This window comes from Mangrovimonas sp. DI 80 (assembly GCF_001975575.1).
Classification (GTDB): domain Bacteria; phylum Bacteroidota; class Bacteroidia; order Flavobacteriales; family Flavobacteriaceae; genus Mangrovimonas_A; species Mangrovimonas_A xylaniphaga.
Genome location: NZ_MSDT01000008.1, coordinates 1 through 57,671, shown reverse-complemented (window position 1 = coordinate 57,671; position 57,671 = coordinate 1). Strand labels below are relative to the sequence as shown.

Annotated in this window: 47 protein-coding genes and 1 tRNA gene (1 of these 48 running past the window's edge); 19 read left to right on the top strand and 29 right to left on the bottom strand. The window is 37.7% G+C overall.

The window, feature by feature from the left end:
* The 3 genes from BKM32_RS14795 to BKM32_RS14785 form a co-directional block, all read right to left on the bottom strand.
* A protein-coding gene (locus tag BKM32_RS14795) for an ester cyclase (RefSeq protein WP_123812136.1) crosses the window boundary here: on the bottom strand, positions 1-197 show its start. It extends 355 nt beyond the left edge of the window; 197 of the gene's 552 nt are visible here — the first part of the coding sequence; it begins with the start codon at positions 195-197; its stop codon lies off the left edge, out of view.
* A gap of 134 nt (positions 198-331) precedes the next feature.
* Entirely contained in the window at positions 332-1,165 is an 834-nt protein-coding gene (locus tag BKM32_RS14790) for an AraC family transcriptional regulator (RefSeq protein WP_076664747.1), read from the bottom strand.
* 94 nt (positions 1,166-1,259) lie between these two features.
* On the bottom strand, positions 1,260-2,102 hold the full coding sequence (locus BKM32_RS14785) for an SDR family oxidoreductase (protein WP_076664744.1): 843 nt from the start codon (positions 2,100-2,102) through the stop codon (positions 1,260-1,262).
* A gap of 160 nt (positions 2,103-2,262) precedes the next feature.
* On the opposite strand from BKM32_RS14785, the gene BKM32_RS14780 reads away from it, so the two are divergent.
* From BKM32_RS14780 to BKM32_RS14770, 3 genes are all read left to right on the top strand, one after another.
* The gene (locus BKM32_RS14780; RefSeq protein ID WP_053977232.1) at positions 2,263-2,643 is read left to right on the top strand and encodes a helix-turn-helix domain-containing protein; all 381 of its coding nucleotides are present in this window, start codon (positions 2,263-2,265) and stop codon (positions 2,641-2,643) included.
* Between the two features lie 139 nt (positions 2,644-2,782).
* On the top strand, positions 2,783-3,799 hold the full coding sequence (locus tag BKM32_RS14775) for an LLM class flavin-dependent oxidoreductase (RefSeq protein WP_076664741.1): 1,017 nt from the start codon (positions 2,783-2,785) through the stop codon (positions 3,797-3,799).
* A 17-nt stretch (positions 3,800-3,816) separates the two neighbouring features.
* Entirely contained in the window at positions 3,817-4,362 is a 546-nt protein-coding gene (locus BKM32_RS14770; RefSeq protein ID WP_076664738.1) for a 2'-5' RNA ligase family protein, read from the top strand.
* Positions 4,363-4,372: 10 nt separating this feature from the next.
* On the opposite strand, the gene BKM32_RS14765 is transcribed toward BKM32_RS14770, so the two are convergent.
* A complete protein-coding gene (locus BKM32_RS14765) occupies positions 4,373-5,506 on the bottom strand; it encodes a hypothetical protein (protein ID WP_076664735.1) in 1,134 nt (377 codons plus the stop codon).
* A 418-nt stretch (positions 5,507-5,924) separates the two neighbouring features.
* Between BKM32_RS14765 and BKM32_RS14760 the strand changes: the two genes are divergently transcribed.
* The 4 genes from BKM32_RS14760 to BKM32_RS14745 are packed head-to-tail and all read left to right on the top strand — an operon-like array spanning position 5,925 to position 11,074.
* Positions 5,925-6,605: a TetR/AcrR family transcriptional regulator gene (locus tag BKM32_RS14760; RefSeq protein WP_076664732.1), complete on the top strand. Its 681-nt coding sequence runs from the start codon at positions 5,925-5,927 to the stop codon at positions 6,603-6,605.
* Positions 6,595-8,259 (top strand): peptidase domain-containing ABC transporter, encoded by a 1,665-nt coding sequence (locus BKM32_RS14755; RefSeq protein WP_076664729.1) that lies wholly within the window; start codon positions 6,595-6,597, stop codon positions 8,257-8,259. Before BKM32_RS14760 ends, BKM32_RS14755 begins: the two co-directional genes overlap by 11 nt.
* A gap of 5 nt (positions 8,260-8,264) precedes the next feature.
* A complete protein-coding gene (locus BKM32_RS14750) occupies positions 8,265-9,626 on the top strand; it encodes an HlyD family secretion protein (protein ID WP_053977226.1) in 1,362 nt (453 codons plus the stop codon).
* A gap of 38 nt (positions 9,627-9,664) precedes the next feature.
* A complete protein-coding gene (locus BKM32_RS14745) occupies positions 9,665-11,074 on the top strand; it encodes a TolC family protein (RefSeq protein WP_083702216.1) in 1,410 nt (469 codons plus the stop codon).
* 60 nt (positions 11,075-11,134) lie between these two features.
* On the opposite strand, the gene BKM32_RS14740 is transcribed toward BKM32_RS14745, so the two are convergent.
* From BKM32_RS14740 to BKM32_RS14725, 4 genes are all read right to left on the bottom strand, one after another.
* Complete coding sequence (locus BKM32_RS14740; RefSeq protein ID WP_076664726.1) at positions 11,135-12,934, bottom strand: long-chain fatty acid--CoA ligase; 1,800 nt, start codon at positions 12,932-12,934, stop codon at positions 11,135-11,137.
* A 330-nt stretch (positions 12,935-13,264) separates the two neighbouring features.
* The gene (locus BKM32_RS14735) at positions 13,265-14,236 is read right to left on the bottom strand and encodes a glycosyltransferase family 2 protein (RefSeq protein ID WP_076664723.1); all 972 of its coding nucleotides are present in this window, start codon (positions 14,234-14,236) and stop codon (positions 13,265-13,267) included.
* Positions 14,223-15,740: a glycosyltransferase family 39 protein gene (locus BKM32_RS14730; protein WP_171971882.1), complete on the bottom strand. Its 1,518-nt coding sequence runs from the start codon at positions 15,738-15,740 to the stop codon at positions 14,223-14,225. Before BKM32_RS14730 ends, BKM32_RS14735 begins: the two co-directional genes overlap by 14 nt.
* A gap of 268 nt (positions 15,741-16,008) precedes the next feature.
* Positions 16,009-16,093: transfer RNA gene (locus tag BKM32_RS14725), tRNA-Ser, on the bottom strand.
* Positions 16,094-16,276: 183 nt separating this feature from the next.
* On the opposite strand from BKM32_RS14725, the gene BKM32_RS14720 reads away from it, so the two are divergent.
* The 3 genes from BKM32_RS14720 to BKM32_RS14710 all read left to right on the top strand — a co-directional run bounded on the left by BKM32_RS14720 (position 16,277) and on the right by BKM32_RS14710 (position 19,346).
* The gene (locus BKM32_RS14720; RefSeq protein ID WP_076664717.1) at positions 16,277-16,906 is read left to right on the top strand and encodes an NAD(P)H-dependent oxidoreductase; all 630 of its coding nucleotides are present in this window, start codon (positions 16,277-16,279) and stop codon (positions 16,904-16,906) included.
* Between the two features lie 154 nt (positions 16,907-17,060).
* Positions 17,061-18,257: a DegT/DnrJ/EryC1/StrS aminotransferase family protein gene (locus BKM32_RS14715; RefSeq protein ID WP_076664716.1), complete on the top strand. Its 1,197-nt coding sequence runs from the start codon at positions 17,061-17,063 to the stop codon at positions 18,255-18,257.
* A gap of 129 nt (positions 18,258-18,386) precedes the next feature.
* Positions 18,387-19,346 carry a hypothetical protein gene (locus tag BKM32_RS14710; protein ID WP_076664714.1) on the top strand — a complete coding sequence of 320 codons (960 nt, stop codon included), beginning with the start codon at positions 18,387-18,389 and terminating at the stop codon, positions 19,344-19,346.
* On the opposite strand, the gene ribB is transcribed toward BKM32_RS14710, so the two are convergent.
* From ribB to BKM32_RS14670, 8 genes are all read right to left on the bottom strand, one after another.
* Complete coding sequence (ribB, locus tag BKM32_RS14705) at positions 19,343-20,500, bottom strand: 3,4-dihydroxy-2-butanone-4-phosphate synthase (RefSeq protein ID WP_053977200.1); 1,158 nt, start codon at positions 20,498-20,500, stop codon at positions 19,343-19,345. The genes BKM32_RS14710 and ribB overlap by 4 nt on opposite strands.
* 34 nt (positions 20,501-20,534) lie before the next feature.
* Positions 20,535-22,505 carry an LptF/LptG family permease gene (locus BKM32_RS14700; protein ID WP_083702207.1) on the bottom strand — a complete coding sequence of 657 codons (1,971 nt, stop codon included), beginning with the start codon at positions 22,503-22,505 and terminating at the stop codon, positions 20,535-20,537.
* A gap of 12 nt (positions 22,506-22,517) precedes the next feature.
* Positions 22,518-23,162 (bottom strand): outer membrane lipoprotein carrier protein LolA, encoded by a 645-nt coding sequence (locus tag BKM32_RS14695; RefSeq protein ID WP_076664711.1) that lies wholly within the window; start codon positions 23,160-23,162, stop codon positions 22,518-22,520.
* Between the two features lie 21 nt (positions 23,163-23,183).
* Positions 23,184-25,670 carry a DNA translocase FtsK gene (locus tag BKM32_RS14690; RefSeq protein ID WP_076664708.1) on the bottom strand — a complete coding sequence of 829 codons (2,487 nt, stop codon included), beginning with the start codon at positions 25,668-25,670 and terminating at the stop codon, positions 23,184-23,186.
* 63 nt (positions 25,671-25,733) lie between these two features.
* Entirely contained in the window at positions 25,734-26,102 is a 369-nt protein-coding gene (locus BKM32_RS14685) for a diacylglycerol kinase (RefSeq protein ID WP_076664705.1), read from the bottom strand.
* 13 nt (positions 26,103-26,115) lie between these two features.
* On the bottom strand, positions 26,116-26,613 hold the full coding sequence (gene tpx, locus BKM32_RS14680; protein ID WP_053977195.1) for a thiol peroxidase: 498 nt from the start codon (positions 26,611-26,613) through the stop codon (positions 26,116-26,118).
* A gap of 202 nt (positions 26,614-26,815) precedes the next feature.
* Positions 26,816-29,242, bottom strand: a complete 2,427-nt coding sequence (pheT, locus tag BKM32_RS14675) for a phenylalanine--tRNA ligase subunit beta (protein ID WP_076664702.1) — start codon at positions 29,240-29,242, stop codon at positions 26,816-26,818.
* A gap of 140 nt (positions 29,243-29,382) precedes the next feature.
* A complete protein-coding gene (locus BKM32_RS14670) occupies positions 29,383-31,824 on the bottom strand; it encodes a prolyl oligopeptidase family serine peptidase (RefSeq protein ID WP_076664699.1) in 2,442 nt (813 codons plus the stop codon).
* Between the two features lie 227 nt (positions 31,825-32,051).
* On the opposite strand from BKM32_RS14670, the gene BKM32_RS14665 reads away from it, so the two are divergent.
* A complete protein-coding gene (locus tag BKM32_RS14665) occupies positions 32,052-32,300 on the top strand; it encodes a hypothetical protein (protein WP_076664696.1) in 249 nt (82 codons plus the stop codon).
* A 52-nt stretch (positions 32,301-32,352) separates the two neighbouring features.
* On the opposite strand, the gene recG is transcribed toward BKM32_RS14665, so the two are convergent.
* Positions 32,353-34,455 carry an ATP-dependent DNA helicase RecG gene (gene recG / locus BKM32_RS14660; RefSeq protein WP_076664693.1) on the bottom strand — a complete coding sequence of 701 codons (2,103 nt, stop codon included), beginning with the start codon at positions 34,453-34,455 and terminating at the stop codon, positions 32,353-32,355.
* 88 nt (positions 34,456-34,543) lie between these two features.
* Here recG and BKM32_RS14655 point away from each other — a divergent pair, with 88 nt between their 5' ends.
* On the top strand, positions 34,544-35,449 hold the full coding sequence (locus BKM32_RS14655; RefSeq protein WP_076664690.1) for a patatin family protein: 906 nt from the start codon (positions 34,544-34,546) through the stop codon (positions 35,447-35,449).
* Between the two features lie 7 nt (positions 35,450-35,456).
* Here the strand turns inward: BKM32_RS14655 and BKM32_RS14650 are convergent, their stop codons facing one another.
* Positions 35,457-35,978, bottom strand: a complete 522-nt coding sequence (locus BKM32_RS14650; RefSeq protein WP_053977190.1) for a hypothetical protein — start codon at positions 35,976-35,978, stop codon at positions 35,457-35,459.
* 18 nt (positions 35,979-35,996) lie between these two features.
* The gene (locus BKM32_RS14645) at positions 35,997-37,562 is read right to left on the bottom strand and encodes an FMN-binding glutamate synthase family protein (protein WP_076664687.1); all 1,566 of its coding nucleotides are present in this window, start codon (positions 37,560-37,562) and stop codon (positions 35,997-35,999) included.
* Positions 37,563-37,620: 58 nt separating this feature from the next.
* Between BKM32_RS14645 and BKM32_RS14640 the strand changes: the two genes are divergently transcribed.
* Both BKM32_RS14640 and BKM32_RS14635 read left to right on the top strand, forming a co-directional pair.
* Positions 37,621-39,198 (top strand): DUF748 domain-containing protein, encoded by a 1,578-nt coding sequence (locus BKM32_RS14640; RefSeq protein ID WP_076664685.1) that lies wholly within the window; start codon positions 37,621-37,623, stop codon positions 39,196-39,198.
* A gap of 92 nt (positions 39,199-39,290) precedes the next feature.
* The gene (locus BKM32_RS14635) at positions 39,291-41,609 is read left to right on the top strand and encodes an ATP-dependent helicase (protein WP_053977187.1); all 2,319 of its coding nucleotides are present in this window, start codon (positions 39,291-39,293) and stop codon (positions 41,607-41,609) included.
* On the opposite strand, the gene BKM32_RS14630 is transcribed toward BKM32_RS14635, so the two are convergent.
* The 4 genes from BKM32_RS14630 to BKM32_RS14615 form a co-directional block, all read right to left on the bottom strand.
* Positions 41,610-42,533, bottom strand: coding sequence for a hypothetical protein (locus tag BKM32_RS14630; protein WP_171971881.1), 924 nt, complete (start codon positions 42,531-42,533; stop codon positions 41,610-41,612).
* Positions 42,534-42,574: 41 nt separating this feature from the next.
* Complete coding sequence (locus BKM32_RS14625) at positions 42,575-43,534, bottom strand: pepsin/retropepsin-like aspartic protease family protein (RefSeq protein WP_076664683.1); 960 nt, start codon at positions 43,532-43,534, stop codon at positions 42,575-42,577.
* A 90-nt stretch (positions 43,535-43,624) separates the two neighbouring features.
* On the bottom strand, positions 43,625-45,460 hold the full coding sequence (locus BKM32_RS14620) for an adenylate/guanylate cyclase domain-containing protein (RefSeq protein ID WP_253187468.1): 1,836 nt from the start codon (positions 45,458-45,460) through the stop codon (positions 43,625-43,627).
* A 62-nt stretch (positions 45,461-45,522) separates the two neighbouring features.
* Complete coding sequence (locus BKM32_RS14615; RefSeq protein ID WP_053977183.1) at positions 45,523-45,963, bottom strand: hypothetical protein; 441 nt, start codon at positions 45,961-45,963, stop codon at positions 45,523-45,525.
* 204 nt (positions 45,964-46,167) lie between these two features.
* On the opposite strand from BKM32_RS14615, the gene BKM32_RS14610 reads away from it, so the two are divergent.
* Positions 46,168-46,788 (top strand): L-threonylcarbamoyladenylate synthase, encoded by a 621-nt coding sequence (locus BKM32_RS14610; RefSeq protein WP_076664681.1) that lies wholly within the window; start codon positions 46,168-46,170, stop codon positions 46,786-46,788.
* Between the two features lie 101 nt (positions 46,789-46,889).
* Here BKM32_RS14610 and BKM32_RS16520 read toward each other — a convergent pair whose 3' ends face one another.
* The 6 genes from BKM32_RS16520 to BKM32_RS14585 all read right to left on the bottom strand — a co-directional run bounded on the left by BKM32_RS16520 (position 46,890) and on the right by BKM32_RS14585 (position 51,789).
* Positions 46,890-47,063 (bottom strand): hypothetical protein, encoded by a 174-nt coding sequence (locus BKM32_RS16520; RefSeq protein WP_171971880.1) that lies wholly within the window; start codon positions 47,061-47,063, stop codon positions 46,890-46,892.
* 306 nt (positions 47,064-47,369) lie between these two features.
* A complete protein-coding gene (locus tag BKM32_RS14605) occupies positions 47,370-48,227 on the bottom strand; it encodes a flagellar motor protein MotB (RefSeq protein WP_076664680.1) in 858 nt (285 codons plus the stop codon).
* A 508-nt stretch (positions 48,228-48,735) separates the two neighbouring features.
* Complete coding sequence (locus BKM32_RS14600; RefSeq protein WP_076664679.1) at positions 48,736-49,452, bottom strand: T9SS type A sorting domain-containing protein; 717 nt, start codon at positions 49,450-49,452, stop codon at positions 48,736-48,738.
* An 83-nt stretch (positions 49,453-49,535) separates the two neighbouring features.
* Positions 49,536-50,246 carry a T9SS type A sorting domain-containing protein gene (locus BKM32_RS14595; RefSeq protein ID WP_076664676.1) on the bottom strand — a complete coding sequence of 237 codons (711 nt, stop codon included), beginning with the start codon at positions 50,244-50,246 and terminating at the stop codon, positions 49,536-49,538.
* Between the two features lie 81 nt (positions 50,247-50,327).
* Complete coding sequence (locus BKM32_RS14590) at positions 50,328-51,353, bottom strand: glycosyltransferase family 2 protein (protein WP_076664673.1); 1,026 nt, start codon at positions 51,351-51,353, stop codon at positions 50,328-50,330.
* Positions 51,328-51,789, bottom strand: coding sequence for a type I restriction enzyme HsdR N-terminal domain-containing protein (locus BKM32_RS14585; protein ID WP_053977177.1), 462 nt, complete (start codon positions 51,787-51,789; stop codon positions 51,328-51,330). Before BKM32_RS14585 ends, BKM32_RS14590 begins: the two co-directional genes overlap by 26 nt.
* A gap of 102 nt (positions 51,790-51,891) precedes the next feature.
* Between BKM32_RS14585 and holA the strand changes: the two genes are divergently transcribed.
* The 4 genes from holA (at position 51,892) to BKM32_RS14565 (ending at position 57,359) form a co-directional block, all read left to right on the top strand.
* Positions 51,892-52,896 (top strand): DNA polymerase III subunit delta, encoded by a 1,005-nt coding sequence (gene holA, locus BKM32_RS14580; RefSeq protein ID WP_076664671.1) that lies wholly within the window; start codon positions 51,892-51,894, stop codon positions 52,894-52,896.
* Between the two features lie 397 nt (positions 52,897-53,293).
* Entirely contained in the window at positions 53,294-54,538 is a 1,245-nt protein-coding gene (locus BKM32_RS14575) for a LamG-like jellyroll fold domain-containing protein (protein WP_083702206.1), read from the top strand.
* Between the two features lie 191 nt (positions 54,539-54,729).
* Positions 54,730-55,935, top strand: coding sequence for a LamG-like jellyroll fold domain-containing protein (locus tag BKM32_RS14570; RefSeq protein WP_083702205.1), 1,206 nt, complete (start codon positions 54,730-54,732; stop codon positions 55,933-55,935).
* 173 nt (positions 55,936-56,108) lie between these two features.
* On the top strand, positions 56,109-57,359 hold the full coding sequence (locus BKM32_RS14565; protein ID WP_076664665.1) for a LamG-like jellyroll fold domain-containing protein: 1,251 nt from the start codon (positions 56,109-56,111) through the stop codon (positions 57,357-57,359).
* Positions 57,360-57,671 lie beyond the last annotated feature (312 nt).

Sequence of the window (57,671 nt, the reverse complement as noted above, 5' to 3'; positions counted from 1 at the left end):
CTAAATTTGTCCCATTTTTGATTGGTAAAATACTCAAAGTCTAATGTGTCAAAAGTAGCTAGCCGTTGTTGTATTTGGGCTTCTTGTGCTTTATAGTCTTGCAACTCGGCTTCTAATTTGTCTATTTTAGTTTGAAGTTCGTTGGTGTTGTTCTGGGAACAACTGCTAAACAATGTTACGGCTGCTAGCGTAACCATTGTTAGAATTTTTGAATTTTTGAATGTTGTTTTCATGTGTAATCATTTTATTTGTAGCTGATTAAATTGCTGATACAAAGATGAAAACAATAAGGGGTTAAGTTGTTACACTAATCGGAAATAGGATTGTAGAATTAGGAAACCAATAGTTTTTTCATGTCGTCTCTAAATTCGCTTGGCGATTGTCCAGACTTCTTTTTGAAGACATTAGAGAAGTATGAATTCTCGTTGTAGCCCAAATCATAGGCTATTTCTGAAATGGTTTTGTCTGTGGAAATGAGCAAGTTTTTGGCCTCGATGAGTTTTCTGGTCTCAATAAGTTCCGATACGCTTTGCTCCATGATGTTTTGACAGATCATGTTGAGGTTGCGTGAGGACATAAAGAGCTTTTCCGCATAAAATTCTACACCAACAGGCCGGTGGTAGTTGTCTTCTAGAATGGTGAGAAAATTTTTGAAGGTGGTATTTTGTGTTTTTTCAAGAGACTCGTTGGAATTGTCCGCTTTTTTACGCTCTATTTCTATCATGGTAAAGACGACACTTAGAAGCTGCCTAATAATAGCATAATTTGGAGTTTCTTGCTTGGTTTCTTCGTAAATCATTTCGCATAGCGATACCAAGCGTTGTGTACAGTAATCTTTATTGAGTTTTAAGTTGGCTTGGTTGTGGTAAAGCGAATAAAGTTGAAATGTGGTTTCTGGGATAAATTCACTTTTAAAGCGAATGCCCCAAATATCGCAGCGACTATTGACGGCTTTAGGAATGACGCGATGCACTTTGCCTTTGGTTATAAAACTTACAAAAGGTGCTTCTACAGTTTTGGAACTGAAGTCTATAAAATGTTCCAATTGGCCTTCTACACCAATGAGGAGCTCCTCAAAATCATGATTGTGGGGATCATTGGGGTTCGAGGCGATTTTCAGGGCCTCGGCGGCATCAACTTTAAAAATATGGAACAGTTTATTCATTTTTAACCAATTGAAATCAGCTTAACGTATAGCTTGGTCAATACTAGAAATATACAAAAAGGATTCCGTACTAGGAACCCTTTTTATGTAATGTTTAAAGTGCTTGTTTTACCGCTTGCTCTAAAGAAGTGGTGGGCCTACCCAACAGCTTAGACAATTGATGGGTCTTGTCAAACAGGTCACCTTTGGAAGCAGACACGTCCCAACTGGCTAATCCTTTGGCGAGACCTTCAGGAACACCTACTTGCGATAGAATACCAGCGTATTCTGCTTCAGGAAGATTGGTGTAGGGAATGGTTTTTCCTGATTGTTTGGATATTTCTTCGGCAAGATCTGTTAAAGTGTAGCTTTGGTCGCCTCCAAGCTCTAAGGTTTTATCCTTGTAGCTCTCATCTGTAATAACTATAGCTAAAGCTTCTGCATAATCCAATCTAGCTGCCGAAGATATTTTTCCGTTTCCTGCACTACCAATAAAGGCGCCATTTTCTAAGGCATTGGGGATAGAAGCAGTGTAGTTTTCAGAATACCAGCCATTACGTAAAATGGTAGTATCAATACCTGATTCTTTGAGAGCCTCTTCTGTGGCAACATGTTCACCTGCCAAACTTAAAGTAGAGGTGTCTGCTCGCAGCAAACTGGTGTATACAATCCAATTAACGTTTGATTTTTTAGCAGCATCTATAACATTCTGGTGTTGGCGTGCACGTTGACCTATTTCGTTAGCCGAAATAAAAACCAATCTATCAATGCCTTTTAGAGCTATTTCTAAACTTGAAGGATCATCATAGTTGAATTCACGTGCTTCGATACCTAAATTTTTAGCTTTATCTGTAGAACGAACCAAGGCGACTAGATTCTCGGGTAGTTCTCTTTTTAATAGTTCCTGCACAACTAATCCTCCTAATTGACCAGTAGCACCTGTAATACCTATTTTCATAATGTTTGTATATTAAAGTTTCTGTTGTATATTTGATTTATAAAAGTTGTTAACTAACTTTTAGTTAGTCTAAGGTACTGTGTAAGTTTTTAATATGCAATAGGTAACGTTTTTGTTAAATACTTACTTTGAAGTTAGTTATAGTAATAATCAGGCTTGTATGGAGAAAGAAAATTTGAAAAAATACAGTAATGTGGAAGAATGTCCGGTGAGAAATGTATTGGATAGGATTGGTGATAAATGGTCGTTGTTGATTTTACTGATTTTGGAAGAAGAAAAAGTGTTGCGGTTTAATGAATTGCATAACTATATAGTGAGCATCTCCCAAAAAATGCTGAGCGTGACCTTGAAAAGTCTGGAAGCCGATGGATTGGTGAAACGTACCATTTACCCTCAGGTTCCACCGAAAGTGGAATACGAGTTGACGGAAAGGGGCAGCTCTTTATTGCCACATATTCATAGTTTGGTGGCGTGGTCTAAAGACAATATTGGTGACATCAAACAATCTAGAAAAGATTACGAGTTGGTCTCACAGAAATAGAAATCTTTCTTTCCCAAATTGTTATATCTTTTTTTGGTTTGGTGTGTAATTTACAGAAAGATTTACGACTCCTTTTTACAGCCTTATGGAGCTTTTGAATCGTGGTTTTTTCACGGTTTCACCCGAATAATTAAAACGAATGAATACAAAACAAACGGCCTATTCCATTCTGGAGTTGGCATTGATATCTAAAGGCCAATCGGTTCAGAAAACCTATAAAAATTCAGTGGCTTTGGCACAAAAAGCGGAAGCCTTGGGCTATGCCCGAATTTGGTTTGCTGAACACCATAATATGATGGCCGTAGGCAGTAATGCCCCAACCGTATTAATAGGGTATGTGGCGCAACAGACCTCCAAAATACGCGTGGGATCTGGAGGAGTGATGTTGCCCAATCACTCACCGCTAATCGTGGCGGAGCAATTTGGAACACTTGGGAATTTATATCCTAACCGTATTGATTTGGGATTGGGAAGAGCTCCAGGAACCGATCGTGATACAGCTATGGCCATAAAGTCCGATTTTTTGCAGGCCTCGCATTCCTTTCCGAACGATGTGGAGCAAATACAAGCATTCTTTTCAAAACACAATGAAACTGCAAAGGTGAGGGCGGTGGTAGCCGAAGGAGTAGAAGTGCCCATTTATATTTTGGGTTCCAGTACAGATAGTGCTCATTTGGCTTCTAGAAAAGGTCTGCCATATGCATTTGCCAGTCATTTTGCGACAGCGCATTTAGATGAGGCCCTGGCTATTTATAGAGCACAATTTATCCCCTCGGAAGTTTTGGAAACTCCGTACGTTATTGCAGGAGTTAATGTGATTATAGCGGATACAGATGAAGCAGCCCAACGCTTACAGACCTCGTCTTTGCGGATGATTGTTGGGATGTTTACAGGGAAGCGCGATTATTTAAATCCGCCTACATATATGACTCCAGATTTAGAGGAAATCATGCAGCACCCTTCCATTCAAAACATGATTAAATACAGTTTTGTGGGAAGCAAAGCAACCGTGAAGCAACAGGTGGCCGCCTTTTTAAAGCAAACCCAGGCAGACGAGCTTATTATATCAACCAATGTCTACGATATCAACGACAGGTTGTATTCTTTGGAGAAATTTGCAGAGGTGATGCAGGAGCTATCTGTAGCGCTTGGATAAAGGAAACTTTAAGGACCATGTCTGAAGTAAAAATATACAATTTGCGTATCGTTCCGCCTAGCCCCATTTATGGGGAAGTGGCTGCTTTTAAAACGCAATTTATAGAGGTTTTTGGCTCGCTTCAATATTCAAAATCCAAACCGCACATTACCTTGGTACAGTTTAAAATGGATGTGCAATATGAACCTTTTTTGATTAAGTGTTTTGCGAGCTTATCGAAAATGGAGAAGTTTCAAATGACAATTGAAGGCTTTGATATGTTTGAAAAGGGCTCAAAAGTATTGCTGTTAAAAGTGAGTCCGTCTAAAGAATTTGACCACTTGCTGGCGCAACTAAAGTTGTTGTGGGAAAGGAATCTGCAAAGGGAGCTAAGCTCTTTAATTGTTTCCAAAACGCCACACCTCACCATTGCTAAAACAAAGGATAGTGCAACACTTCATAAAAGCTTTGAATTGTTTAAGGATGTAAAGTATTTCAAGGAGTTTGAAGTGAGTGAACTCATCCTGCTGTCAAGACCAGAACATAATACTTGGGATTGGGAGCATCGTATAGCTTTGAGGTAAATTGAAAATTTTATTTGTTGTTTTCAACTAGTTGAGGCAATTTGGTTTTCCATTCGTTAATGTTGAATTTGTCAACGATTCTATTGTTATTTCCAATTACATAGCAGAGTCTTGAGCAATAGGTTTTTCTGTAAGCTTCATAAAAATTTTTATTGAAGCCTTCTTCTGAATTAATATGGATTCCAATATCTGTATTCTTAATGTTTGAGTCTACATGTAATACATTTAGGGTATTTCTATACTGCTCTTCCATTTCATAGAATGCTTGTGTTGATTTTTTATCACCACCACAGCCACAAGAATTCGCTATCACCGTAAATTTATTTTTTAAGTCGGTATTCGTTAAAGTGTCCCCTGACATTGTTAGGACCTTAAAGTTTGGAGCAATCATACCTTTTTGTGTGCCTATTTTTGTACCAAAATTCCTTTCTCTAACAAGTATCGCTAAATCACCGTTATTAGATATACTTTCAAAGCGATAATATTTACCATTAAAATTTAAGAATTCTCCTAAAGCCAATAGGTCGTTGTTGTAAACAGTGTCTTTTTCTTTTCCTAAATGTGATAATAAAGCAACTTCAGGTCGGTAGCCATAGGTAAAACTTAGTGGATTCGCAGATTCGACAATACCAATTTTGTACATTTCATTACCAATATTGAACTCGCTCATCAAAAATTCTCTTTTTCCTATTAAAAATCTACCGTGAGAATTGCCTATGTTTAACCATGAGGAATCTTTTATTGTTTTTCTACCATTTGAAATTAAATACTCACATTTAACCAGGTTAGCAGAATCAGTCCAATCCATGGGTTTGTATTCTCTAATTGGGTCGTCGGTAAAATCTTTATTATTGTTTTCATCTACCACGAAAACTTCTATTCCATTTTTATAACCCTTGATAATTTCAACTTGGAAATCCCTTGCTTCTTTGAGGTCCACTTTTAGTTGGGACCTTGTGATGCTGTCAACGCTTTTAGGATACTTTACAGAATATGAAAATACTTCGGAAGTATCCTTGAATTGAAGGCTTCCAGCTCCTAATTGAAATAAACCGCTTCCTTTTTGTTTGGTCAATCTTAATGAAATTGTATCGTTGGATTCAGAAAAACTATTGATTCCTATGTTGGCTTTTTTACAACTCAATGAAATGCAAAGAGCAGAGAAAACTAGAAATTTTATAAATGTTGGAGTCATGCTCATAGTAGGGCTATAGAAAGTGGTTTCAAGGGAAATGATCTATTTTAAAAGTATCTCTAAATTATCCTTTCTAAAATAACAACTTTATTTCAAAATTGTAGGAATATATCCCTTTATAAGGTTTTCTTTCCTTATTCATTCGTTTAAAAATTTAATCAAAAGTCACTAGTGTTTGTGTTAAGATGTTGTATTTTAGAGTGTTATTTGTTCGCTGTGGTTTGGCATTTGAAAAAAGGAGTCGAATCAAATAATGTTATAAAGTCTTAGGTTGCTCATTTTGTAGAAATTTTCACAAATTTTTAATATATCAAATCACAATTATAATAGTAATACTATTAGATTTGTGATTTAAATAATTATTATAATGATCAATTTGCTGCAAAACTTTAAAATTGAAGTTCCCAAGGGCATCTTTATCAAAGATCCTGAGACCTCAGAATTGGGAAAGCGCATCATCAAGCATAGCATTGAACTCATTGACCAACTTGGCTTTGAGCAGTTCAATTTTAAAAAGTTGGGAGCCGATATTAATTCCAATGAGAGTTCTATTTATCGGTATTTTGAGAGCAAACACCATTTGCTGATGTACTTGACTTCTTGGTATTGGGTATGGATAGAGTACCAATTGGTGTTGGAAACCTTTGCCTTAAAGGCACCTAAGGAAAAACTTGAAAAAGCCATCGAGGTACTTACTCGAACCACTGAACAGGATAGCAATTTTGAGCATATTAACGAGGTATTGCTCAACAAAATCATCATCAAGGAAAATGCCAAGGCATACCTTACCTGCGATGTCGATACCGAAAATGAAGAAGGCTTTTTTATGCCTTTTAAACGTGTGGTAAAACGCTTTGCAGAAGTCATTCAGGACTATAATGGTAAGTATCTATTTCCATTGAGTTTGGCCAGTTCTACGGTTGAGGGGGCTTTGCACCAACACTTTTTTGCAGACCATTTTAAAACGCTTACCAACAATACCGATGCTACGTCGGTTACCCAATTTTACACAAATGTCATTTTTAATACCCTAATGCATGAAGAATAACGAAACCCTATCACCTTGGAAACGCTTTTTGGGCTTGGTGCAGCTAGAAAAGGAAGACATTTTTAGAGTAGCCTATTTTGCAATTTTTGAAGGTATTTTGGCTTTGACCTTGCCTTTGGGAATTCAAGCCATTATTACGCTTTTGCAAGGAGGGCAAGTGTCTACATCGTGGATTGTGTTGGTGGTGTTGGTAACGGCAGGAGTTGCCTTTACGGGGATTTTAAAACTCTTTCAGATTCGTATTATTGAAAGCATTCAGCAACGCATTTTCGCCAGGGCTTCATTTGATTTGGCCTACAGGTTTCCTAAAATCAAAATGAATGAAATGCGCAATTACTACTTGCCAGAACTTGCCAATCGTTTTTTTGATACGCTAAGCATTCAAAAGGGATTATCAAAGATTTTGATTGATATTCCTTCGGCATTCCTGCAGATCATTTTCGCCCTTATTCTATTGTCTTTTTACCACCCGTTTTTTATTGTGTTTGGTTTGCTGTTAATAGGGCTTATCATTATCGTGTTCAAATATACCGCCAAAAAGGGCTTGGATACCAGTTTGACGGAGTCTAAATACAAGTATAAAATGGCCCATTGGCTGGAAGAAATTGCCCGTACAGTAATCAGTTTTAAACTTTCGGGGAAGACCAGTCTGGCTATGAACAAAACAGATGATTTGGTGTTTGATTATGTGAATTCACGTGAAAGCCATTTTAAAATCTTGATGTTGCAGTTCAAGCAAATGATTGGCTTTAAGGTTCTGGTAACTGCTGGATTGTTGTTGGTTGGAGGCTATTTGGTATTGCATCAGCAGATGAATATCGGGCAGTTTGTGGCGGCGGAAATCATTATCATTTTGATTATTGCTTCCGTGGAAAAACTCATTTTAGGATTGGAGTCATTTTACGATGTGCTGACGGCGATTGAAAAGTTAGGCCAAGTAGTAGACAAGCCTATCGAGAATCAATATGGCGAAGAGATTACCGCAGCCAAGCCTTTTACCATTGAATTGAAAAATGCAGGGTATAGCGTTTTCAACCGAAAGAAACCAATTCTGGAACGTATATCCTTTACCATTGAACCCACAGACCGGGTATTGATTCAAGGGGACAGTGGTTCGGGGAAATCCAGCTTGTTGCAGCTTATAGCTGGGGTACTGGCGCCAACAGATGGGTATATTTATATAGACAATCTTTCTATAGAGAGCTTGCATATTAATAAATACCGATCGCATTTGGGGATGGTCCTTTCCGAAGAATCACCTTTTGAGGGCACCATTAGGGAAAATGTCACTTTTGGAAATCCGGAAATAAGTGATGAAGCCATTTTTCAAGTGTTTGAAAAACTGGGGTTGTCTAATTTTTTAAAGCGCCAGCCCAAAGGTTTGAACACTTTATTGAAACCAGAAGGAAAACAGATACCTTATTTTATTTCAGCTAAATTATTATTGGCAAGAGCTATTTTAAAACAGCCTAAAGTGCTCATTTTGGAAGAGCCTTTAAAGCAGTTCAATATTGAAGAATCCGAAAAGATCTTTCAATACTTATGTGATGCCTCCAATCCTTGGAGCGTGATTGTGGTGAGTAACCTCAATGTATGGAAACGTATGTGCAACAAGCACATTATTTTGGAAGATGGTCACATGATTAACTCGTAAACACTATGCTAAATATATCAAATAATAAAGTCTCGGAATTTTTGGATTTGGAACAATTCAAATCTGGTAAGGCAACCTTGCATAAAAACCACCATCGTCTGTTCAGAAGGGTGCTTTTGGTGAGTACTATTTTGTTGATTGTGATTCTGTTTTTGCCTTGGACACAAAATATCACCAGTAAAGGTTTGGTAACTACTTTAAAGCCTAACCAAAGGCCGCAAACACTTCAGTCGCCAATTCCAGGGCGCATTGATGCTTGGTTGGTGCAGGAAGGCGATTTTGTCAAGGAAGGCGATACCATTCTTAAGATTTCGGAAATCAAAAGTGAATATTTTGATGAGCAACTAACCGATAGAACGGGAGAGCAAATTAGGGCGAAGTCGGCTTCTGTGGAAGCTTATCGTTCCAAAGTACAGGCACTCAAGAATCAATATGCGGCACTGCAACAGGAGCAGCAGTTGAAGTTGGAACAGGCCAAAAACAAATTGCTGCAATCCAAATTAAAAGTAGAATCGGACAGTATAGATTTGGAAGCCGTTAAAACTAAAGCCCAAATTGCCCAAACCCAATTTGAAAGAACGGTGACCTTACAGGAAAAAGGGCTAAAAGCGGTGAAGGATGTGGAAGAATACCGTAATAAATTGCAAGAGGCCAATGCCAAGTTGATTTCTCAAGAAAACAAATGGCTGGCTTCCAAAAATGAAGTCATTAATTCAGAGCTGAATATTTCTACCATTCGTGCTACTTATGGCGATAAGTTGGCAAAGGCCCAAAGTGATTTGTATTCGGCAGAATCCAGTGCTTTGGATACCGAAGCACAGGTATCGAAACTAGAAAATAACTTGGCTAATTATGAAAAACGTAACAGTTTGCTTTTCATCACAGCGCCTCAGGATGGTTATATCAATAAGGCCATAAAATCGGGAATAGGAGAGACATTTAAAGAAGGTGAGCCTTTGGTTGGGATCATGCCTGCCAATTATGAGCTTGCCGTGGAAATGTACGTCAAGCCTATAGATTTGCCCTTATTGCATAAAGGCGAACATGTGCAGGTAGAGTTTGAAGGTTGGCCTGCAATTGTGTTTAGTGGTTGGCCAAATGTGTCTTACGGAACCTATGGGGCGCAAATTGTAGCTATTGAAAATTTTGCCAGTCAAAATGGAATGTACCGGGTATTGATTACCCGAGATCCAGATTATGGACCATGGCCAGAAGCCCTACGTGTGGGATCGGGAGCCAAAACCATTGCGCTTTTGGAAGACGTGCCTATTTGGTTTGAATTGTGGAGACAGATCAACAGCTTTCCACCAAATTTCTATACCCCTAATGGGACGGATGCAGCCCAAAAAAGTGATTCAAAAAAGTAACAGCTATCATTTAAAAAGATATAATGGTTTTTAAAAACATGCATTTTCCTAAATATATAGTGGTTATTGTGTTACTGTTAAGTGCTGTGAACCTCAAGGTTCAGGGGCAAACGGTGGCTGATAGTATTTTTACTTTGGAAGAATTTTTGGGCTATGTAAAGCAGTACCATCCCGTGGTAAAGCAGGCCCACTTGATTGCGAGTGAAGGAGAGGCAAAACTGCTTAAGGCTCGCGGGGCTTTCGATCCCAAAATAGAAGTGGATTACGGTAAAAAGGAATTTACAGGTACAGAGTATTATGATAAGCTCAATGCAGCATTTAAAATCCCTACGTGGTACGGAATTGAGTTTAAGGCCAATTATGAAAATAATGAAGGCTATTACCTAAATCCTGAGGCTAAAGTTCCTGAAGATGGTCTTTATAGCGCAGGAGTGTCCATGTCCTTGGCAAAAGGCTTTTTGGCCAACCAACGTATGACCACATTAAAACAGGCAAAGCTTTATAGGGACATTAGTTTGAACAAGCAAAGTTTGGCGGTGAATGAAGTGCTCTACAATGCGGTTGAAGCTTATTTTAGTTGGTTGAAGTATTATCAGGAGTATCAGGTGTATGCTTCATTTCAAGAGAACGCTCGAGAGCGCTTAGCTAATGTTGTGGTAAGTTTTGAGGCAGGGGATAAGCCTGCTGTGGATACTTTGGAAGCGAGTATCAATTTAAAAAATAGGGAATTGGATGTAGAGAAATCCCGAATTAATTATGTGAAATCGCAATTGGAGCTTTCCAATTACTTATGGTTGGAAAACAATACGCCGGTGGAATTGGACTATAGTTTGGTGCCAGATGAAAATTCCCTTTTTATAGTAGATCAAGTGTTGAACAGTAGTTTGTTGGAGGTGAACGAGGAACTTCTGGAAAACCACCCAAAAATACAGACCATCAACTTGGAAAAAGAGCAATTGGTGTTGGAAAAACGGTTGAACACCAATAACCTTTTGCCTAAAATAGATGCACAATACAATTTTTTAACCAGTGATTACGAGCGTATAAATTCGTTGACGGTTCATAATTATAAAGCTGGGCTCAACATTAGTATGCCCTTGTTTTTGCGAAAGGAGCGAGGCGATTTAAAGCTTATCAAATTGAAATTGCAGGATGTTGAATTTAGTTTATCCGCAACAAAAGTAAGTTTGCTTAACAAAATTAATGCCGTTCAACAGGAAATAGACTCCTATGAAACCCAAAGTGCCATTGCTCAAAATTTGGTAAATGATTACAAGCAATTGGTCGCTTTTGAGCAAGAACGATTTGAGTTAGGGGAAGGTTCATTGTTTTTGATCAATTACAGAGAAGCCAAATTGATTGAAACAGAATTGAAGCGTATTGACATTAATAACAAGGTGCTTTCTACAAAAGCAAAGTTTGCTCAAATATTGAATACCTTGGAGTAGAAAAGGAAACTATTAAGCATAAAAAATCCGCTCATTGAGCGGATTTTTTTGTTTTATATTTTAAAGACCATATAGTTGAGCGATATCAGTCTCATGTTTTTTAGCAATGACCTTTCTTTTGATTTTCATACTTGGAGTCAGTTCACCTTTGTCAACAGTCCATTCTTCCGGCAACAGCACAAATTTTTTGATTTGCTCCACATGGTTGAACAGTGGGTTGTAACGGTCTATGATACTTTGGTAAAGCTTGGTAATATTCTCCGATTTAAGGGCAATTTCTTTGCCTACGTATGGGATGGAATGCTTTCGGCACCAATCGGCTAAACCGGAAAAGTTAGGGACAATCAATGCCGAGACAAATTTTTGGCCATCTCCAACCACCATGATCTGTTCAATTAGAAAACTCTCTTTCATTTTGTTTTCTATAGGTTGCGGTACCACATATTTACCGCCTGAAGTCTTGAACATTTCCTTTTTGCGATCGGTAATTTTTAAATATTTCGAATCCACCATTTCTCCAATATCTCCAGTGCAGAACCAACCATCTTTCAGAACTTTTTCGGTTTCTTCAGGGCGTTTAAAATAGCCTACCATGACATTATCTCCCTTACAGCAAATTTCTCCGTCCTCCAAAAGCTTAATTTGAACTGACTTTAAGGGCTTTCCAACGGTTCCCGGTCTAATATCATTGGTGCGATTGAAGGCTATGATAGGAGAGGTTTCGGTGAGACCATAACCCTCCACAACTTTAATTCCTGCAGCTCCAAAAACGCGTATCAACCGTTCTTGGCAAGCACCACCACCCATAATAATGGCTTTTACATTTCCGCCAAGAGCTTCACGCCATTTCTTGTAGATTAGTTTATCCGCCAACCATAATTGAAATTTATAGGCAAGATTTGATTTTTGATTAAATTCATATCTATTTGCTAGTTTAACAGCCCAAAAAAAGATGGTTCTTTTAAGGCTCGTTTGGGTTTCTCCTATAGAGATTATTTTTTCATAAACCTTTTCCAAAAGCCTAGGTACCGCACAGAACATATAGGGTTTTACTTCTCTCAGGTTCTCAGCCACTTTGTCTACGCTTTCGGCAAACGAAATAGTAAAGCCATTGTAAGTATAAAAATACATGGCCATTTTCTCATAAATATGATTCAGCGGTAAAAAACTAAGGGATCTATTTTCTTCCAGAGTTAAAAATTCAAACACTTCATCAGACGTGGCTTTCATATTGGAATAGGCGTTTTTGTGAGAAAGCATCACGCCCTTGGGGGTTCCTGTGGTCCCAGATGTATAAATAATGGTGCACACATCGGTGTCTTGAACCTTGTTGGCCTGAATCAATACTTGGTCATAAATAGCACTGGAGTAAGGTTGAATCAATGGTTTCCAGCTAAGCTCTGTATTGGTTGAGTTGATGATATAGATTTCCTTTAGGGAAGGAATGGAATGTTGTACAGAACTTAACTTTTCATATAGCTCCATGTTCTCCACAAAACAGATTTCAAGCTGCGCCTCATTGAAAATGGTCACTAATTCATTAGTTGAAATGTTTGGGTATAAAGGTATTAATACAGCACCTGTAAGTTGGACGGCTAAATCAATGACCAACCAATCGGGAGATGAGAAGCATATCAATCCAACTTTTGATTTGTTTTCTATGTTGATTTCATTGCCGTTTATGCCTTTTTCCAATAATGAATTTGCTAGCCCAAAAGCCATTTCCTTTAGTTGGATTGGGGTGTAGTGCTCCCAGACCCCGTCTTTTTTGTACTGTAAGAAGTTTTCTGGCAACGTTTTGATATTGTCACCTAATAAAAAATCAAACAGTCTATGTTGTTTGTTGTCTGTAGTATTCATTATAGCGTAAATTTAGCGAGGTGTCTTAGTGGAAAATTCCAATTTAGATGATTATTCCACTTTGATGCAAAGTCTAGAGTGGTTTAAAGGTCTTTTACATTGTTTTCCTCACATTTTTTTTAAATCCCCATCAGCGAAACCCATAAAAAGATAAGTGATAAAAGAGATGTCAAAAATACAACAACCTTTAAAAATGATGTTGCAAAAGGAGATTTAAATGTGGGATGGTGTTTGAAATTGTTGGAAGGTAGGTTTTTATATGTTTTATAGAGGTACTGTGTAAAAAGGTAATCCAACAAAAAGGAACTTGAATGGGATGTCACCATTTCCTTAGCGGTTTTCAGAGATCTCATTTTTTGTTCGATTGCTATGTTCCACAATATATAAAGGACGTTTAAGAATGTTTTTGTTTATTCTCATAATATATTCCCCAATGATTCCAATAGAAATTAATTGAATACCTCCAATTAACATGGAGCTTATTATAAGGGATGTCCAACCAGTTATTGTACGGTTTAAAACAAAATAAGAATAAAAGGCATATATAATTATAAGGGAAGCAATAAATGACATTGAAAACCCTAGAATAATTACTAGTTGTAGTGGTATGTTAGAGAAGCTGGTAATACCGTTCATAGCCAAGCGTATCATTTTTGTAAATGAATATCCCGTTTTGCCATGTTTTCTTTTGTCTCTATTAAATAATACCTCAGTTTGTTTGAAGCCTATCCATGCTATTTGTCCCCTCAAAAATTTGCTCTGCTCAGGCATTTGTTTTAGGTATTTTACTACTTTTTTGTCTATTAGTCTAAAATCACCTGTATCCAGAGGAATGTCTATTGCAGTAATTTTTTTTAAGGTACGATAGAAAAGTTTGGCTGTCGTTTTTTTGAAAACACTATCTTCACTTCTCTCAATGCGTTTGGCATAAACAACATCATATCCGTCCTTGTACTTTTCGTATAAGTCGTAAATTAATTCTGGAGGGTCTTGCAGGTCGCCATCAATAATTACGGTTACATTGCCCATACATACATCCAGTCCCGCTGTTACAGCAATTTGATGTCCAAAGTTCCTGCTGAAATTTATGTAAAAAACACGGTTGTCTTTTTCAGATAGCTGAATTAACTTTAAAAGCGAAGCATCCTTACTTCCATCATTTATAAAAATGAACTCGTAATTCTCTGAAATTTTAGTAACAGTTTTATTAAGTCTGTAATAAAGTTCATCAATGTTTTGTTCCTCATTATGGATGGGGATAACTACCGAAATATCTGTTTTGTTGTGATTACTTTCTATCATTTATTTTGTATTCAGTTAAGCTACCTGATGTTTGAATTATTTCGCTTTTGTAATTATCATCTATATATTTTTTGATATGGTCTTGGTTGGCAAGCACAACATCTCCTTTGCTTAGGTCTTTCCAATCTTTTAAGGAAATATCAATACCAATATCGTTTAAATTATAGAGATAAAAGAGGATGTTAGAATAATGAGTTGGGTGGGTATCGTATAGAATGAATTTTTGATCCAAATTATATTCTTTGGAAATTGAATTTCTTAGAAAATGAATTACTTCATAGTCTTTCAAATTATTATTCTCCAATCGATACATCTTTTCCGTTTTGTAAATGTTTTTTATAATTTGTTGATAAGGGGATATGCAGACAAGAAATAAAAAACTAAAAGAAATGGCTTTAGGGAAGCTTATCCAGTTGCTTTTATTAAAATTTGTAGACAAATTTAACCTATTCCTAGATTTTAAATGATGAAGGAAATTATTCCAGTTCAAATCCCGTAACAACGAAAAAATGTAATAAATGAATCCACTAACAATTATAGATAAAAAAGGATACATCGGAAGGTCGTACCAAGGTAATTTTGTTTGAGACAGGGATATTACAGTTATAAAAACGGCAACCATTAACAAAGAGAACAATGAAATTCTGTTGATTTTTTTGTTGTTAATTGTTAGGCCAACAATTATACCAAAGGGAATCAGTGCATACCATGAGGAAAATCTATAAACAACAAAATTTTTAAAATAAAATATTATGCTCCCTTCATTGTATTCATTGACTTTTAAATATCTACCAGTTAATTCATTTTCCAAAACTGCGATTAGATAACCTGGATTGTAGAATTCTCTTATTAAATAATAGCTTGCAATAGTTGATACAAATAAGAGTATACTTATGTAGGTGTGTTTATTCTTTAATAGGGGAACGAACTGTTTTTGAAATATACTATAGATTACAAAGGCTGGAGCAAATAATAATCCGGCAATACCTTTGGTAAGGACAGCCAGAGTAATAAAAGTAAAAAACAGGTAAAGATATTTGTGTTTGCGTGTTTCGCAAAAAACAAAAAAAAGTAAACCGCTAGTGGTTGTAAACAACGTTAGTAAAGCGTCGTAATCTCCCGTTCTTGAGGCATGAATTCCAACGTATCCTTGAGATGTAATCAATACTAAAATAACAATAAACCCAAGCCAAAAATCCTTAAAATATTTCATGAAGAAAGTTAGTAGTACAACACAGGTGGAAAATGCAGCAAGAGCAGAGGGGAGTCTAAAAGCAAATTCGTTGGCTCCCAATAGTTTCATAAAAAAGGACTGAATGGATATTAACAAAGGGGGCTTGGTGTTCCACATTTCGGGTTGGCCCAAATAATGGGGTATAATGAAATTATTATCCTTTACCATTTCGTAAGCATTGATAGCCAAGCGAGCTTCGTCGCAAAGAATGATAGGTAATTTGCCTAAATGCCAAAAAAGAGGAATGGCTATTAAAAGTACTAAAACCAAATATTTGATGAAAGGTCTAGTTTTTATATGTAGACTAGGTATAGAGCGCATTAAGAATGGATGAGAAAAAGTAGTCCCCAAATTAAATATGGATGCTTAAAATAAGGGCAAACATACATGATTTTATGGTTCAATTTCTTTTTTTGACCTTTAATAAGTGAAATATTTAGAAAATTGTTTTGCCTATTGATAATTTAAAATTGCATGTGTAGAAAGAAAGGAAATTGTTGGAAATAAAAAAGCCTTGCATTTAATGCAAGGCTTTATGCGGAGAAAGAGGGATTCGAACCCCCGGAGGTGTGACCCTCAACAGTTTTCAAGACTGCCGCATTCGACCACTCTGCCATTTCTCCTTGAGTGTCTCATCAGGTATTTCCTGATTGCGGGTGCAAATATAGTGACCTTTTTCATTACTATCAAAGAAAAAATGAGAAAAAATTTAAAAGATTTTTTAGCCATTCAATATAAAATTGATTTTGTGTTGGTTAAAGGAATTTTCAAATGCTACATTTGTGGAGAAAATTTAAAAGAGACTTATGGAAATCATTAAATTTTTAAAATGGCGCTATGCAACCAAGGCCTTTGACATAACTAAAGAGGTACCTTCTAAAAAATTAAACATAATAAAAAAGGCCTTCAATTTAACGGCGACCTCATATGGGCTTCAGCCAATAAAACTGGTAATTATAAAGAATAAGGAATTGCAGCAGGAACTCTTGCAATATTCCATGAACCAAAAGCAAATAGTTTCAGCTTCCCATGTATTGGTATTTTGTATACAGACCAATATTGATAAGTCTTTTGTAAATGAATATTTCAAAAGGGTACATGATTTGAGGCAAACCCCGAAAGAGATCTTAAAACCTTTTGAAGACTTTCTAGTGGATGATTTTGAACAAAAATCTCAACAGGAAATTGAGGAGTGGGCTACTAAGCAAGCGTATCTTGCTATGGGGAATATTATGACGGTTTGTGCCTTGGAACAAGTGGATTCTTGCCCTATGGAGGGATTTCTCTCAGAAGAATATGATAAAGTTTTAAAGTTAGGTGAACACAACCTAAAATCGGTGCTGTTATTGCCTGTCGGGTATCGGTCTGAAAATGATATGTTTGCCTCTATGACTAAGGTGAGAAAGCAGGATGAAGACGCTGTTTTGGAGCTGTGATTAATTCTTTTTTGTAAAAGAAAGATTAGATTATATTTGTTTTGCAATCACGTTTTCTGGATTAATAAGAGCTATTGTATTTATAGATAAATGCAGAAAATCGTAAAATGAGCAAGGAAAGATTTTAACCACTATAACTGTAATATTATAAAGTATGCCCGGATTTGAGCACTTCGGCGATGCCGAAAGAAAAGAAGTGAATGATGTTTTGGAAACTGGAGTGTTAATGCGATATGGCTTTGATGCCATGCGTAACGGCCATTGGAAAGCAAAACAGCTAGAGCATGATTTACAGGAATATTTCCAGGTGAATCATGCTCAGTTGGTTTCTAGTGGTACCGCGGCGGTTTCGGTAGCCTTGGCTGTAGCAGGAGTAGGAGCTGGCGATGAAGTTATCATGCCTACCTTTACTTTTGTAGCCAGTTTTGAGGCCGTTATGATGTTGGGGGCTATTCCTGTTTTAGTGGATATTGATGATACCCTTACCTTGGATCCTCAAGCAGTAGAAGCAGCCATTACTACAAAAACCAAGGCCATTATGCCTGTCCATATGTGTGGAAGTATGGCCAATTTGGATGCCTTGCAACAACTATGCAAGGAGCATAATTTATTACTTATCGAAGATGCTTGCCAGGCTATAGGGGCTACCTATAAAGGAAAAACTTTGGGAAGCATTGGAGATGTTGGGTGTTTTTCCTTCGATTTTGTAAAGACCATAACTTGTGGAGAAGGAGGAGCAGTCCTTACCAATAATGAAGCCTATTTTAAGAATGCGGATCATTTTAGTGACCATGGGCATGACCACGTAGGTAACGATCGTGGTGCAGAGGACCATCCATTCTTGGGTTATAACTTTAGAATTTCAGAACTGAATGCTGCCGTTGGTGTGGCTCAGTTAAGGCGTTTACCTGAATTTTTAGAAATTCAGAGACAACACTTCACAATATTGCGAGAGGCTTTAACCACAATTCCAGAAATTACATTTAGAAGGGTACCTGAAGGAGGTGAAGAGAACTATTCTTTTTTAAGTTTCTTTTTACCGGATACTGAAACTTCCCTTAAGACAGCTGCAGCTCTTAAGGAAGCAGGTATTGATGGTTGTTTTCAGTACTATAACAACAACTGGCACTATATCAGAAAGTGGGAGCACCTAAAGGAATTAAAGACGCTGTATCCCTTATCTCAAGAAGTGAAAGAAGGATTATCCTATCTTCAAACCAAAACTTTTGATCAGTCTGATCATTATGTGGGAAGAAATATTTCCTGTTTGATCAAATTATCTTGGACGGAGCATGAAGCCAAGGACAGAGCTTCAAAAATGGTTAAGGTTATTAAAGAAGTTCTGGGTTAAAGCTTTTATTTTCAGAACAATTTGTTGGGTTTATTTTAGTAATGCCAAAGGTCTTATTTCTCTGACTTTAATTTGGTTAGCTCTTAATTTAGTATCTTTAAATGGTAACCGATTAAAATACAGTGAATTATGAAGACTAATCATAGTGTAAGTTTAGGACTTTTATTTGTTTTTATTTTATTTCTTAACTGCAAAGGAGATAAAAAAACGAATGAAGTGAGGGAAGAAGTAACTATTGAAGCAGAAAAGCCAAAAGATCAGGTGGCAGAGTACTATACCGAGAGTATGGAATTTATTGGTCCCGATTCGTTATCATCTGGCTGGACAACCTTTAGGTACTCCAATAAATCATTCGAAACCCATTTGTTTTTATTAGATAAATATCCTGAAGGAAAGACTATTATTGATACCAAAAAGGATATTTTCCCGCCTTTCGATAAGGGGATGGATTTAATTAACGAAGGGAAGGTGGAGGAAGGTTATGCCGCCTTTGGAGCTTTACCAGAATGGTTTCAGAATGTCGTGTTTACAGGCGGAGCTGGATTGATTTCTCCTAATCAAACTACAGAACTAACCATTAAATTGGATCCTGGATATTATATAATGGAATGCTACGTAAAGATGTCCAATGGAAAATTTCACACCACTATGGGAATGATAAAACCGATTATAGTGACCTCCGAAGTGTCTGATCTTTTACCTCCGATTTCTACTGTTAATGTATCTATTTCAAGTACTGAAGGTATCATGTTTGATGATGTTATCAAAGCAGGCGAAAATGCGATAAAGGTGACTTTTGTAGATCAAAAAAAGCATGAACACTTTTTGGAGCATGATGTTAATCTTGTGAAACTGGATGATACAGCCGATTTGGTTGCTTTGGAAGCATGGATGGATTGGTCCAATCCGAAAGGACTTATCAATCCAGCGCCAGCGGGTGTTACCTTTTTAGGAGGGATGCAAGAAATGCCCGCAGGAAGCGAGGGCTATTTTAAGGCGACACTTACTAAGGGCAAATATGCATTCATTTCCGAAGTACCTAAGGCCAGCGAAAAAAATATGTTGAAAGTTTTTGAAGTAACCGACTAGTAATTCACGTAATCCATGATTTCCAACCCGTAGCCAATCATTCCCACTCGTTTGGTTTGCTCGCTATTGGAAATCAATTTAAGCTTATGGATGTTTAAATCGTGAAGGATTTGTGCCCCAATTCCAAAATCTTTAGAGTCCATTTGAATCCCAGGTGCCTTAACAACATCCTTATGGTTTTGCTGCGCTTTCAAAATAGACAATCTATGCAGTAAATTGGTAGATTGGTTTTGCTGATTTATAAAAATGATGGCGCCTTTTCCTGCTTCGTTAATCAGTTGGAACATGTCGTCCAATTTCTTATCAGCATTGTTGGTCAAGGTTCCTAGAATATCGTTGTTCACCAAAGTTGAATTTACTCTAGTCAATACATGTTCATTTGTATTCCAAGTCCCTTTTGTTATGGCAATATGTACCTGGTTATTGGTAGTTTGTTGGTAAGCACGCAATCTAAATTCTCCAAAACGGGTCACGATTTCAAAGTCTTCTTTCTTTTCAATCAATGAATCGTGTTGCATACGGTAGGCCACTAAATCTTCAATAGAAACGATTTTAAGATCGAATTTCTTAGCTACTTCCATTAGCTGTGGCAAACGTGCCATGGTACCATCTTCGTTCATGATTTCAACAATCACACCAGCAGGTTGCAATCCAGCCAAACGGGCAAAGTCTATTGCTGCTTCGGTATGCCCTGTTCTTCTTAAAACGCCTCCTTCTTTGGCCACAAGAGGGAAGATATGTCCTGGACGTGCCAATTCAAAAGGTTTAGTGTCTTTGTCTACTAGTGCTTTCACCGTTTTGGCTCTATCACTTGCAGAAATACCGGTGGTCACACCATTGCCTCGTAAATCAACTGAAATGGTAAAGGCGGTCTCCATTGGGTCGGTGTTGTTGCTTACCATCATGCCCAGTTCAAGAGCTTTACATCGGTTTTCGGTAAGCGGGGTACAGATTAGACCTCTACCGTGGGTAGCCATAAAGTTGATCATTTCTGGGGTCACCATTTCGGCAGCGGCAAGAAAGTCACCTTCATTTTCTCTGTTTTCGTCATCCACAACGATAATTACTTTTCCTTGACGGATATCGTTTATGGCGTCTTCAATGGTATCTAACTTGAATTCAGTTGAATTGTTAACGGTTTTAAGCGTAGACATAGTAGCATTTTGTATTATGCTGCAAAGATATAGCTTATTTTATATTTTCTATGCTAGTTTTATACAACTCTTCCTTGACCCTAATTTTTAACAAAAAGTACGTAATAGGATAGAAGGGAAGCCCAATAATTAAGAGGAAAAAGTTAATCTTTTTATCGCTCTCGGGCAATGAAGCATAGAATTTGGACAGCACAAAAGAGGACACCGTAAAATAGATGACTACAAAAACGAATGAAATGATTCCCAGCTGCAGTACAATGTGTGCTAACTCAGGTAGTTTATTGTTTCTAAAAATAAAATAGAAAAGAATTAATATCGCTCCAATGCCATAGCTCACTATGGTGGTCAAGGAATAATCATAAAAGTCGTTGGCTATTTTTTCCGATTTAAGCAGGGTATTGTGCAATATAACGCCTTTGTCTTTGATGTCGTCTGCACTTAATCCACGGTCCAATAAAAGCTGATATGCAACAGGTTTTATTGTCTTGTCGTACTCATGGTGGGAGTAATTTTTAATGATATCAATAAGTTTATCATCGTCAAAAGTATCCAAACTTTTGTAGGCTTTGTCAAAAGCTTCTTTTTTGTTCTTGAAGCTGAAAAGTTTTCTCAAAGGATCTGTAATGGTATCAAACTCAAACAAACCTCTATCTTTGGTCGCTCTTTTAGTTAAGAAAATACTCAACGGAAGCATGATTAAGGTAGATAGCCAGGTAGCAAAAATAGGATTGAGAGAACCATCTTGTGAACTGTTTTTTGAAAAGATCCCTATAAAGTGATAGGTTAAAAACAGAAGAATAGCAATAACCATTGGAAGTCCAATTCCCCCTTTTCTAATTAGGGCTCCCAGCGGCGCCCCGACAAAAAACAGGATGATACAGGCGATGCCCAAGACGTATTTTTCATGTAGGGAAATTACGTGTTGGTTAAGCCATTTCTTTTGGGTTCCCAAAGTGTGTTTTTTGGTCTTGATAATTTGATTGGTACTGTTTACTGTATTGGCTGCTAGATTCAGTACTTGTAATTTGGTTCTGTTATCAAATAAATCAAGAACTTCATCGGTGTAAAGAGAATCCTTTTTTGGTTTAATATTTGCATTTAAGGATGCTACAGCAGTGCGGTCATAAAGTGATTTGGCAAAGTTCTTATATTCGGTCTTTTCCTTGTCTTTTAAGCTGTCAATGGTGTAGCTAAGATCGCTTATATTTAACATGTTATATCTGCCTTCAAAGCTCTTGTCTTCATAATCCACATCATTCAAGCCTTCAAGGTCTACATTTATGACATATTTTTCGAAAGCACTTCGAACATGGGGTTTTTTGGCATTTTGCTTAGGATCCTTGCTAAATATTTCGTCGTAGTAGTTTCCATCATATAATACCAATTGGAGAATGTTGGATTCTTCGCTGCTTATGAGTTCTCCTGTATTGGCAGTAATTACAGTGTAATTTCCTGTTCGGTGAGGTGTTTTTTTATGTATGTAGACCTTTTCTAGATATTGGCCTTTATCTCCACTTTTCTTATCAACCTTAATATTGTAATCTGCTATTTCATTGAACTGTCCTGAGGCAATAGCCATAGCAGGTTGCGTTTTGGCAATATTTTTTCTAAGGTTATAAAAGTTGAAGTTGGCCCAAGGAATAACGTTGTTGGCAAAAAAGAAGGTTACAATTGAGAGGCCAAAAATAAATACGCTTAGTCCTCTCATGGCTCTTTGCAATGAGATTCCTGTTGATTTCATTGCGGCGAACTCATAGTTTTCTGCAAAACTACCAAACACCATAATGGAGGCCAATAAAATAGTAAGGGGTAAAATTAGCGGAATTAGAGTAGGGGTAACGTACAGTAAAAATTTAAAAATGACCGAAACGGACAAATCTTTTCCTGCAAGTTCGCTTATGTACAACCAAATGGACTGTAAAACAAAAATGAGCATGAGTATAATAAACACGCTCAAAAATGTCTTTAAGTAGGTTGTAAGTATATACCTATCTAATATTTTCATTTATTGCTATAATTAGTCCAATCTATTGATGTAGTAATTTTTGTATTTGGACTGGTCAAAAGTAAAAAGTGTTTTTGAAATAGGTTCATTTGTTTTAAACATATTAACGGTTAAAGTGGTTTTTGTACCGTTTTTACCTATTTCAATTAAATTATAGATGTGCTTTGTTTGCGCGTCAATTCCTAATAATACATATTTGATTTCAGAATGTGTGTCAATAGGCGTAAGTTTTACATACTGGATTTTACGTCCATTTACATTTTGAACAATATCCATCGCATATCTGTAACCTTCTTCATAAAAAGACAACATTTGACTTGGTGTTATTGTGTCTTCGTCTTCGGTGTTATTGGAAGAAATGGTTACCTCTTCATCATCAGGACTAATGGTGTAAAGGGTTTTTCCATCGTAGATTCTAGTGGCTCCCAAAATGTTCAATTTGTATTTTTCACCTTGTAGCACCACATTTCCACGGGTTTCTTGGTTAATGTTTTCACTGGCATTGTTAAGTGAATACTTAAAGTCTATACTAATATTGTCATAGCTTTTGATCTTGGCACTTACTTCATTCAATAAGGCTTTTGCTTTTGCAGAAGTGTCCTGTGCTAAACTGTGGAAGCCTATAAATAATGTAACTGCTATCAATAATTTTTTCATTGTAATGTGTGTTTTATATCGCTATATATTTTCGTTATCCAATAGTTGTTCCAAAGCTATAAGGTCTGGAACAAGTACCTGTCTGGCCTTGCTGCCTTCAAATCCTCCTACGATCCCAGCTGCTTCCAACTGATCAATCAATCGTCCGGCACGATTGTATCCCAATTTAAGTTTTCTCTGCAATAGAGATGCTGAACCTTGTTGGGCCGTAACAATAATTTCGGCTGCTTCGCGGAATAGGGAATCCCTTTCGGAGATATCTATATCAAGAGCTGTGCCATTGCCGTCTTCTCCCACATATTCTGGTAGAAGATACGCGTCTGGATAGGCTTTTTGACCTCCAATAAACTCGGTAATGGTTTCTACTTCAGGAGTATCAACAAAAGCACATTGAATCCTGATAATATCATTTCCTTGGGTGTAAAGCATGTCTCCACGCCCAATCAACTGGTCGGCACCTGGACCGTCCAAAATGGTTCTGGAATCTATTTTAGAGGTTACCCTAAAGGCAATACGTGCAGGGAAGTTGGCTTTGATGATCCCTGTAATAACGTTCACCGATGGACGCTGGGTGGCAATGATTAAGTGAATTCCAATAGCACGTGCCAATTGAGCTAGACGTGCAATAGGCGTTTCTACTTCCTTACCTGCGGTCATAATCAAATCCGCAAACTCATCGACTACAAGAACAATATAGGGTAAAAACTGATGCCCATCATTTGGATTCAATTTTCTAGCCTTGAACTTTTCGTTGTATTCCTTGATGTTACGACACATGGCATTTTTAAGCATCTCGTAACGGTTGTCCATCTCAATACAAAGGGAATTCAAGGTGTTGATTACCTTGGTATTGTCTGTAATGATGGCTTCTTCGCTATCGGGAAGCTTCGCTAAATAGTGGCGTTCTATCTTGTTGAATAGGGTTAATTCTACCTTTTTAGGGTCTACCAATACAAATTTTACTTCGGCAGGGTGCTTTTTGTAAAGTAATGATGTCAATACAGCATTTAACCCAACAGATTTACCTTGTCCGGTTGCACCAGCCATTAAAAGGTGGGGCATTTTTGCCAAATCTACCACCATGGTTTCATTGCTGATGTTTTTCCCAAAGGCAATTGGCAATTCCATATCAGATTTTTGAAATTTCTGCGAAGCAATTACCGAACGCATGGAAACGATGGTAGAATTTTTATTAGGTACCTCAATACCTATGGTTCCTTTTCCTGGAATAGGGGCAATGATACGAATACCCAAAGCCGAAAGCGAAAGGGCAATATCATCCTCTAAGTTTTTGATCTTGGAAATACGCACACCGGCCTCAGGAACAATTTCGTAAAGGGTCACGGTAGGACCTATGGTAGCTTTAATACTGCTGATTCCTATTTTATAGTTGCTAAGGGTTTCAACAATACGGTTTTTATTTTCTTCAAGCTCTTCCTGGTTGATGGTAATCCCTTCTGAATCGTATTTTTTAAGAAGGTCTAAAGGTGGAAATTGGTATTTGCTCAACTCTAATGTTGGATCAAATTGACCAAAGTCGGCCACCAATTTATTGGCTAGATTATCACGTTCAGAAACTTCTTCTTCAACCTGTTCTATCTCCATTTCAAAATCCTCTTCAGGAGCATTGTTCACTTCAACTTGAAGGTCGTTGTTGTTCTGGGCAGTAATACTAGGTTCAAGTGTGATTTCAGGTTCTAATTCCTGCTCAATTTCTTCTTCCTCAAATTCTTCTGCTTCCTTTTCTTTTTCAATTTGGTTTAAAAGGGCCGCAATAGGGGCGGGAGTTTCTTCGTCCAACTCAAAAGCAGATTTGATGTTTTCCGCTTCTTCCGTTAAATTGTTGTCAATCGGAACAGAAATATTGTCGCCTGCAAGTATAGGACCATCAGTGGCAAATTCCGTTTTGATATCTTTTTTAGCACTTTTAAAAAGGTTCACAAATGTATGTCCTGTAACATTGAAGCGAAGGGCCAAATAGGTGATCAATCCAAAGAGTAGGACTAAGGAAGTGCCGATTTTTCCAATATAATCTTGGATGAAACTGTTCATTTCAAAACCAACGGTTCCGCCTAAAGCATCGTATTTATGAGTGAAAAATCCAAAGAGAATGGAACTCCAAATAACTATCAATGTACCCCAAATCCAATGGGAGCGTAGTTTTGCTTTATTGATATCCAAAGCAATATAAATCCCCGAAAGAAAGGAAAGGCCCGCAAAGATAAAAGAAGCAACCCCAAAGCCTTTAAGGATAAACAAATCGCTTACCCAGGCGCCAACTTTATTAAGCCAGTTTTGAGCTTTGACTTCTCTAGTGCCCAAAGCATCCAAAGTGCTTTGATCTGCTTTGCCAGTGAAGAAAAAGGATAAAAAAGCTATAAAAAGCAACACCCCAAGAATCATCAACAAACTCCCATAAATCAATTTTTGTTGACTTGTTAGTTTGAATGAGGGTTTGCTAAAGGTAGAGGTTTTACTGTCTTTGGTTTTAGTTTTCTTCTTCGCCATCAACGCTTAGTTAGATTGAAACAAAAATACAAATTACTAACGTTTATCCTAACGGAAAAAGTATTAAAACAGCTTAGGGATGTAAATGACCAAAGCCCCTGCAACTGCGGCCATAGCGGCAATAAACACAGCCCCTGCTGAAATGTCTTTTATGTGGCCAATGGTTTTGTGGTACTCGGGATGGATGAAATCCGCAATGTACTCAATGGCAGTATTGATGCCTTCAGCAGTCATGACCAAACCAATAAAAGCAATTTGGAACAACCACTCTGTATTGGTGATGTTGAAATAGAAACCAGCTAGTGTCACAGAAATGGCGACAAACAATTGCACTTTAATACTGGCCTCGGTTTTAATTAAGTATAGGGCGCCTTTGTAGGCAAACCCTATACTTTTTATTCTGTTTTGTACAAAAGATTCTTTTTTGCTCATGCTTGGGGGCAAACTACAGGGCTTGTAGGGCAGCTTCGTAATTAGGTTCGTCAACGATTTCAGGAACTTGCTCGGTGTAGGTAACCTCGCCTTCTGGATTTACAATAACAATGCATCTGGAAAGCAAACCTTCCAATGGCCCGTCAACAAAATCCAATCCGTAACTTTTTCCAAAGTTTCCGTCTTTAAAATCGGAAAGGTTAACTACGTTGTCCAATCCTTCGGCACCACAAAATCTAGCTTGTGCAAAAGGAAGGTCTTTGGAAATGCAAAGCACTTTGGTGTTTTCTAATTTGCTGGCCTTTTCATTGAAAGTTCTTACTGATTGGGCACAGGTTCCTGTATCAACACTAGGGAAGATGTTAAGGATTAAGTTTTGTCCTTTAAAATCAGCTAGGGTTTTTGCGCCCAATTCTGTAGTAGTTAAAGTGAATTCTGGAGCTTTGCTGCCTACTTTAGGTAATTCCCCAGACGTGTGTATCGTGTTTCCTTTTAAAGTGATTGTTGCCATAATACGTGTTTTAAATTAATGGAATTTAAAATTAGTAATTATTTGATGCAGCACCTTAGGAATTCTATAAATTTTATTCACCTTATATCTGAAGTGAAATAACATGTTTGTAAATAAGGATTTACGTAAAAGGAAGTTGGGGAGTATTCAGGTTGAAATAAAAAAAAAGCCTCTTTTTAAAGAGGCTTTTTTGTGTGTATTATTATCTAAGTGTCGCGCCAAGCTCTTTTTCAAAATTAGCTTGAAGTTTACTCATGATTTTATCAATTTGTTTGTCTGTAAGCGTTTTTTGCTCATCTTGGATAGTGAAACTCACGGCGTAGCTCTTCTTACCTTTAGGAAGATTTTTCCCTTGATACACATCAAAAAGGTCTACATCCTTAAGCAATTGCTTTTCGGTTTTCATGGCGATGCTGTCAATTTGCTCAAAAGTTACAGTTTCATCCAATAACAAGGCAAAGTCTCTACGCACTTCTGGATATTTTGGAATATCCTTGAAAGAAACCGTGTTCTGTTTTGCAGCTTCAATAACATTGTTCCAATTAAAATCGGCAAACAGCACATCTTGGGCGATTCCAAAATGTTTCAATACCGATTTTTTAACCAACCCAAAATTCACCAATTGTAGATTGTTTGCTGATAAGGCAATGCCTTCTGCAATCATGTCATTTTTGGTAGGGGATACCAAGGTGTTTGTAATTCCCAAACGTTGCAAAACCACAGAAATAATTCCTTTTAAGTAAAAGAAGTCGCTTTGTTGGTGATTGGCATTCCAACGTTCGGCATGTCGTCTACCAGTCACAAAAAGAGAAAGGTGTTTGTGTTCTTCTCTGTTTCCGTTGTAGTTATGGTAGGTAGATCCAAATTCAAATAACTTCAGCGCATCACGCTTTCTGTTGATGTTGTGACTAACCGCTTCCAATCCTGAAAACAACAAGCTTTGGCGCATTACACTTAGATCGTTGCTCAACGGGTTCAAAAGTTCAATATTATGATCTTCCTTCAGCTGTTCACTAAGGGAAATATATTTTGGAGAAGATAGCGAGTTTGCCATAATCTCATAAAACCCTTGAGCTACCAATTGGCTTCCAATGATGTTTTGAAGCTTGTAATCTTCAAATTTGGAAGAGTTGGAGATGGAAGCGTTAAGTTTTTCAGTGGTTTTGATATTGTTGTAACCATAAACCCTAAGGATTTCCTCAATGATGTCAGCTTCTCTTTGAACGTCATTTCTATAGGCAGGTACTGTAAGACCAAGCCCAGTTTCGGTAACATTGTTGATTTTGATTTCTAAAGATGTCAAAATGCTTTTGATGGTATCCTTTGGGATTTCCTCTCCAATTAGTTTCTTGGCGTTTTCAAAGCTCAAACGCACCTGGAAATCCTCAATTTTCTTTGGGTACATGTCCACAAGATCACTGGTAATTTCTCCACCAGCAATATCCTGGATCAATAAAGCAGCACGTTTTAGTGCATATTCTGTAATGTTAGGATCGATACCTCTCTCAAATCTAAAGGAAGCATCGGTGTTTAAACCGTGACGTTTTGCTGTTTTTCTAATGGATACAGGGTTAAAGTAAGCACTTTCCAAAAAGATATTGGTCGTGTTTTCCGTTACTCCAGAATCCAAACCTCCTAAAACACCGGCAATGCACATTGGTTTTTCGGCATCACAAATCATTAAGTCTTCTGCGTCCAACTCACGTTCAACACCATCCAAAGTTTTGAATTTCGTACCTTGTGGCATTGTTTTCACCACTACTTTATGGCCTTTAATTTTAGCAGCATCAAAGGCATGTAATGGTTGGCCTAATTCGTGAAGCACGTAATTGGTAGCATCTACCACATTGTTCTTTGGGGTAAGTCCAATAGCTTTCAATCTATTTTGTAACCAAGAGGGAGATTCTTCAACTGTAATTCCAGAAATGGCAATACCGCAATAACGAGGCGCCAATTCCTTGTTTTGAACTTCTACATCAATCTTATTGGTTCTGTTGTCTACGTGGAAAGCACTCACCGAAGGAGTGATGAATTCCAAGTGAATATCCTGTTGAATCAAACCTGCTCTAAGGTCTCTAGCGGTACCAAAGTGGCTCATAGCATCTGCTCGGTTAGGGGTAAGGCCTATTTCAAAAACATGGTCGTTTTCCACTTTGAAGATATCCGAAACCGCAGCACCAACCTTCACTTTTTCGTCAAGTACCAAAATTCCATCGTGCGATTGGCCCAAGCCTAATTCGTCTTCGGCACAGATCATACCATGGCTTTCCTCTCCTCGGATTTTTCCTTTTTTGATTTTCCAAGCTTCACCTTCAGGCGTGTAAAGCGTCGTTCCAATAGTGGCAACAGGTACTTTTTGTCCTGCCGCTACGTTTGGAGCACCACATACAATTTGTAGCGGTTTGTCTTCTCCAATATTTACTGTGGTAACCCTTAGTCGGTCTGCATTTGGATGTTGTTCACATGTTAATACTTCTCCAACAACAATTCCTTTAAGTCCTCCTTTAACGGATTCAAATTCTGAGATGCCTTCTACTTCAAGTCCTAAATCTGTAAGTAATTCTCCAGTTTTTTCAGGGGACCAATCTGTTTTGATAAATTGTCGTAACCAGTTGTATGAAATCTTCATTTTCTATCTTTAATAAAGGCGCAAACCTACAATTTTTTTCGTTTTTCAGATTGCCAAAGTTGCGAAAAAATGCAACCCTAACAGGTCTTATTTAGGCCACAAAGATAAATATTTGCGACTAAAAATATGACCTAAAGTTGCTAGTCTTTTTGGGTGTTGTTGCCGTCCAATAAACTTTCTTGGAAAAGGTTGAAAATTCGGGTGTATTCATCGGTCCAGCTGCTTGGTTCTACAAAGCCGTGTCTTTCCAATGGATAAAGGACCATTTCCCAGTTGTGTTTTTCCAATTCTATCAAGCGCTGGTTAAGACGAACCATATCCTGGAAATGAACATTGTCGTCTACCATTCCGTGTAAAATCAGCAAATCTCCTTTAAGTCCATCTGCAAAATAAATAGGGGAGCTTCTTCTATAGGCTAAACTATCGGAAACTGGCGTGTTTAGGATGCGTGCCGTATAACCGTGGTTGTAGGCTGCCCAATCGCCAACAGATCGAATGGCCGCTCCAGCTTTAAAGGTGTCGGCTTCGTTGAACATGGCCATAAGGGTGATAAATCCACCATAAGAGCCTCCATAAATACCTACTTTGTCTTTGTCAATACCGTAGTTGTTGATTAAATATTGCACACCATTCACTTGGTCTGAAAGATCTTTGCCTCCCATATGTCTGTAAATACCCGTTCGGCAATCTCTTCCGTAGCCAGCACTTCCTCTATAATCGATATCCAAAACCGTATAGCCATTATCGGCTAAAATATTATGGAACATATATTCCCTAAAATAAACACTCCACCAAGAATGGGCGTTTTGTAAGTATCCAGCACCGTGAACAAACACGATGGCGGCATTGTTTTTGGTCGCTGGGGAAGGTTGGTAAAGTCTGGCTTGCACGGTGGCGCCGTCTTCTGCCTTAAAAGTAATTAGTTCTGGCTCTCTCCAAGGGTAAGCTTCAAAACCTTCAGTTGTGGAATGCGTGATTTGCTTTGGTTGATCAGACGATTTTCCGAACAGAGGATTTTTCTGTAGGTAAAGCTCTGTTGGTTTGTTGGAATAGGAGTGCAAAATGGCCAAATACTCTTCGTTTGGAGATAATACCACATCGTTATTACCCATCATGCTTGTTAATTGAGTGAATTTACCTCCCTTAAGTGGCATGCTATAAAATTGACGATCTCCTGAGTGTGTTTTGTTGGAGGTAAAATACCAGTGCTTTTTGTCTTTGGAAAGGTAGACGTCATACACTTCAAAATTCCCTTCGGTCAGTGCTTTTGTTTTTCCTGAATTGACGTTGGTGGTATTTAAATGAGCAAACCCGGTGGCTTCAGACATGTACCAAATGGTTTCGTTGTCTGGCAACCATCCAAGAGCACTTCCTCCAAAACTGCTGATGCCAGGGCCGTCTATCCAAGCTTCATCGCGTTGTCTTACTAAATTTTTAACAGAGCCATCTTCATAGTTAAGGGATGCAATCCAACGGTCTTTAAAATCATTGCTGTTAATGTCCAAAACAGCATATTTGCTGTCTTCACTCCAGTTTGGTCCCGTTACATAAGAGATTCTGTTGTCGTTTTTGTATGCTTTGTCAGGATAGTCTTTTGTGTATTCCGGGATATCGTCTATACCTTCCAAATTATCCAAAACAACAGGATAAAAAGTTCTTTCTTCTATATTATAAATGAACATTTCATACGTGCCTTGTTCGCTACCAACTTTGGTACGTGTGTGTTGGTCTTCGGTATAGCCAGATTCAGTAACGTAATGAGGCACAATGGTGCCATTGGCCTCTTTAGGAGCTTGGTATAATTCGTAGGTTACAAATTTTCCATTCGGACTTATTTGTATGTTGGTCACAATTTTTCCTTCGGTATAGATTTCAAGAGGTCTTTTGTTTAGATTCCTTTTGTTGAGTTCCTCTTTGGCGTCATTTTTAGCTTTACGCTCGCTAAGTACATCAAAAATTCCCAATTGGTCTTGGTATAGCCATTCGTCTTGCTCGCTTCGTTCAGAAGTGCTGTTTTTCTTATTTGTGAAATCGGTAATCTGTTCGGTGATTCCCGTTTCCAAAGACCAAGTGAATAGATTGCCATTTTTTACATAGGCAATTTTGGAATCGTTTGCTGTAAATTGAATGTTGCTTTCGGTGTCTAAGGTGTTGGTGATTTGCATCACCGAATAGTCCTTTTGATCAACTAGGTAAATGTCGCCATGCTTTGTGTAAATGCTCTTTGATCTATCGCTGTTGTAAGTGATGTGGTCATAAGGATCTACATAACTGGATTTGTTTGTGATATTGCTATTTCCACTTGGCTGTGGCAGGTTGTACGACGTTTCAAAGTCTACTTTTTTGGTGTTTCCGTTGGAAAGTGTGTAAGCATAAAGGGAGTCGCTGAAAGCTCCTTTAGGATTCCAACTGAAATAAATGGTTTTGCCATCGGCAGACCAGTGAGCATTTGAAGGCAAGTGGCCAACAAAATTGTCGCCCTGCATAATGGTTTTAATGCTTAGCGGAGACTGATTGCCAGTTTGTGCAATAGTTGTTGAAGTAATGAAAATGGATAAAACAAGCGCTAAAATATGTTTCATGCGAAATGAATTGTAAGTTTTGAAATTTCGTGCCTAAACGCACTAAATAGTAAATGTTTGCGAATGTACTTTTTTGTGGGGATAAAGGCAATTGTTTTAATAAACCTTTATCAATTACTTAAGGAATAGTTAATTAACAGGGAGCTAAAAGCTTTTAACATTGCTCTAACATGAGTGAGCTGTAATAGCCGTTAATTTTAGGGTAATCAATTTGAAATCAATTTATTATGAAACAACTAGACGCTTTGCATGGAGCTTCCGCTTTATTCGTTTTTTTATTCGTATCCATTTTAGAGTTTCATGTCCCATCAAACCTTCCCGAGAAAAGTCAACAGGATTCAGTTGTTCAAACAAGTAGCGTTATAGATACTTGTGCACTTTCCTTAAAACCAATACCTATTGTTAAGGCACGTCATAACGAGTTTATTTTGAACTTGGAGCCTTATGATTCACATACATCAATCAATCGATCATAAAACGTACAGTTATGTTTTAGGCCCAACCGAAAGGTTGGGTTTTTTTATGGTCCTAACTGATGTAATTCCAGATGTTTTTGTACTTACTTAGTTGCTGATACGTATGGAGAATGACTTGGTTTTCTTCCAGTTTTAAGGAAGGGTCCTTCTTTAAAAGTTCCTTGGCCATATATCTGGCATGTTGAAGAATGTTACTGTCCTTAATGATGTCTGCTATTTTTAGGTTAAGAACACCACTTTGCTGTGTGCCCATAATATCGCCAGGCCCTCTCAATTTCAGGTCTACTTCAGCAATCTCAAAACCATCATTGGTTCTGGTCATGGTTTCGAAACGCACTTTGCTGTCTTCACTCAGTTTGTGGCTGGTCATTAAAATACAGTAACTCTGCTCGGCACCTCGACCTACGCGTCCTCTCAGCTGGTGCAATTGCGAAAGTCCAAAACGTTCGGCGCTTTCTATAATCATTACGGAGGCATTGGGCACGTTAACGCCAACTTCTATCACGGTTGTTGCTACCATGATTTGGGTTTCGCCTTTAATGAAACGTTGCATCTCGTAATCTTTGTCTGCAGGTTTCATTTTTCCGTGAACTATGGATATTTGAAATTGTGGAGCAGGGAAGTCCCTAGCGATACTTTCATACCCATCCATAAGGTCTTTGTAGTCCATAGCGGCGCTTTCCTGAATGAGGGGGTATACGATGTAAATCTGACGTCCTTTTTGGATTTCGTCCCTTATGAATTTAAAAACGTTCAAACGGTTTTTATCGTAGCGATGCACGGTTTTTATTTCCTTTCTTCCTGGTGGTAATTCGTCGATAACGGAAACATCCAAATCGCCATAAACAGACATGGCCAAAGTCCTAGGAATAGGCGTTGCCGTCATGACCAAAATGTGTGGAGGCGTAGCATTTTTTCGCCACAATTTACTGCGTTGTGCTACTCCAAAACGGTGCTGCTCATCGATGATAGCGAGTCCCAGATTTTTGAATTTCACCTTGTCCTCAAGGAGGGCGTGCGTGCCAATTAAAATTTGTAAATCACCATTTTCTAGGGCTTTATGGATCTCTTTTCGTTCTGAAGTATTAGTTGAGCCTGTTAGTATTTTTATGTTGATATTCAGGCTTTTACAGAGTTCAGATAGCCCGTTGAAGTGCTGGACTGACAAAATTTCAGTCGGCGCCATAAGGCATGCTTGAAAACCGTTATCCAAAGCGATGAGCATGGACATTAAAGCGACGATGGTTTTACCGGATCCAACGTCTCCTTGGAGCAATCTGTTCATCTGTGCATTGCTTCCCAAGTCCTGTCGAATTTCCTTGATTACGCGCTTTTGAGCATTGGTCAAATCAAAGGGTAAATGTTCCTTGAAAAAGGAGTTGAAAAGCGGTCCGACATTCTCAAAAGGAAGGCCTTTTATCTTGGTTTTATTCATCAAATTTTTGATGACCAATTGCAGTTGTATATAGAAAAGTTCTTCAAATTTTAATCGGTATTGTGCCTTCGCCAAAAGTTCTTGACTTTTTGGAAAATGGATATTGAAAAGGGCTTCTCTTTTTGAAACGAGTTGCAAATTTGTGAGAATGGAAGTTGAAAGTGTTTCGGCAAATCTGCCTTGTGTTTCCATGAACAGCTCTTGCATGATTTTCGTCATGACCCTATTGGTGATGCCCTTGGTGGAAAGCTTTTCCGTAGAAGGATAAACTGCCTGCATAGCCGAGCGAAGGTTGTTTTTGTGGTCGCTCAAGAGCTCCATTTCAGGATGTGGCATGCTAAATGTACCGTTGTACCAATTGGTCTTCCCAAAAATAACATATTCGGTATTGGGCTTGATGCTGTCCTTGATCCATTTCTGCCCTCGGAACCAAACCAATTCCATAGCTCCGGTATCGTCCCTAAAGGTGGCCACTAAGCGTTTGCCTCGTTTTTGAGCAACTTCCTTGATGCCGGTAATCCGTCCAACCACCTGTACTTCGGAAGAATTTTGTTGCAGCTGATTGATTTTATAATAGCGTGTGCGGTCGATATAGCGATTAGGAAACAGGTTCAATAAATCCTGATAGGTATGAATGCCAAGCTCTTTTCGCAATAAATCGGCACGGTTAGGACCAACGCCTTTTAAGTAGTCTATGGGAGTTTGCAACTTGGTATTCATGAAGACGAATATAATTGTTATCCATGAAACATAAAACCCGAATTTTTGTAAATTGGGAAACCATAACTTAACTTAATACAAAAATTACATGCGCGCATTGGTTATTTCCGGAGGCGGGAGCAAAGGTGCTTTTGCTGGTGGAGTTGCACAATATCTTATTGAAGAACTTGGTAGGGACTACGATATGTATCTTGGGACTTCTACGGGAAGTTTGTTGGTTCCTCATTTGGCGGTGAATAACATAGGGAAATTGTACAACGTTTTTACCAATGTGCAACAGCACGATATTTTCAGTATCAGCCCTTTTGTGCAGCGAAAAAAGGGAGATAGGGAGTTTGTTTCGATAGATTTTGTGAACTCCTTATGGCAATTTATCAAAATGAAGCGCACCTTCGGAGAGAGTAAATCCTTGAAGCGCCTTATTAAAAAGAACTTTACCAAGGAGGAATATCTTCAAATTTTGGCAACCAAGGAAGATGTGGTTGTCACGGTTTCTAACTTGTCAAATAATTCAGTGGAATATAAATCTATTAAGGATTTTAGTTACGAGGAATTTTGCCACTGGATCTGGATTTCCTGCAATTACATCCCTTTTATGTCGCTTACCGAAGTGAATGGCAACGAATATGCCGATGGTGGTTTGGGTTGTGTTGTGCCTATAAGGGAAGCGATTCAACGTGGCGCCACAGAGATTGATGCCGTTATTTTAAAGTCGGAAAAAATGGAAGGCAAAAAAGTGTTGGGGAAAAATCCCTTTTCCTTAATGATCAGTTTGTTTGGTCATTTAATGGACCAGTTGGAAAGCCACGACATACTTATCGGGAAGTTGGCGGCAAGTAACAAAAATGTGAAACTTAATCTGTATTACACTCCAATAGATCTCACCGAAAACTCTTTGATATTCAGTAGAAATTTAATGGTAAAATGGTGGCAGCAAGGGTATGAACATGCTGCCAAGAAGCACGGTGCAGATTCTGTTTTAAAAGATCTTTAAAACAAGATTACCACAATTCGCCTACTTCATGTTTAATGAAAGATAAGGCAGCGTCACTTGGTGCGCGGTGGTCCATCATTTCTGTTAAAACCACTTCTCTTAATTTATTGGCGGAATCGGTTTTTTCCAACATGCTTGCCTTTCTTATTAGTTGAATCGTAGAGTTTTTAGCAGCTCCAATAATGTTCCAGCATTCATCGGTAATATAGATTTGTTGCGAAATATTGTGCTCAAATTCTTGCTCAATAGTTGCGATAAGTAAAGACTCGTAATCTTCTTTATTTGAAGATGTTGGTTTGACTCTTACAAGTAGTTTTGATGGGCTGATACGCTCTAAAAATAAGGCCATTCGCTCATAAGCTTGCAAACGAATTGGAAGGGTATTTACCTGAATGTCTTTATGCAATAAAAAGCGTCTTCGGCCATCTTCGTTTTTGGTGTGTTCCTTAAAAAAATGGTAGGCAATTAGTCCTGTTACTAATGTTGGTATGGTAAAAAGTAGTAAGTCGATAATTCTTTCGGAATCCATATTTATAGCGAATTAGGGTTATTTGTTATGGTAATGTCCGCCCAAATATAGGCAATCTTTTAAATCTTGCATACTTTTAAATGGGACGGGAGTTTTTTCGTAATGGTAAGTGTATTTTAATTCTTCGGAAAGATTACGGTCATCTACATTTACGTCTACATCAGTCATTTTAAATTGGCAGGGATGCTCGTAACCTGCAGCATGGGTGATTTCAATAAATTCCTTTCGGAAGGTTTTAAAATACTGTCCCAATCGCTCTGATTTTAAAGGGACATTTATGCCATTTTGAAGCCATTTGTTTTGCGTGGCCACACCGCTGGGACAACGGTTGGTGTGACAAATTTGAGCTTGAATACAACCAATGCTCATCATGGCTTCTCTAGCTACGTTAATACAATCGGCCCCCATGGCAAAGGCCATAGCGGCTTTGGCGGGAAAGCCCAGTTTACCACTGCCTATAAACACAATGCGATCAGTAAGGCCTTTACTTTTGAAAAGTTTGTACAAATCGGTGAAACCATATACCCAAGGTAATGAAACATGATCGGCGAAACTTGGAGGGGCAGCACCCGTACCACCTTCACCGCCATCTACAGTGATAAAGTCTGGGCCCTGACCTTTTTCAAGCATTAGGTCGGCCAATTCTTCCCATTGTTCCAATTTGCCAATAGCAGCTTTAATGCCCACCGGAAGGCCTGTAGCTTCTGCGATGGTTTCAATGAAATCATAGAGTTCTGAAACATTGGAGAAGGCTGAATGATTAGGAGGCGAAAGCACATCCTTACCCATTTCTACATGGCGTATTTCTGATATTTCCTTAGATATTTTTGCTGCGGGCAAAACGCCGCCTTTTCCTGGTTTTGCGCCCTGCGACAACTTGATTTCAATCGCCTTGATATGTGGGTTGTCGTGGACCAATTTCACCAATTTTTTTAAGGAAAAATTACCCTGCTTGTCCCGAACCCCAAAATAACCGGTTCCAAAATGGAAAATGACATCGCCACCTTGACAATGATATGGGGATAAACCGCCTTCCCCTGTGTTGTGGTAGGCACCTGCAATATGTACCCCTTTGTTGAGGGATTCGATGGCTTTTGCCGAAAGCGAACCAAAACTCATAGCAGAGACATTGATTATAGAGGCGGGACGGTATGGTTTTTTGCGTTTGTTGTATGCGCCCATGACTTTGGCGCAAGGCAAAAATGTTTTATCAATGGCATTTGGGTGATCCTTTTCAATTTTAAAAGGAATCATGGCATTATTGATAAAGATGTGTTGGTGGGCATAAATATCTCTATCAGTTCCAAACCCTTCGTAGTTGTTTTCTTTTTTGGCCGACGCATAGATCCAGCTTCTTTCAATTCTGTTAAAAGGAAGTTCCTCTCTGTTGTTGGCTACAAAATATTGCCGCATTTCAGGGCCGATGCTTTCCAAAAGGTATCTTAAATGGCCAACAATGGGGAAGTTGTGACTAATGGTATGTTTTTTTTGAATGAAAATATCCCTAATGGCTACAAGGAATAAGGCAATAAGAATCCACATCCACCAACGAATGTCGGCAAGGGCAAATAGCAGAATGTTCATAAAGGGTTTTTTGTAAAGATATTTAAAAAATATGGTTCTAAAATGATATCTTTAACATATGGGTAAAGGCAAGAAAATCAAACTGATAGTTTTTTTAGCTGTCGTTGTGTTGGCTGTTTTGTTGGTTGGTAGAGCCAATTCTGTAGTGAAAGAAAAGGTAGAGAATTATCTTTCGAGTTCTTTGCCTGAAACCGTAAAATTAAAGTATTCCAATTTGGACTTGGACCTTTGGAAAGGTGCGGCTACTCTTGAAGGTATTGAGTTGGAAAAGGTTCATGAAATTTCCAAAGCACCGCTCATGAAGGTGTGTTTGGACTCTCTTTCAATTAACGATATTGGTTATTGGGCGTATTTGTTTAATGACAATATTGATATTGGAAATATTCAATTGGTTCGTCCACAATTGACTTATTTCAAACTTCAAAATCCAGATTCTGTTAAGGAAGTTCAGGAAGAGCCAAAAGTATTTAATTATAGGCTGAATCTAGGAAGACTGGATATAAGCAAGGCAGGAATTGAAATAGTGAATACCGAAACAGATTCCATACTTCTTCATGTGTCCGATTTAGATTTCGGTTTGGACAAAGTGTTTGTCGATGAGACTGTTTTGCGGCAAAAGATTCCAGTAGATTATGAGGGCTATCAAATGGCTTTCGATTCTCTATTCTACACTATTGGTCCCTTCGAGAACATGGCGGTTGGACCTTCTAAATTATCCCATCAAGACATGGCTTTTGAAAATGTTAGGATCTTTTCTAAATACTCAAAGTATGAGCTTTCCAAGCATATTCCAGTAGAGAGGGATTTTGCGGATGTTGTGTTTGAATCCGTAACATTGAAAGATTACAAATTAAGTGTTGGAGATAGTGGAAGGGTGTCCTTTTCAAGTCCAAAGATGGAAATCTTAAACCCGCAAGTGGATTTTTTTAGGGATAAACTCGTGGCAGACGACCCCAAAATAAAACCGCTCTACAATGAGATGCTTCGGGATTTGGATTTCGATTTAACTATAGACTCGCTTCAAATTAAAAATGCGTCTGTTGCTTATTCTGAACGTGTGAAACGAGATAATCATGGTGGAAAGATTACCTTTTCAAATTTGAATGCCGACATTGCCAATGTGAGCAATACCTATGAAGCCCCAATAAAAACAGAGATTGAAGTTGAAGCCAATTTTATGGAACATGCGCCTTTGAAGGTACACTGGAATTTTGATGTAAATGATCCTGATGGGACATTTATATTTCAAGCAGAATTGGATAAGTTGAAGGTGCATGATGTCAATAAATTTTCAGAACCTAACCTACGGATCAAGTTTGAAGGAGAAATTGAGCAATTGTACTTTACCATTTGGGGGAATACCAATGTGTCGCAAGTGGATATGCGCGCCAAATATGAAGACTTTCAAATTATAGCCTTGAAAAAGGATGGTTCAACCCCAAACAAGCTATTGTCGGGTTTGTTGAATACTCTAGTGGCCAAGGATAGCGATAGGTTGCCCGATCATTTTAGGGAGGGCCATAAAGAGGGGATTGAAAGAAACAAAACCAAATCGGTGTTTAATTATGTTTGGATCAATGCCAAAGATGGTTTGCTGAAAACCATGGTAAACCACAAACGAAAGCATAAAACCTAGAAATTATTCCGCATTGTTTATAATTATTAATAAATCTGACCGACTAAAACTTAGACATTGGTTAATTTCACGCCGGAAAAAAATCAGAAACTTTGGAGAAGTATTTAAGTCAGCTGAATGAAGCACAGTTAGCCCCAACCATTCAAAAGGATGGGCCAATGATAGTGATTGCTGGAGCCGGATCTGGCAAAACAAGGGTACTAACCTATAGGATTGCCTATTTAATGAGCCAAGGGGTCGATCCCTTCAATATATTGTCCTTGACCTTTACCAACAAAGCAGCACGTGAGATGAAAGAACGTATTGCCACAATTGTTGGGCAAAGTGAGGCCAAAAACCTTTGGATGGGAACATTCCACTCCATTTTTGCCAAAATCCTGCGTTTTGAAGCCGATAGATTGGGGTATCCAAGCAATTTTACCATTTATGACGCTCAGGATTCTGACAAACTGATTGGTTCCATTATCAGGGAAATGGGACTTGATAAAGATGTTTATAAAGCGAAACAGATTCGTTCTAGAATTTCTTCTTATAAAAACAACCTTATTACGGTTAAGGCCTATTTCAATAACCCTGAACTTATGGAATCTGATGCTGCAGCAAGAAGGCCAAAGTTGGGAGAGATTTACAGAAACTATGTAGAGCGCTGTTTTAAGGCAGGTGCTATGGATTTTGACGATTTACTGTTGAAAACCAATGAACTCTTAACGAGATTTCCAGATGTGTTGGCAAAGTATCAAGATCGCTTCCGCTATATTTTGGTAGATGAGTACCAAGATACCAACCATTCGCAGTATTTGATTGTACGGGCCTTGTCCGATCGATTCCAGAATATTTGTGTGGTAGGGGATGATGCGCAGAGTATCTATGCCTTTAGGGGAGCCAATATCAACAACATTTTGAACTTCCAAAAGGATTATGACGGTGTGAAAATGTTCCGTTTGGAGCAGAATTACCGTTCCACAAAAAATATTGTTAACGCTGCCAATTCCATTATTGATAAAAACCAAACCAAATTGGATAAGGTGGTTTGGACTGCCAATGATGAAGGAGGGAAAATCAAGGTCAATCGTTTGATGACCGATGGCGACGAAGGGCGTTATGTAGCGAGTTCTATTTTTGAAAACAAAATGAACGAACAGCTCAAAAACAGTGATTTTGCCATTTTATACCGTACCAATGCGCAGTCCAGAGCCATGGAGGACGCGTTGAGAAAACGTGATATTCCTTATCGTATCTACGGAGGGCTGTCCTTCTATCAGCGTAAGGAAATCAAAGATATTCTTTCTTATTTGCGTTTGGTAATCAATCCGGCGGATGAGGAAGCTTTAAAAAGAGTCATCAATTTCCCACCTAGGGGAATTGGACAAACAACGGTTGATCGGTTGTTGGTAGCCGCCAATGGTTACAAGCGCTCCATGTTTGAGGTGATGCAAAACTTGGATAAAGTTGATTTGAAGATTAATTCTGGAACTAAGGGGAAATTACGTGATTTCGTTTTAATGCTTGAGAGTTTTCAGGTGATGAACCAAACGGCTAATGCTTTTGAATTGGCCGAGCACATTACGAAGGTGACTGGATTGATTAAGGAATTCAATAAAGATGGCACTCCTGAAGGTGTTGCCAAAATGGAGAACATCGAGGAACTTTTAAATGGTATCAAGGATTTCGTGGAAGGTCAAAAGGAATTGGCCGATGCTACGGGATCGCTGACTGAGTTTTTGGAGGATGTGGCTTTGGCAACCGATATGGACAAAGACAATGAGGACGATGATAAAGTCGCGTTAATGACCATTCACTTGGCAAAAGGATTGGAATTTCCTTATGTGTATATCGTAGGGATGGAGGAAGACCTGTTTCCGAGTGCCATGAGCTCGAATTCTAGAAGCGATTTGGAAGAAGAACGCCGTCTGTTTTATGTGGCGCTTACTAGGGCAGAGAAGCAGGCATATTTAACCTATACTGTTTCGCGTTATCGATGGGGAAAATTGGTAGATGCTGAGCCCAGTAGGTTTATTGAGGAAATCGATGATCAATATTTGGAAATCTTGACCCCGGTTCAAGAACAACGCTTTAATCCGATGTTGGATGCCGATATTTTTGGAGACGTGCCACCTAATAAGGTAAGGTTCAAAAAGCCTCCAATGAAAAAGATGTCAGAAAAGCAGCCGCCTAAGTTTATTCCGCCTGCCAAATTGAAGCCGATGGCAAAAGCCAAAGAGAATGAAGTGACCAATTTATTTGATGGGGAGCTTACTGTGGGCAATATTGTAGAGCACATGCGATTTGGAAAAGGAGAGGTCTTGAAGATTGAAGGACAAGGTGCAGATACCAAAGCGGAAATCAATTTTGAAGTAGGTGGGGTTAAAAAATTATTGCTCCGCTTTGCAAAATTGAAAATGCTGGGATAGTTATTTCACCATCATCACAGAATTGATGTAGCCGTGGTCATCGTATTCCTTAACGGGATTGTCGGGATCTACGATCCAGTTACCATCTACAATGTATTTGTAATGGTGCTTTCCTCCTGAAAGGAGTACGGTTGCGGTCCATCCAGTCTTAGTTTTGCTCATTTCAATTTGCTGTTCATTCCAATCGTTAAAAGAGCCCGCTAAAATTACTTTTTCTGCATTGGGATAGCCGTTAAGAATAAACGTAACATTCTCCTTAATGCTGATATGGGAATTGTATTCGCCAAACTCATTGGTGATTCTGTCTGGATTTGTAGGATCTTCCATCCAAAGGCCATCAACAATGTAGCGGTATTGATAATCGTTTGGTCTTAGTTGCAGGATAATTTCCCAGCCTCCATCAATTTTATACATTTTAAAGGCATGCTCGTTCCATTTGTTGAAAGAGCCGGCTAAAATCACTTCTTTGGCATCTTCATGACCTTTCAGTCTGAATCTAACATTGCCATCTTTTGAAGGGTAGGCGCCAGTAAAAAGGTTTAGATTAAGTACGTTAAGATGGTAGCCATCTTTAGTGGCTTGTACCGTGTTGCTTACCTGAGCGGAAGGCTCGGCCCAATATTCATGGTTAATGACAAATTTAAATTCCCATGAAAAGGCATCTGTAAAGTCGCTGAGTTTCTTACGAAGTTCGTAGGTGTTCTCATCCACTTTCTTCATTTTCCATCGATGCATCGACCAATTATTGAATTGTCCAGCAACCACGACATTATCGATAGTGAGGTTTTCAAAAGGGATGGAGGGTTTAAAACCGTCGGGAGATACAGATTGGTAGTCGTTTCTGTTGAATGTGAACACAACCTCGTCGCCTTCAATTCTATATCCTTTAAGGTTTTGGTTTTGGCAAAGAGCGCTTGTGCCCACTAGTATGAGCAGGATAAACGCAATATAATGAACAATTTTTCTCAATGCCGTTGTAATGGATATTGTACAAAGTAAAGTTTTTCTTTTTTATAATTGATGATTGTTCGTTTTTGTTTGAAAAATTCATATCCCAAAATGCCGTCCAAAGTTGTCCCGAAGGCTTTGTTGAGATTGTCTAAATTGGTTACAATGGTTTGCATCGGTCCTAGGTAAACAGTTTCACTTAGTTTAACACGGTGCAAATTTCCTGCCAAAACTTCAATTTGTTTATTACTGGCCCCTGTAAGCATTAGGCGTCCCTTGGGGTGGAAATACTTTAAGGCTTTTCGGGAGGCTTTGCTATTAATTTGGTTGACTTCGGCAGCTGTATCCACTCCAAACGTCAAAGGTTGCCCATTGATGGAGGCATTTACCACAATGGTGTGGTTTTTTAGCTTAAACCCTACGCTGTCAACTATTTTTTCCAAATAGCCGCGAGGATCTAATTTGACCCCTTTGTTATCAGTTTTGGATAAGGTAATTTGGTTAAGATATAGGTCGACAAAAACTTCGTAATCTTTCAAAATACTATAACCAATCACTCCTAAGAGTTTCATTTTCTTTGAAGTTTCAATATGGGACAAGTCAATGACATCTGAAGTTTGGTTTTCCAAAACAAGATTTTCAATGACAAAAGAATTGAGCTTTCGCTCAAAAGGATTGTCAATAATGCTCACAACCCCAGTCATTTCTTGACGCTTTCTGTTGTGGGCATATTTTTGAGGGAAATGCACTTTATTGAGGATAAGGGCCTCAGAGCCTGTATCGATAATGAAATTCCCCTTCTTTCCCATCAATTCCGCCTTTACTACAATAAGGTTGTCGATAAGTTGAAAAGGGATGCGGGAGGTATATTGATTGAGGATTTCAGCTTGAGGAAAAGAGACCTGATTGATAGCCAAATTGGCAAACGCTGTTTGAAGCCCAAAGACAAAACCTATTATAACATTGAAAACCCTCATGTATTTAAGACTCCAAAAAGTGAAAGATGTTACAGAGTTTGAATATCTTAAGTTATGATTTTTGTAAAATGGGAATGTTGCTTAAGTTTTTTAGGCTAGCGAATTGTTAGTTTGGTCGGGGCTAAGGTTTGAAGTAATGTTGTTTTTTGAATTGACAAAATACATTTTCATGATGCCTCTGTTTTTTACTTCAACTTTGCCGCGATATTCGCAATCAAATTCGTTTTTAACAATTTTGTAAGTATTATGGGAAATATTGATTTTTCCTGGTAGAGAGCAGGATTCCATTCTTGAGGCTACATTTACGGTATCTCCCCAAATGTCGTAAGCAAATTTTTTGGTACCTACCACACCGGCGACCACGGGCCCTGTGTTGACTCCAACACGAATATCGAAATTGGAAGCTAACTGTGTGTTTGTTGCTTTAGCTTGATTAACAAAGTCAACAATATCCATTGCTGCCAAAAGCATGTTATGAGTATGGTTGCTACTATGGTTGTGCAATCCACTAGCACACATATAAGCGTCTCCCACCGTTTTTATTTTTTCCAATTGGTACCTACCGATAATTTCATCAAATTTTGAAAAGTAGTAGTCGATGCTTTCTACCAACTGTTGAGGGGGTAGATGTTCTGAATATCTGGTGAAGCCTACAAAATCGGTAAACAATACAGTAGCGTGCTTAATTTTTTGAGCTTTTACTTTGCCGTGTTGCTTGAGTTCTTCGGCGGTTTGTTCGGGAAGAATATTTTTAAGTAAGTCATCTGATCGTTTCTTTTCATTTTCAATAATGATTTTGGTTTTATTAATGAATTTATAGCGTCTGTAAAGTCCCCATGCTAAAAGGGAGATCAAAAATATAATAGCGGCAGTGGCATAGATGGCCGCCTTTTGGCGACGTGCTTTGAGTTGGGATATTTCGGCTTCTTTTTGAAGGATATTAACTTCGGCTTCTTTTTTTGAAACCTCATAATCGGTTCTTAGGGCAGACATTTTTTGAATATTCTCTAAGTTTGCAATACTGTCCCTATAGGCTATATGTTGTTTGAAATTAATATAGGAATCCTTGAAATTTCCTTGCACTTCGTATAGGTTTGATAGTTTTAAATAGGTCTGGCTTAGTTGGTCATCGAGTTGGTATTTTTGAGCTAGGTTTAAACTTTTATAGGCATAGGTTAAGGCTTTTTTTATGTTGCCTTTTTTTGCATAAATATCTGCCATATAAGCTAGAAATTCTGATATAGGGGAGTAGTCCTCAAATTTTTCAAGTGTTACGATAGCGGAGTTTATTTTTTCTAAAGCAAGTTCATCTTTTTCCTTTTCTGCATATACTCTTCCTAGGTTGCCATCTACATAGGCTAAAGCTCTAACGTCATTTAATTTTTCAAAAATATGGCCAGCTTCTTTTGTGTAGGAAAGTGCATCATTGGAATTGCCAGTTTTTAAATATTGATCTCCCAAATTGTAAAGGGCATACCCTAGTTTTATGGAATCATTGGTATATTTTAATTTTTCGATTCCTTCTAAGTAATACTTTTGGGCGTTGAATGGATTTTCTACAATAGAGTAGGTGTCGGCTATTCCAATTAGCGCAGCTCCAATAAAAGCGTCGTTTTTGGTTTGTTCTGCATATTTCAAACTCGAAAAGTAACATTCCAGCGCTTCGGGAAAGTCAGCTTTTTCACTAAAGGCATTGGCTTTTTGTAAATAGCCCGAATACTGCAGTTTTAAGGAGTCTTTTGGAGCTTTTTCAAGGAGGAGGTTTGAGAATTTTAGTTTGGTATTTGCATTTAATGATTCATTTATAATCTTGAAAATTAGAGAAAGGTTGTTTTGATTGGACACATTGGTTTCGTAGACAGCAATTAAGCTATCAGCAGTTTTTTGGTTTTGAGAAAACCCAGTCTGCAAGAATGTTGCAACCAATATCAGGGTTATGCAAATTCTCAATTCATTAAAGCGCATATTACATTTAAAAATGGATTGTTTTAAATTTTGTCTGTCATTTTTAGTTTTGGATCTAAGACATATGGATTAGAAGTATCATTATTGACAGTAAACACTACATAATAGTTTTCCTCTCCTTCTATATCACTGTCATGAATTTTTCCGGAAACATTTCCGAGGCTATCTACTTCGATTATAGATTTTTTTAAAATTTTGGCACCCCCGCTATCTCCTGGTTTTCGTGCTACCAAGATAATTTGGACAGTATCACCGGAATCCGGATATTTTGGGAGGCCTTCCCAGGTAACAGATTTGTTTTTGTCGACTTTGGAGATAAATTTACTTGGGACACCTGCAGGATAGGAGACATCGTCTCTATTGTCTGAAAATATGGCCGTGAAATTTACATTGCCTAAGTTGATTTTACTTGTATCTACAGTGAGATAAACCTTTGTGTCTTTTTTGTCATTATCGGAGTTCATATTTCAATTATTTAATGGTTACTTTCATTTTAAGTGCTATTAAATAATGAAATGAGGCAATTATCTGTCTTAAGGAGAGCGATATACAATTAAAGATAGTGATTTTTTTTAAATCACTGATTTGTAGTGGTTTAAATATGTTTTCTAGGCAGGTTCTATTGGGAATATTTAACTACTTTTATAGTGATATAAGAAACTTGAAAAATGGCCCAGTTTATTAGAATATATGAGGAAAATCCTAACCCAAGAGAGATAGATAAAGTAGTCAAAGTTCTTAAAAATGGCGGGTTGATAATTTATCCTACCGATACAGTTTATGGTTTGGGATGTGATATTATGAATACGAAGGCACTGGAGCGTGTAGCCAAAATAAAAAAAGTGAAGCTTGAAAAGGCCAACTTTTCATTTATATGTGAGGATTTGAGCAATTTAAGCGATTATGTAAAGCAAATAGATACCAGTACCTTTAAAATTTTGAAAAGGGCCTTGCCTGGGCCTTATACCTTTATTCTTCCAGGTGCTAAAACACTTCCGTCTGTCTTTAAGAAAAAGAAAACCGTAGGGATTAGGGTGCCTGCCAATAATATTGCTTTGGAAATTGTGAAGCAGTTGGGGAATCCTATCATTTCAACCTCTATTCGTGATGATGATGAGATTTTGGAGTATACGACAGATCCAGAATTGATTCATGAAAAGTGGGATAATTTGGTAGATCTTGTTATAGATGGTGGTTATGGGGATAATGAGGCCTCTACGGTTATAGATTTTTCAGAAGAAGAACCTCTTATTGTTAGAGAGGGAAAAGGATCTCTTGAAATATTTTAGAATTCTATTGTTGGAGTATGGGCGTGACAAATGGGTTGGACGGTTAATATTTAACGGACAACTAAGGGCTTTGTTATGTAGAAGAAATACACTGAAAAAGTTCAAAAAACACTGTTCTTATTGAAGCTTTGTGCAGAACCGGACATCTTGTTGTAGGTGTGTTCTACAATGATAGATTCGGCTTCATGGTACTTTTCAGATTTGATAACATTTAATAACCAATCGAAATGGTTTTTTGAACGTCTTTTAAAACGATAGGGTAATGCTTGTTCCATGGGTTAATAAATTAGAAGCAGGCATTTACAGTTTTAGTTCTTAGAAAAAACAAAGGTAGCTTTGGGTCTTATAAATATAAGTGATGCGAAATTATAAAGTGCTGTTTTTCTTTTAATTACCGATTTTAATCGTTTAATGGATAAAATTTAAATTCCTCGTAAGACAAACTTCACAAAAAGAATGGATGGAAGGTAATTGTCTGTTTTTGTAGGGTTTAAATTAGTCGTTTTTTCAACTTTATAAAAGAAGATTAACAAAAAAAGCCCACCATTTGGTGGGCTTGTAATTTATAATGTTTTGAAGAATTAACCTTCGTTACTAAGGTTTTTCATTTCTTCCTCGATCATGTCGTAGAACTGATCAATTTTTGGAAGTACAACAATTCTTGTACGTCTGTTTTTAGCTCTGTCCTCAGAAGTATCGTTAGAAGCTAAAGGTACGAATTCGGCACGTCCAGCAGCAATAAGCTGTTGTGGGTTTACGTTTAAGCTTTCCAATACTCTTACTACAGAAGTTGCACGCTTCACACTTAAATCCCAGTTATCCAACAATACCCCTCTTTGGTAAGGTACATTATCTGTATGGGCTTCTACCATAGCTTCAAAGTTTGGCTTGCTGTTGATAACTTTAGCTACTTTAGCCAAAACTTCTTTAGCTCTTGAAGTTACATTGTAGCTTCCACTTTGGAATAACAATTTGTCTGCAATAGAAATAAATACAACTCCTTTTTCAACATTGATTTCAATGTCTGGATCGTTAATACCTACTTCTTTTTTCAAGCTAGATACAATGGCAAGAGTGACACTGTCCTTTTTGGTAAGAGCTTCTTGAAGACGCGTGATTTTTAAATCCTTTTCTTTTAGACTTTCCAATGATTTCTCAAGATTTTCAGCACCTTTTTGGGTTAAGGTTGTCAAATTTCCTTTAGTATCAATCAAGTCTTGGTTGGTTCTGCGCAAGTCGGCAAGTTGTTCTTGCATCCCTTCTAAACGAGCAGTGGCTGCTGCTTTGTCTGAAAGACAGCTGTTTAGTTTTACGGTTGCGCTATTTAATAAGTCCTGAGTTTCTTTGTGTTTGGCTTCAAGTGCGGCATATTCTTTTTTAGATACACAAGATCCGAAAAGCAACATGGCCGAAGCACTCAATAACATTAGTTTTTTCATAATTGTCCGTGATTATTCGTTGTTAATTTAACGTCCCAAAATTATAGAAAAGAATTTTCGTTTGGGAATAAGTTAACAAAAAGTTTAACAAAATTTATAAACAAAATATGAGGGCGATAAAAAAGCCAAACCAGCTTCAAAATATGAAGTGGTCTGGCTAAAAGCAAGGTTGGTTGAGTTGTTACTGCTAAGATTAAACTTTTGTAAAAAATCCCTGCTTCTGTTAAAGGTAAAGGTAACTACATTTAGCTCTTATTTAGTTCAAAATATTACCTGAACCGAAACCCTTTATAATGTTAAATGAATAATCAAAAAAATATAAATGTATGACACACACTTAAAAAATTCTGAAACCGAAACTAAAAATTAAAAAAGGCTTGAAGGTTAAATTAATGTTAATGGGTATAAAAATGTTAAAACCGTCCAACTTTTTTGATTAATAGTTTGACTCCTGCCTTTTGTTATCCTTTTTTTGAGTTCATTTGTCTTAATCTTTTAGAAATTGGTGTTACTCTTTTACAAATTGTCTAGTGAAGTTGCCTTTGTCGGTGGTTACTTTTAAAATATAAACACCAGCGGTAAGGTCTTCAACATTGATTTCTGCTTCAGTGTTACTCAATACTAATTGTCCTAAATTGTTGTATATTTCTGATGAAGTGATATTGGTAACACCTTTAATGTATAGGATGGAGGCCGTTGGGTTTGGATAAATAGTTACTTGTTCCGCGGATAATTTGGGTATACTCAAAGCTTCAGTTGTAACGACTAAGTTATCAAAAATAATAGGAGTAGGCTGATTTGCAGTTACTGTAAATGAGGTTATGCCAGTCCATTTAAGCGATACTTCGGAAGCATTGCCTGTAAATTCAACAACTACAGGTGTATTTGTACCTCCTGTAGGAGTAAATGTATAAGTTTCAGGTGGATTACCATTCATGGCAAGGATCGAAATGACATTTACGGCTGTGTCAAAAGTAAATACAACACTACTTGAGTTATTGCTAAAAATACAATTTCCAGATCCACCATATGAAATATTAGCTAAGGATACAACTTCTTTTGATGAGTTAGAGTCTGAAAAAGTTACAGTTATACCATCTCTTGTCTCGCTTAAGGATGTGGATCCAACTGGAGCAGGGAGCGTTTCCCAATCAAAAGTCGTTTGTGATAATGTGGCTGTTGTTTGAATGGCTAGTGATAAGAACAAAAAAGTAAGTTTTTTCATGGGATTGGGTTTTGATTTAAAAGTTCACCGGTTCTAATAAGGAAACGGTACGTTTGGTAGTTATAAATGACTTTAGGTTGTTTTTACTGTTTTATAAATTGTTTTGCGAAGTTTCCTTTATCGGTGGTTACTTTTAAAATATAAACACCGTTTGTAAGCGGTTCTATATTTATTTCTGAAGCAGTAGTGCTCAATACCAATTGACCTAAACTATTGTAAATTTTTGAGATAGTGATAGCTGTAAGGCCTTTTATGTATAAGGTAGAATATGCTGGGCTTGGGTAAACGGTTATTTCTTCCATTGATAAATCAGGAGAACTTAAGGAGGTGTTTTCTACTATTATATCATCAAACCAAGCAAATTCTTTTGCTTCAGAGGATATAGTAAAGGACGTTACACCTTCCCAATTTAATTCAACAGTGGCGTGATGATAGTCTAAGGTTACTATAACCGGTGTGTTGTCTCCACCGAAAGGCGTAAATGTATATGTGATGTCAGGATCCGAATAGCTCATTGCAATTATGGAAATTAAATTCACTGGGGTGTTGAAGCTGAATTCTGTAGAATTTGTGTATTGTGAATGGAAAAATTTTCCAGAACCTCCATGGGGGCTACTTGAGCCTAAGGTAACATTTCCATCACGACAAGAACCGGTAATGGTAATACCATCTATAGTTTCCGACTTAGTTTTAGCTGCGCCACTTGGAGCTGTTTCCCATCCAAAAGTTGTTTGGCCAATAGTATTGGTAGTTCCAAATGCTGAAAAGCAAAATAAAAGTAGTAGTTTTTTCATGGTTGTTTTTTTAGTTGATTTATGGGGCTTAAACTAAAAACTACTTTTTTTTTGAGAGTTAAATCAAGGTTAATGTAGGAATTATCTATGTGTTTTTTGCCCCTGAATATAGTATTTCATAAGTATAGAAGTGCATTTATAGTAGTGCTTTTGCTGGGTGATTTGGTTACGCTGTTTAATTAATTGGGGTAAGTGGGCATAGTAGCTGAAATGCGCTTTTAAAATGGATAAAATATGTTTGAATTTTAATTCAAACAAAAATTTAAGGGCAGCAATGCCATCTAAAACCAAACGTGTAAAAACCAATATAAAAATTGGTCCGCTGGCATTTTTGGTAAGGGTGTAGAGGCTGTTCCTAAAATTAAGATAGGTTTTCCTAGGGTTGCTGGATTGAAGTGTGGCGCCTCCCACATGATAAACAGTGGAAGTACCTATATACTTAGTGGTATACCCTAAATTGAAGGCGCGCCAGCAAAGATCGATTTCTTCCATATGGGCAAAAAAATCCTCATCAAAACCATTTAAGGTGTTGAAGACTTCTTTTCTAATAAAAAAACAGGCGCCGGAAGCCCAAAAAATGTCGGTGTTGTCACTGTATTGTCCTGTATCAGCTTCAACCGTTTCAAAAATTCTACCTCGGCAAAAGGGGTACCCGAACTTATCAATAAAACCTCCTGCGGCCCCTGCGTATTCAAAGTGATCTTTTCGTTTGTAATCTAGAAGTTTTGGTTGTACAATGGCGGTGTTCGAGTTATTATCAAACTCCGTGATGATTGGAGGAAGCCAGTTTGGGGTCACTTCAATATCACTGTTCAATAAGCAAAAAATATCAGCGTCTACCTGTTTAAGAGCATCATTATAGCCTTTAGCATAGCCACCATTTTCCTGATTTTGGATGATGGTAATTTCTGGATATTTAGCTTTTACAAAGGCTACGGAATCATCCGTAGACGCATTATCGGCCACATAAATGTCAGCGCTTTGGGAATGTGATACCACAGAAGGCAGAAATTGCTCCAAAAGTTGTTTTCCGTTCCAGTTTAAAATGACAATAGCTATACGTGTGCTCACAGAAATGGTTTCAGGGGGTTGAGGGATTGGAATCATAGGAGGGGAGCTCTCTTAAAAAAGTGTAACGCTCCTCTTCAAAATCCATTTGACAATAATAATGATTAATTCCGTTGGTTACCATCAAAAATGAAGCATCCAAGGTTAAATTGTATCTCGCAATTTGGTCGAAGGTAGCTTGGCTTATAGGTACAGAAGGTGCTTTGCATTCCACAATAAGGTGAATGCTTCCGTCTGTGTTGAATACCACAATATCGTAGCGTTTCTTCAAGTTGTTTACGGTCAGCTCCTTTTCAACATTAATAAGTGATTTGGGATAGTTTTTCACTTGCATCAGGTAATGCACGCAATGCTGGCGTACCCATTCTTCGGGTTGGAGAATGATGAATTTTTTACGAATCTCATCGAAAATAGAAATTTTATTTTCGCTACTTTTGAAACGGAATGAAAACTTTGGAAAGTTTAGGTTTTGCATGCGCGCCACTTGAATTTTTTCAAAAATACACTACATATAATAAATACCAAATGCCGGCTTTAGTTTTTCAATGGACATTTGGATACATGAAATTTTACGCTTTTGGACGAGGTTAAACAGATAGTAACAGATATTAGGAACGGAAATTTAAAACCTATCTATTTTTTAATGGGCGAAGAACCCTATTATATAGATAAGATATCCGATTATATTGAAGACAATGTGCTTGCGGAAGAGAAGAAGGGATTTAACCAAATGGTGTTGTATGGACGTGATATTTCTGTAGATGACATTGTAAGCAATGCCAAGCGTTTCCCAATGATGGCAGAACGCCAGGTGGTGATTGTTAAAGAGGCGCAAGACTTGGCTAGGCAAATTGAAAAGCTGGCTGCTTATGCCGAAAATCCTCAGCCTTCAACCGTTTTGGTGCTCAATTATAAGTACAAGAAAATAGATAAGCGTAAAGCGCTTTATAAAAGCATTAAAAAGACAGGTGTAGTCTATGAAAGCAAAAAACTTTACGATAACCAAGTAGCTGATTGGATCAGGCGTGTACTTTCTGGGCAGAACTACAGTATTACACCAAAAGCCGCCCAAATGTTGGTGGAGTTTTTGGGAACCGATTTGAGCAAAATCAGCAATGAGCTAGATAAACTTAAAATTATTCTTCCCAAGGGTACTGAGATTTCTGCAGAACAGATTGAGGAAAATATTGGGATTAGTAAGGACTATAACAATTTTGAGCTTAGAAAGGCGATAGGGGAACGTAATACTTTAAAGGCTTTTCAGATTGTCAACTATTTTGCCGATAACCCAAAGGATAACCCCATGGTGATGACGGTATCCTTGCTGTTCAGTTTCTTTTCTCAGTTGTTGCAATTTCACGGATTGAGTGATAAAAATCCAAGAAATGTGGCCTCTGCCTTAAAAATCAACCCTTATTTTGTAAACGAATACACCGTAGCCGCACGCAATTTTCCTATGCGAAAAGTGAGTGCCATTGTAGAAACCTTGCGGGACTTTGACGTTAAAAGTAAAGGGGTGGGGGCCAATGCTATTCCTCAAGGTGATCTATTAAAAGAGCTGTTGGTGAAAATCTTCAATTAACAACAATTTCACAAAGGTTAATCAAGTGTTAACGGTACACTTATTTTAAAGGTCAGGAAAGGCCTTTTGGTTACCTTTGCAACGTAGTTTTATAAATGAATTGAAGATTTTTTTAGCTGTCATTTGTTTGAATTTCAGTGTTCTAAGATCATTAGATTTTTTTATTAAGTTAAGTTTTTAGTTGATTAAACGAATTCAAATTATAAGGAAGTAGTTAGCCTTAAAATTTGGACGCAAAAGGCCGTTAAGGTCTTATGCAAATTGTGTTATGTTATTAAAGAGTCAATCCTTTTGGGTTGGCTTTTTTTGTTGGGTTAAATTAAGGTTAAACGAGGTTTGTATAGATGAGGATTATTGAAGGCTTATTTATTTTCGTTGCAACAAAAAATTAACAATTATGATAAAAAAACTACACAAGAAAATACTTTTACCTGCATGTTTTGCGGTATCTATGTTAACTTCTAATGCACAAAATGGTTTGGAATTTGATGGTATCAATGATTATATAACCACCACGGCGCCTTCTATAGAAGGCAGTGCTTCTAGAACAGTTGAAGCTTGGATTAATGCTTCATACGACGCAGGTCAGAGGTTTATTGTGGGTATGGGCTCCATGGATGGTGGGGGAACACGATTTTCATTTAAAATTAATCCAGGTGCTTCGGTTATCAGGATTGAAGTTGGTGGAGGTGGATTAAACGGCACAGCCTATATAACAAATTCTCAATGGCATCATGTAGCGGTAGTGTATGATAATTCTCTTTCCAGTAATAAATACAAGTTATATGTTGATGGTGCATTGAATGTTGAGGGGGATATTACAAGTCAAACTCTGAATGTAGGAAGTAATAATATTGTGATAGGACAAAGAAATGATATGGATCCATCTACCTCATTTGATGGAAAGATAGCTGAAGTGCGTATTTGGGACGTGGCAAGAAGTGCAAATGATATTGATCTTAATAAAGGGGTTACATTGTGTGGGGATGAAGAAGGTTTGGTAGCTTATTATCAATTTAACGAAGGAACTGCCAGTGGAGAGAATGCAGGTATTACGACAGTATCCGAGCTTAAAAATGGCTATAATGGAACGTTGCATAACTTTTCTTTAAGTGGTGCTTTTTCTAATTTTGTTTCGGGTCCAACACTTACAAGTTCTGTTGATAACACGGTTACATTAGATGGATCTACACTTATGGCAACTGGAACAGATGCAACTTATCAATGGTTTAACTGTACAGATGGAAATACAGCTGTAGATGGTGCCACAGGGCAGTCGTTTACTCCAGAAGCATCTGGAACCTATGCGGTTGAGATTACAGATAGTGAAGGCTGTACCGTAACATCAACTTGTATGGCGGTAGAGGTTGAGGCATTAGGAGTGGAAGATACCTTATTTGCCAACAGTTTAAAATTGTATCCTAACCCAACTTCAGGAAATGTAAATGTAACTTTAAACGGTGTGTACCAAACTGTAGATGCACAATTGGTATCTATCACAGGAAAAGTGGTGGCAACATACCAATTCAGCAATACCAATGAATTTGCAATCGATCTTAACAATTTCAATTCGGGGCTTTATTTCTTAAACCTTAAGGCAGATCATTTAGATGCTGCTACAGTTAAAGTGGTAAAGATGTAATTGTGTAATGTGTTTATTTTGAAAAGCCAACCTTTTTAGGTTGGCTTTTTTTTGTTTGATGAAATTGATTATATGGTTAAGGTTCAGGTTTTTGTGAAATTTACAAGTTAAATTAATGTTAATAGGTCTATTTAATTTAGTGTCACCTATAGTGTGCGGTAATTTTAAGAAACAACTAAAATTTAACAATTATGATAAGAAAACTATGCAAAAATATGTTTTTTACTGTATGTTTCATGGTTTCTGTGTTAACTTTTAATGCGCAAAACGCATTGAATTTTGATAAGGTTAATGATTATATACAAACACCTTATGCGGGCGTGCTTGGATCGGCCAACAGAACTTTTGAAGCTTGGATTTACATACCCTCCTCTTCACCAACATCCAATTTGGCAATTTTAGATTATGGATTGAATCAAACCGGAGGTAGAAATACGTTTGCGGTTGGCGGTGATAGAAGTTTAAAATTTATCGCCGGATCAGCCAATGTATCTACCGAGGCAGATACCGTACCGTTGGATACCTGGGTTCATGTGGCTTTTGTTAAAAATGGTACTACAGGTTATTTGTATATAAATGGTGATGAAATGGGCTCCGCTTCTGTCACTGCACTTAATACACCTTCTACTGGTGATAATCTGAAAATTGGAGAGCGCGTTACAGGAGGGTCTATTTTGTTTCAAGGTAATATCGATGAGGTTAGAATATGGAATATTGCAAGGACCCAGGCGGAAATCCAATCTACCATGAATACTGGAGTATGTGAAGATGTGGCTGGATTACAAGCCTATTTTAAGTTGGATGAAGGGATTGCCGAAGGAGATAATTCAGGGGTAACAACAGCCATTGATGCGGTCAATGGGAATGATGGTACCTTAATGGGATTCGATTTGTCTGCAGGAGCCGTTTCTAATTATGTGGAAGGTCATGGTTTGGTTGCGCTGGAAGGAGCTGCCCTTACAGCGGCTCAAACAGGAGCTACTTACCAATGGGTAGACTGTGATAATGCCAATACAGCAATTGTTGGTGCTACAGAACAGGTCTATACACCAGTAGAGCCGGGGAGCTATGCTGTAGAAATTATGGTGGATGGTTGTACTACGACTTCGGAATGTGTAGAGGTGTCTTCATTGGGAGTGAAAGATGTGTTGTTTGCTAACAATCTTAAATTACATCCTAACCCAACTTCTGGAGATGTAAAGGTGACTTTGAATGGCGTGTACCAAACTGTGGATGCACAATTGGTATCTATCACTGGAAAGGTGGTGGCGACATATCAATTCAGTAATACCAATGAATTTTCATTAGATCTAAACAATTTCAATTCGGGGCTTTATTTCTTAAACCTTAGGGCAGATCATTTGGATGCTGCAACTGTTAAAGTGGTAAAGATGTAATTGTGTAATGTGTTTTAATGAAAGCTAACCTTTTGGGTTAGCTTTTTTTTTTTTTTTACACGGGGTCAATGCATTAGTGTTTCTGTGGGTTAAAAATAGGTTAAAATCTTATGTTTTATTACTCTTCCGTGTGGATTGGAATATTTTTAAAGACAACTAATAAATTAACAATTATGATAAAAAATCTACGTAAAAAACTATTTTTTACTACGTGTTTTGCGGTGTCTGTATTGACTTCTCAGGCGCAAACAGGTTTGCATTTCGATGGTTCCGATGATTATATTTTAACAGATCTTGGTGGAGTTTTAGGAAATTCACCGAGAACAGTTGAGGCTTGGGTAAAATGGAGTTACCAATCTCGCCAAGCACTTATTGTGGAATGGGGTGGTGGTACTCCAACAGAGGACGGGGGGCCTCGTTTCACCTTTAAAATCCAGAGTAGTAAAGTGAGAATTGAAACGGGAGGGGCTTATAATTACTTGGATGGTTCAACTTATTTAAATTCAAGTTGGCATCATGTGGCCGTAACTTACGATCCATCTCAAGAAAATGAGTATAAATTATACGTAGACGGGAATCTTGATGCTGAAGGTAGCTTTACTGGCACTGGTACAGATACTCAAGATGCAGCTAATATTCAAATAGGGGGTAGGAATGCTAATATTGGAGCAACAGCCTTTAGCGGGACTATTGATGATGTGAGAATTTGGAACGTGGCAAGAACTCAATCTGAGATTCTGGCAGACATGAATAATGAGTTATGTGATTTGCCAGCTGAATTGGTTGCTTACTATAAGTTAAATGAAGGGACGGTAAACGGAAGTAATTTAGCTATTACTTCGGTTGTAAATGAAGTGTCTTCTACAGATGTTAATGAATTGAAAAACTTTGCCTTATCAGGAAATGCGTATTCAAATTATGCGGCAGGAAAAGTAACTTCTGGTATTGATACTACGATAACTAGTGATGATGTTACATTAACAGCGAATCAGGTAGATGCTGCTTATCAATGGGTAGATGTGGACAATGCTAATGCAGAGATAGAGGGTGCTACAAGTCAAGATTTTACGCCAAGTGAAAGTGGTAATTATGCAGTAGAAATCACAGTTGGAAGTTGTGTAGTAATATCTGAAACGGTAAACTTTGTTAGTGGAACATTAAGTTTAGAGGATACATTGTTTTCAAACAATTTAAAACTGTATCCAAACCCAACTTCAGGACATGTAAACGTTGCTTTAAATGAGGTGTATCAAACTGTGGATGCGCAATTGGTGTCAATCACGGGAAAAGTGGTGGCAACATACCAATTCAGCAATACCAATGAATTTGCAATCGATCTTAACAATTTCAATTCGGGGCTTTATTTCTTAAACCTTAAAGCGGATAATTTAGATGCTTTAACTGTGAAAGTGGTAAAGATGTAATTGTGTAATGTGTTTACTGGAAAAGCCAACCTGAAAAGGTTGGCTTTTTTTGTTATAAAGTGTAGTTTGAAATATGATTCTTTTGGTATTCAGTATTTTAAATTTTTTGTAGGTTAAATTTAGGTTAAAAAGTGTGTCTGATTACTAATTTTTGTAAGTCTAAGATAATTTTAAACTCAACTAAAATTTAACTATTATGATAAAAAAATTACACAGAAAAATGCTTTTACCTGCATTTTTTACTATTTCTATGTTAACAACGCATGCGCAGACTGGTTTGCAATTTGCTAATGCACAAACCGAGCAAGGAAC

Coding starts and splice junctions, on each gene's coding strand:
- BKM32_RS14670 (WP_076664699.1), bottom strand. CDS start 31,824: ATGAAACATATTTTAGCGCTTGTTTTATCCATTTTCATTACTTCAACA.
- BKM32_RS14650 (WP_053977190.1), bottom strand. CDS start 35,978: ATGGATTCCGAAAGAATTATCGACTTACTACTTTTTACCATACCAACA.
- BKM32_RS14625 (WP_076664683.1), bottom strand. CDS start 43,534: ATGAGGGTTTTCAATGTTATAATAGGTTTTGTCTTTGGGCTTCAAACA.
- pheT (WP_076664702.1), bottom strand. CDS start 29,242: ATGAAGATTTCATACAACTGGTTACGACAATTTATCAAAACAGATTGG.
- BKM32_RS14565 (WP_076664665.1), top strand. CDS start 56,109: ATGATAAAAAATCTACGTAAAAAACTATTTTTTACTACGTGTTTTGCG.
- BKM32_RS14695 (WP_076664711.1), bottom strand. CDS start 23,162: ATGAAAAAATTATTGATAGCAGTTACATTATTTATAGGCTTCCACAGT.
- BKM32_RS14645 (WP_076664687.1), bottom strand. CDS start 37,562: ATGAACATTCTGCTATTTGCCCTTGCCGACATTCGTTGGTGGATGTGG.
- BKM32_RS14720 (WP_076664717.1), top strand. CDS start 16,277: ATGGAAATCATTAAATTTTTAAAATGGCGCTATGCAACCAAGGCCTTT.
- BKM32_RS14595 (WP_076664676.1), bottom strand. CDS start 50,246: ATGAAAAAACTACTACTTTTATTTTGCTTTTCAGCATTTGGAACTACC.
- BKM32_RS14745 (WP_083702216.1), top strand. CDS start 9,665: ATGCATTTTCCTAAATATATAGTGGTTATTGTGTTACTGTTAAGTGCT.
- tpx (WP_053977195.1), bottom strand. CDS start 26,613: ATGGCAACAATCACTTTAAAAGGAAACACGATACACACGTCTGGGGAA.
- BKM32_RS14570 (WP_083702205.1), top strand. CDS start 54,730: ATGATAAGAAAACTATGCAAAAATATGTTTTTTACTGTATGTTTCATG.
- BKM32_RS14600 (WP_076664679.1), bottom strand. CDS start 49,452: ATGAAAAAACTTACTTTTTTGTTCTTATCACTAGCCATTCAAACAACA.
- BKM32_RS14755 (WP_076664729.1), top strand. CDS start 6,595: ATGAAGAATAACGAAACCCTATCACCTTGGAAACGCTTTTTGGGCTTG.
- BKM32_RS14640 (WP_076664685.1), top strand. CDS start 37,621: ATGGGTAAAGGCAAGAAAATCAAACTGATAGTTTTTTTAGCTGTCGTT.
- BKM32_RS14590 (WP_076664673.1), bottom strand. CDS start 51,353: ATGATTCCAATCCCTCAACCCCCTGAAACCATTTCTGTGAGCACACGT.
- BKM32_RS14700 (WP_083702207.1), bottom strand. CDS start 22,505: ATGAAAATATTAGATAGGTATATACTTACAACCTACTTAAAGACATTT.
- ribB (WP_053977200.1), bottom strand. CDS start 20,500: ATGTCTACGCTTAAAACCGTTAACAATTCAACTGAATTCAAGTTAGAT.
- BKM32_RS14775 (WP_076664741.1), top strand. CDS start 2,783: ATGAATACAAAACAAACGGCCTATTCCATTCTGGAGTTGGCATTGATA.
- BKM32_RS14615 (WP_053977183.1), bottom strand. CDS start 45,963: ATGAACTCCGATAATGACAAAAAAGACACAAAGGTTTATCTCACTGTA.
- BKM32_RS14790 (WP_076664747.1), bottom strand. CDS start 1,165: ATGAATAAACTGTTCCATATTTTTAAAGTTGATGCCGCCGAGGCCCTG.
- BKM32_RS14610 (WP_076664681.1), top strand. CDS start 46,168: ATGGCCCAGTTTATTAGAATATATGAGGAAAATCCTAACCCAAGAGAG.
- BKM32_RS14605 (WP_076664680.1), bottom strand. CDS start 48,227: ATGAAAAAACTAATGTTATTGAGTGCTTCGGCCATGTTGCTTTTCGGA.
- BKM32_RS14780 (WP_053977232.1), top strand. CDS start 2,263: ATGGAGAAAGAAAATTTGAAAAAATACAGTAATGTGGAAGAATGTCCG.
- BKM32_RS14665 (WP_076664696.1), top strand. CDS start 32,052: ATGAAACAACTAGACGCTTTGCATGGAGCTTCCGCTTTATTCGTTTTT.
- BKM32_RS14760 (WP_076664732.1), top strand. CDS start 5,925: ATGATCAATTTGCTGCAAAACTTTAAAATTGAAGTTCCCAAGGGCATC.
- BKM32_RS14735 (WP_076664723.1), bottom strand. CDS start 14,236: ATGATAGAAAGTAATCACAACAAAACAGATATTTCGGTAGTTATCCCC.
- BKM32_RS14690 (WP_076664708.1), bottom strand. CDS start 25,670: ATGGCGAAGAAGAAAACTAAAACCAAAGACAGTAAAACCTCTACCTTT.
- BKM32_RS16520 (WP_171971880.1), bottom strand. CDS start 47,063: ATGGAACAAGCATTACCCTATCGTTTTAAAAGACGTTCAAAAAACCAT.
- BKM32_RS14785 (WP_076664744.1), bottom strand. CDS start 2,102: ATGAAAATAGGTATTACAGGTGCTACTGGTCAATTAGGAGGATTAGTT.
- BKM32_RS14685 (WP_076664705.1), bottom strand. CDS start 26,102: ATGAGCAAAAAAGAATCTTTTGTACAAAACAGAATAAAAAGTATAGGG.
- BKM32_RS14575 (WP_083702206.1), top strand. CDS start 53,294: ATGATAAAAAAACTACACAAGAAAATACTTTTACCTGCATGTTTTGCG.
- recG (WP_076664693.1), bottom strand. CDS start 34,455: ATGAATACCAAGTTGCAAACTCCCATAGACTACTTAAAAGGCGTTGGT.
- BKM32_RS14770 (WP_076664738.1), top strand. CDS start 3,817: ATGTCTGAAGTAAAAATATACAATTTGCGTATCGTTCCGCCTAGCCCC.
- BKM32_RS14655 (WP_076664690.1), top strand. CDS start 34,544: ATGCGCGCATTGGTTATTTCCGGAGGCGGGAGCAAAGGTGCTTTTGCT.
- BKM32_RS14715 (WP_076664716.1), top strand. CDS start 17,061: ATGCCCGGATTTGAGCACTTCGGCGATGCCGAAAGAAAAGAAGTGAAT.
- BKM32_RS14585 (WP_053977177.1), bottom strand. CDS start 51,789: ATGCAAAACCTAAACTTTCCAAAGTTTTCATTCCGTTTCAAAAGTAGC.
- BKM32_RS14740 (WP_076664726.1), bottom strand. CDS start 12,934: ATGAATACTACAGACAACAAACAACATAGACTGTTTGATTTTTTATTA.
- BKM32_RS14750 (WP_053977226.1), top strand. CDS start 8,265: ATGCTAAATATATCAAATAATAAAGTCTCGGAATTTTTGGATTTGGAA.
- BKM32_RS14710 (WP_076664714.1), top strand. CDS start 18,387: ATGAAGACTAATCATAGTGTAAGTTTAGGACTTTTATTTGTTTTTATT.